General features: G+C 74.7%; 50 protein-coding genes, 1 tRNA gene and 2 pseudogenes (1 of these 53 only partly in view). 17 read left to right on the top strand and 36 right to left on the bottom strand.

What is annotated here, in order from left to right:
- Window positions 1-175: 175 nt before the first annotated feature.
- Window positions 176-1,027: a class I SAM-dependent methyltransferase gene (locus tag ACI792_RS06845; RefSeq protein ID WP_456601943.1), complete on the top strand. Its 852-nt coding sequence runs from the start codon at window positions 176-178 to the stop codon at window positions 1,025-1,027.
- A 4-nt stretch (window positions 1,028-1,031) separates the two neighbouring features.
- On the opposite strand, the gene ACI792_RS06840 is transcribed toward ACI792_RS06845, so the two are convergent.
- Both ACI792_RS06840 and polA read right to left on the bottom strand, forming a co-directional pair.
- Window positions 1,032-2,030 carry an AI-2E family transporter gene (locus tag ACI792_RS06840; RefSeq protein WP_456601942.1) on the bottom strand — a complete coding sequence of 333 codons (999 nt, stop codon included), beginning with the start codon at window positions 2,028-2,030 and terminating at the stop codon, window positions 1,032-1,034.
- Between the two features lie 161 nt (window positions 2,031-2,191).
- Complete coding sequence (gene polA, locus ACI792_RS06835; RefSeq protein WP_456601941.1) at window positions 2,192-4,930, bottom strand: DNA polymerase I; 2,739 nt, start codon at window positions 4,928-4,930, stop codon at window positions 2,192-2,194.
- Between the two features lie 91 nt (window positions 4,931-5,021).
- Between polA and ACI792_RS06830 the strand changes: the two genes are divergently transcribed.
- The 5 genes from ACI792_RS06830 to ACI792_RS06810 all read left to right on the top strand — a co-directional run bounded on the left by ACI792_RS06830 (window position 5,022) and on the right by ACI792_RS06810 (window position 9,873).
- Entirely contained in the window at window positions 5,022-5,453 is a 432-nt protein-coding gene (locus tag ACI792_RS06830) for a PaaI family thioesterase (RefSeq protein ID WP_456601940.1), read from the top strand.
- A gap of 154 nt (window positions 5,454-5,607) precedes the next feature.
- Window positions 5,608-6,963, top strand: coding sequence for a branched-chain amino acid ABC transporter permease (locus ACI792_RS06825; protein ID WP_456601939.1), 1,356 nt, complete (start codon window positions 5,608-5,610; stop codon window positions 6,961-6,963).
- Window positions 6,964-6,966: 3 nt separating this feature from the next.
- Window positions 6,967-7,965, top strand: a complete 999-nt coding sequence (locus ACI792_RS06820) for a branched-chain amino acid ABC transporter permease (protein WP_456601938.1) — start codon at window positions 6,967-6,969, stop codon at window positions 7,963-7,965.
- The gene (locus ACI792_RS06815) at window positions 7,955-8,959 is read left to right on the top strand and encodes an ABC transporter ATP-binding protein (protein WP_456601937.1); all 1,005 of its coding nucleotides are present in this window, start codon (window positions 7,955-7,957) and stop codon (window positions 8,957-8,959) included. The genes ACI792_RS06820 and ACI792_RS06815 overlap by 11 nt, the downstream gene beginning before the upstream one ends.
- Complete coding sequence (locus ACI792_RS06810) at window positions 8,956-9,873, top strand: ABC transporter ATP-binding protein (protein ID WP_456601936.1); 918 nt, start codon at window positions 8,956-8,958, stop codon at window positions 9,871-9,873. The genes ACI792_RS06815 and ACI792_RS06810 overlap by 4 nt, the downstream gene beginning before the upstream one ends.
- Window positions 9,874-10,055: 182 nt before the next feature.
- On the opposite strand, the gene ACI792_RS06805 is transcribed toward ACI792_RS06810, so the two are convergent.
- Window positions 10,056-11,396, bottom strand: coding sequence for an ABC transporter substrate-binding protein (locus ACI792_RS06805; protein WP_456601935.1), 1,341 nt, complete (start codon window positions 11,394-11,396; stop codon window positions 10,056-10,058).
- Between the two features lie 235 nt (window positions 11,397-11,631).
- Window positions 11,632-12,228 carry an ANTAR domain-containing response regulator gene (locus ACI792_RS06800; protein WP_456601934.1) on the bottom strand — a complete coding sequence of 199 codons (597 nt, stop codon included), beginning with the start codon at window positions 12,226-12,228 and terminating at the stop codon, window positions 11,632-11,634.
- 75 nt (window positions 12,229-12,303) lie between these two features.
- Between ACI792_RS06800 and ACI792_RS06795 the strand changes: the two genes are divergently transcribed.
- Both ACI792_RS06795 and ACI792_RS06790 read left to right on the top strand, forming a co-directional pair.
- Window positions 12,304-12,377, top strand: a tRNA-Leu gene (locus ACI792_RS06795).
- Between the two features lie 145 nt (window positions 12,378-12,522).
- Window positions 12,523-14,208, top strand: a complete 1,686-nt coding sequence (locus tag ACI792_RS06790) for a pyridoxal-dependent decarboxylase (protein WP_456601933.1) — start codon at window positions 12,523-12,525, stop codon at window positions 14,206-14,208.
- Between the two features lie 36 nt (window positions 14,209-14,244).
- Here the strand turns inward: ACI792_RS06790 and ACI792_RS06785 are convergent, their stop codons facing one another.
- The 17 genes from ACI792_RS06785 to ACI792_RS06705 form a co-directional block, all read right to left on the bottom strand.
- Window positions 14,245-15,123: an acyl-CoA thioesterase gene (locus ACI792_RS06785; protein WP_456601932.1), complete on the bottom strand. Its 879-nt coding sequence runs from the start codon at window positions 15,121-15,123 to the stop codon at window positions 14,245-14,247.
- Window positions 15,120-16,535, bottom strand: a complete 1,416-nt coding sequence (gene pyk / locus ACI792_RS06780) for a pyruvate kinase (RefSeq protein ID WP_456601931.1) — start codon at window positions 16,533-16,535, stop codon at window positions 15,120-15,122. The genes ACI792_RS06785 and pyk overlap by 4 nt, the downstream gene beginning before the upstream one ends.
- Window positions 16,536-16,692: 157 nt before the next feature.
- Window positions 16,693-18,183, bottom strand: coding sequence for a glutamate synthase subunit beta (locus tag ACI792_RS06775; RefSeq protein WP_456601930.1), 1,491 nt, complete (start codon window positions 18,181-18,183; stop codon window positions 16,693-16,695).
- Window positions 18,176-22,852: a glutamate synthase large subunit gene (gene gltB, locus ACI792_RS06770; protein WP_456601929.1), complete on the bottom strand. Its 4,677-nt coding sequence runs from the start codon at window positions 22,850-22,852 to the stop codon at window positions 18,176-18,178. The genes ACI792_RS06775 and gltB overlap by 8 nt, the downstream gene beginning before the upstream one ends.
- Window positions 22,853-23,199: 347 nt before the next feature.
- A complete protein-coding gene (lgt, locus tag ACI792_RS06765) occupies window positions 23,200-24,168 on the bottom strand; it encodes a prolipoprotein diacylglyceryl transferase (protein ID WP_456601928.1) in 969 nt (322 codons plus the stop codon).
- Window positions 24,165-24,965, bottom strand: a complete 801-nt coding sequence (trpA, locus tag ACI792_RS06760; RefSeq protein ID WP_456601927.1) for a tryptophan synthase subunit alpha — start codon at window positions 24,963-24,965, stop codon at window positions 24,165-24,167. Before trpA ends, lgt begins: the two co-directional genes overlap by 4 nt.
- Window positions 24,962-26,311: a tryptophan synthase subunit beta gene (gene trpB / locus ACI792_RS06755; protein WP_456582580.1), complete on the bottom strand. Its 1,350-nt coding sequence runs from the start codon at window positions 26,309-26,311 to the stop codon at window positions 24,962-24,964. Before trpB ends, trpA begins: the two co-directional genes overlap by 4 nt.
- A gap of 85 nt (window positions 26,312-26,396) precedes the next feature.
- Window positions 26,397-27,926 carry a DUF222 domain-containing protein gene (locus ACI792_RS06750; RefSeq protein WP_456601926.1) on the bottom strand — a complete coding sequence of 510 codons (1,530 nt, stop codon included), beginning with the start codon at window positions 27,924-27,926 and terminating at the stop codon, window positions 26,397-26,399.
- Window positions 27,927-28,078: 152 nt separating this feature from the next.
- Window positions 28,079-28,888 (bottom strand): indole-3-glycerol phosphate synthase TrpC, encoded by an 810-nt coding sequence (gene trpC, locus ACI792_RS06745; protein ID WP_456601925.1) that lies wholly within the window; start codon window positions 28,886-28,888, stop codon window positions 28,079-28,081.
- Between the two features lie 153 nt (window positions 28,889-29,041).
- Window positions 29,042-29,686 (bottom strand): Trp biosynthesis-associated membrane protein, encoded by a 645-nt coding sequence (locus tag ACI792_RS06740; RefSeq protein WP_456601924.1) that lies wholly within the window; start codon window positions 29,684-29,686, stop codon window positions 29,042-29,044.
- Window positions 29,683-31,212, bottom strand: a complete 1,530-nt coding sequence (locus ACI792_RS06735; protein WP_456601923.1) for an anthranilate synthase component I — start codon at window positions 31,210-31,212, stop codon at window positions 29,683-29,685. Before ACI792_RS06735 ends, ACI792_RS06740 begins: the two co-directional genes overlap by 4 nt.
- A complete protein-coding gene (gene hisI, locus ACI792_RS06730) occupies window positions 31,209-31,586 on the bottom strand; it encodes a phosphoribosyl-AMP cyclohydrolase (RefSeq protein ID WP_456601922.1) in 378 nt (125 codons plus the stop codon). Before hisI ends, ACI792_RS06735 begins: the two co-directional genes overlap by 4 nt.
- A 26-nt stretch (window positions 31,587-31,612) precedes the next feature.
- On the bottom strand, window positions 31,613-32,293 hold the full coding sequence (locus ACI792_RS06725; protein WP_456601921.1) for a hypothetical protein: 681 nt from the start codon (window positions 32,291-32,293) through the stop codon (window positions 31,613-31,615).
- Between the two features lie 10 nt (window positions 32,294-32,303).
- A complete protein-coding gene (locus ACI792_RS06720) occupies window positions 32,304-33,974 on the bottom strand; it encodes an FAD-binding dehydrogenase (protein WP_456601920.1) in 1,671 nt (556 codons plus the stop codon).
- Window positions 33,975-34,067: 93 nt separating this feature from the next.
- Window positions 34,068-34,490 (bottom strand): hypothetical protein, encoded by a 423-nt coding sequence (locus tag ACI792_RS06715; protein ID WP_456601919.1) that lies wholly within the window; start codon window positions 34,488-34,490, stop codon window positions 34,068-34,070.
- Between the two features lie 27 nt (window positions 34,491-34,517).
- A complete protein-coding gene (locus ACI792_RS06710; protein ID WP_456601918.1) occupies window positions 34,518-36,353 on the bottom strand; it encodes an ABC transporter ATP-binding protein in 1,836 nt (611 codons plus the stop codon).
- Window positions 36,350-38,125, bottom strand: coding sequence for an ABC transporter ATP-binding protein (locus ACI792_RS06705; protein WP_456601917.1), 1,776 nt, complete (start codon window positions 38,123-38,125; stop codon window positions 36,350-36,352). Before ACI792_RS06705 ends, ACI792_RS06710 begins: the two co-directional genes overlap by 4 nt.
- 136 nt (window positions 38,126-38,261) lie before the next feature.
- Between ACI792_RS06705 and ACI792_RS06700 the strand changes: the two genes are divergently transcribed.
- Window positions 38,262-38,873, top strand: a complete 612-nt coding sequence (locus ACI792_RS06700; protein WP_456601916.1) for a TIGR03085 family metal-binding protein — start codon at window positions 38,262-38,264, stop codon at window positions 38,871-38,873.
- A gap of 16 nt (window positions 38,874-38,889) precedes the next feature.
- Here the strand turns inward: ACI792_RS06700 and ACI792_RS06695 are convergent, their stop codons facing one another.
- The 5 genes from ACI792_RS06695 to ACI792_RS06675 form a co-directional block, all read right to left on the bottom strand.
- On the bottom strand, window positions 38,890-40,299 hold the full coding sequence (locus ACI792_RS06695; RefSeq protein ID WP_456601915.1) for an FAD-binding oxidoreductase: 1,410 nt from the start codon (window positions 40,297-40,299) through the stop codon (window positions 38,890-38,892).
- A 127-nt stretch (window positions 40,300-40,426) separates the two neighbouring features.
- Window positions 40,427-41,221, bottom strand: coding sequence for an imidazole glycerol phosphate synthase subunit HisF (gene hisF / locus ACI792_RS06690; RefSeq protein WP_456601914.1), 795 nt, complete (start codon window positions 41,219-41,221; stop codon window positions 40,427-40,429).
- Window positions 41,218-41,610 (bottom strand): RidA family protein, encoded by a 393-nt coding sequence (locus ACI792_RS06685; protein WP_456601913.1) that lies wholly within the window; start codon window positions 41,608-41,610, stop codon window positions 41,218-41,220. Before ACI792_RS06685 ends, hisF begins: the two co-directional genes overlap by 4 nt.
- Window positions 41,607-42,338 carry a bifunctional 1-(5-phosphoribosyl)-5-((5-phosphoribosylamino)methylideneamino)imidazole-4-carboxamide isomerase/phosphoribosylanthranilate isomerase PriA gene (gene priA / locus ACI792_RS06680; RefSeq protein ID WP_456601912.1) on the bottom strand — a complete coding sequence of 244 codons (732 nt, stop codon included), beginning with the start codon at window positions 42,336-42,338 and terminating at the stop codon, window positions 41,607-41,609. The genes ACI792_RS06685 and priA overlap by 4 nt, the downstream gene beginning before the upstream one ends.
- A 37-nt stretch (window positions 42,339-42,375) precedes the next feature.
- Window positions 42,376-43,218, bottom strand: coding sequence for a helix-turn-helix domain-containing protein (locus ACI792_RS06675; protein ID WP_456601911.1), 843 nt, complete (start codon window positions 43,216-43,218; stop codon window positions 42,376-42,378).
- Window positions 43,219-43,256: 38 nt separating this feature from the next.
- Here ACI792_RS06675 and ACI792_RS06670 point away from each other — a divergent pair, with 38 nt between their 5' ends.
- From ACI792_RS06670 to ACI792_RS06655, 4 genes are all read left to right on the top strand, one after another.
- The gene (locus ACI792_RS06670) at window positions 43,257-43,805 is read left to right on the top strand and encodes a TIGR03086 family metal-binding protein (protein ID WP_456601910.1); all 549 of its coding nucleotides are present in this window, start codon (window positions 43,257-43,259) and stop codon (window positions 43,803-43,805) included.
- A 46-nt stretch (window positions 43,806-43,851) separates the two neighbouring features.
- Window positions 43,852-44,454, top strand: coding sequence for a nitroreductase family protein (locus ACI792_RS06665; RefSeq protein ID WP_456601909.1), 603 nt, complete (start codon window positions 43,852-43,854; stop codon window positions 44,452-44,454).
- A 56-nt stretch (window positions 44,455-44,510) separates the two neighbouring features.
- Entirely contained in the window at window positions 44,511-45,761 is a 1,251-nt protein-coding gene (locus ACI792_RS06660; protein WP_456601908.1) for an aminoglycoside phosphotransferase family protein, read from the top strand.
- Window positions 45,762-45,855: 94 nt separating this feature from the next.
- Window positions 45,856-46,152 carry a hypothetical protein gene (locus ACI792_RS06655; protein WP_456601907.1) on the top strand — a complete coding sequence of 99 codons (297 nt, stop codon included), beginning with the start codon at window positions 45,856-45,858 and terminating at the stop codon, window positions 46,150-46,152.
- Between the two features lie 56 nt (window positions 46,153-46,208).
- Here ACI792_RS06655 and ACI792_RS06650 read toward each other — a convergent pair whose 3' ends face one another.
- From ACI792_RS06650 to ACI792_RS06635, 4 genes are all read right to left on the bottom strand, one after another.
- Entirely contained in the window at window positions 46,209-46,877 is a 669-nt protein-coding gene (locus tag ACI792_RS06650; protein ID WP_456601906.1) for a response regulator transcription factor, read from the bottom strand.
- Complete coding sequence (locus tag ACI792_RS06645) at window positions 46,874-48,457, bottom strand: sensor histidine kinase (RefSeq protein WP_456601905.1); 1,584 nt, start codon at window positions 48,455-48,457, stop codon at window positions 46,874-46,876. The genes ACI792_RS06650 and ACI792_RS06645 overlap by 4 nt, the downstream gene beginning before the upstream one ends.
- A 3-nt stretch (window positions 48,458-48,460) precedes the next feature.
- Complete coding sequence (locus ACI792_RS06640) at window positions 48,461-48,784, bottom strand: hypothetical protein (protein WP_456601904.1); 324 nt, start codon at window positions 48,782-48,784, stop codon at window positions 48,461-48,463.
- Between the two features lie 66 nt (window positions 48,785-48,850).
- Complete coding sequence (locus ACI792_RS06635) at window positions 48,851-51,172, bottom strand: M28 family peptidase (protein WP_456601903.1); 2,322 nt, start codon at window positions 51,170-51,172, stop codon at window positions 48,851-48,853.
- A 91-nt stretch (window positions 51,173-51,263) separates the two neighbouring features.
- Between ACI792_RS06635 and ACI792_RS06630 the strand changes: the two genes are divergently transcribed.
- Window positions 51,264-52,028 carry an SDR family NAD(P)-dependent oxidoreductase gene (locus ACI792_RS06630; protein ID WP_456601902.1) on the top strand — a complete coding sequence of 255 codons (765 nt, stop codon included), beginning with the start codon at window positions 51,264-51,266 and terminating at the stop codon, window positions 52,026-52,028.
- 6 nt (window positions 52,029-52,034) lie between these two features.
- Here the strand turns inward: ACI792_RS06630 and hisH are convergent, their stop codons facing one another.
- Complete coding sequence (hisH, locus tag ACI792_RS06625) at window positions 52,035-52,673, bottom strand: imidazole glycerol phosphate synthase subunit HisH (RefSeq protein ID WP_456601901.1); 639 nt, start codon at window positions 52,671-52,673, stop codon at window positions 52,035-52,037.
- 38 nt (window positions 52,674-52,711) lie between these two features.
- On the opposite strand from hisH, the pseudogene ACI792_RS06620 reads away from it, so the two are divergent.
- The 3 genes and pseudogenes from ACI792_RS06620 to ACI792_RS06610 all read left to right on the top strand — a co-directional run.
- Window positions 52,712-53,221 (top strand): annotated as a pseudogene (locus ACI792_RS06620) (DUF222 domain-containing protein); the annotation flags it as partial.
- Window positions 53,222-53,280: 59 nt separating this feature from the next.
- Window positions 53,281-53,727: pseudogene (locus tag ACI792_RS06615) on the top strand (DUF222 domain-containing protein); the annotation flags it as partial.
- 95 nt (window positions 53,728-53,822) lie between these two features.
- Window positions 53,823-54,095 (top strand): HNH endonuclease signature motif containing protein, encoded by a 273-nt coding sequence (locus ACI792_RS06610; RefSeq protein WP_456601900.1) that lies wholly within the window; start codon window positions 53,823-53,825, stop codon window positions 54,093-54,095.
- 13 nt (window positions 54,096-54,108) lie between these two features.
- Here the strand turns inward: ACI792_RS06610 and ACI792_RS06605 are convergent, their stop codons facing one another.
- The 5 genes in view from ACI792_RS06605 to hisD are tightly spaced (at most 16 nt apart) and all read right to left on the bottom strand, a layout consistent with a single transcriptional unit that may run on beyond the window.
- The gene (locus ACI792_RS06605; RefSeq protein ID WP_456601899.1) at window positions 54,109-54,699 is read right to left on the bottom strand and encodes a nucleotidyltransferase family protein; all 591 of its coding nucleotides are present in this window, start codon (window positions 54,697-54,699) and stop codon (window positions 54,109-54,111) included.
- A gap of 7 nt (window positions 54,700-54,706) precedes the next feature.
- Window positions 54,707-54,883, bottom strand: coding sequence for a hypothetical protein (locus ACI792_RS06600; RefSeq protein ID WP_456601898.1), 177 nt, complete (start codon window positions 54,881-54,883; stop codon window positions 54,707-54,709).
- Between the two features lie 16 nt (window positions 54,884-54,899).
- A complete protein-coding gene (hisB, locus tag ACI792_RS06595; RefSeq protein WP_456601897.1) occupies window positions 54,900-55,496 on the bottom strand; it encodes an imidazoleglycerol-phosphate dehydratase HisB in 597 nt (198 codons plus the stop codon).
- A 5-nt stretch (window positions 55,497-55,501) separates the two neighbouring features.
- Window positions 55,502-56,614 (bottom strand): histidinol-phosphate transaminase, encoded by a 1,113-nt coding sequence (locus tag ACI792_RS06590; RefSeq protein WP_456601896.1) that lies wholly within the window; start codon window positions 56,612-56,614, stop codon window positions 55,502-55,504.
- A protein-coding gene (hisD, locus tag ACI792_RS06585; protein ID WP_456601895.1) for a histidinol dehydrogenase crosses the window boundary here: on the bottom strand, window positions 56,611-57,671 show its 3' portion. It continues 244 nt past the right edge of the window; the window shows 1,061 of its 1,305 coding nt (coding positions 245-1,305); its start codon lies off the right edge, out of view — the gene reads right to left on this strand; its stop codon occupies window positions 56,611-56,613. The genes ACI792_RS06590 and hisD overlap by 4 nt, the downstream gene beginning before the upstream one ends.

Raw genomic sequence — 57,671 nt, 5'->3', positions numbered from 1 at the left:
CCGCGGCCGTCGGACCGCGGGGAGGTACAGCGGGGAGAACCGGCGCGGGCATTCCCGAAGGGGAAGGGCACGACAGACCTCTGGCGCCTCTCCATGGTACGGACGCCGGGCGCGCGCGGTCCACCTGGGTGCGACCGGTCTTCCCCGGCCGGCGGCGTGTCACGATCGGCGTGTCATGAGCGCACCCTCCGCCGGCCCGGGCCTCCCCCTCGGCAGCGACGGCTACCCCGCGGCGGGCGGGGTGGCCCGCCGCGCCGCCGGCACCGAGGAGTCGGCGCGGGCCAACCGCCGGTGGTGGGACGCGGCGGCGCCGGCGTACCTCGCCGAGCACGGCTCCGACCTCGGTGACGCCGACTTCCTGTGGTGCCCCGAGGGCCTGCGCGAGGCGGACGCGCACCTGCTGGGCGAGGTCGCCGGCCGCCGGGTGCTGGAGATCGGCTGCGGCTCGGCGCCGTGCGCCCGGTGGCTGCGGACCGCGGGCGCCGAGGTCGTGGCGATGGACCTCTCGGCCGGGATGCTCGCGCACGCCGCCGAGCTCAACCGCTCCACCGGCGTCGACGTCCCGCTGCTGCAGGCCGACGCCGGTGCGCTCCCGCTGGCCGGTGCCAGCGTCGACCTGGCCTGCTCGGCGTTCGGCGGGCTGCCGTTCGTCGCCGACGTCGAGGGGGCGCTGCGGGAGGTGGCCCGGGTGCTGCGACCGGGTGGGCGCTTCGTCGCGTCGGTCAACCACCCGATGCGCTGGCCGTTCCCCGACTCCCCCGACCCGGAGGACCTGCGGATCGTCTCCTCCTACTTCGACCGCACCCCCTACGTGGAGACCGACGACGGCGGCCGGGCCGTCTACGTGGAGCACCACCGCACCGTGGGCGACTGGGTGCGCGCCGTCGTGGGCGCCGGTCTGGTGCTGGAGGACCTGGTCGAGCCGGAGTGGACGCCCGGCCGCACGGAGAGCTGGGGGCAGTGGTCCCCCGAGCGCGGCGCCCTGGTCCCGGGCACGCTGATCCTGGTCTGCCGCGCGCCCGCGTGAGGGGTCACCCGCCCGCGACGGGCCGGCGCCCGTGCCGCACCCACAGTTCGTGGGCGGCGGCGGAGATCGCGGCGGCCAGCGGCACGAACAGCAGCGCCCCGGCGATCCCCCACAGCACCCCCCCGACGGTGACCGCGAGCAGCACCGTCGCGGCGTTGAGGGGCAGCCGGTTGCGCATCACGTAGGGCTCCACGAACGAGTTGCCGAGCTGCTGCACGACCACGACCAGCCCCAGGACCAGCGCGGCGGTGGCCAGCCCCCCGGAGGCGTAGGCGACGACGACGGCGACCAGCCCCGCGACGAAGGCGCCGATCGTCGGGATGTAGGACGCCAGGAACTGCAGCGCCGCGAGGGTCAGCGCCAGCGGGACCCCGATGACCAGCAGGCCGACCCCGATGCCCACCGCGTCGAAGAGCGCCACGATCGTCAGGCCGCGGACGTAGCCACCCACGGTGGTCCAGGCCGCGCGGCCGCCGGCGTCGACGTCCTCCCGCAGCCGGCCGCCGAACTTCCCCAGCAGCCAGCGCCAGATCCCCGGGCCACCGTGCAGGAAGAGGTAGGCCAGGGCGACGACCAGGAAGGCGCCGACCACCACCTCGGCCACCGTCCGCGCGGGGGCGAGCAGGTCGCCGGCGGTGGTACCACCGCCCGATCCGCCCCCGCCGGAGCCGGCAGAGCCGAGACCCGGCAGCTCGACGCCGAAGCGCTGCGACAGGTCCGAGGCGACCTGCTGGAACTGCTCCCGCAACCGGGGCAGCTGGCCGGAGATGCGCGCACCCAGGGCCAGGAGCACGGCACCGAGGACGCCGACCAGGAGCAGCACCGCCCCGCCCGCGGCCAGCCAGCGCGGCGCCCCGCGACCGTGCGACCACTCCACGAGCGGCGTCAGGATGCCGGCGACGAGCAGCGCGATGAGGACGGCCACCAGGGGCAGCGTCAGCTTGACCGCGAAGCCCGCGAGGAGCCACAGCAGGACGGCGAGCACGAGCAGCCGGCCGCCCACGGCCGAGGACGTGGCGAGCCAGGCGGGGACCGGTGGACGGGTCGGACCGGAAGGTGCGGGGAAGCCCATGGACCCGGTGTGGGCCAGGGAGCGGCCCGTGACACATCCGACGGGCCGACCGGCCCGGATCGACAACAGCCTGTAACGCGGGACGCCTGCCGTCAGTGGGCCGCGGCGTCCCAGCTCGCGCCGACGCCGACGGAGACCTCGAGCGGCACCGACAGCTGCGCGGCGCCCGCCATCTCCCGGCGGACCAGCTCGTCCAGGGCCTCCTTCTCCCCCGGCGCGACCTCGAGCACGAGCTCGTCGTGGACCTGCAGCAGCATCCGCGAGGCCAGCCCCTCGGCAGCGATCGCCTTCTCCACGTTCAGCATCGCCACCTTGATGACGTCGGCCGCGGAGCCCTGGATGGGGGCGTTGAGCGCCATGCGCTCGGCCATCTGCCGGCGCTGCCCGTTGTCGCTGGTGAGGTCGGGCAGGTAGCGCCGCCGGCCCAGGGTCGTCTCGGTGTAGCCGGTCTGGCGGGCGTCGTCCACGACGCCGTCGAGGTAGTCGCGGATGCCGCCGAAGCGCTCGAAGTAGGCGTGCATCTGCTCGCGCGCCTCCTCGACGGAGATGCGCAGCTGCCCGGACAGCCCGTAGGCGGAGAGCCCGTAGGCCAGCCCGTAGCTCATCGCCTTGATCCGGCGGCGCATCTCCGGGTCGACCTCCTCGATCGGGATGTCGAACGCGCGCGAGGCGACGAAGGAGTGCAGGTCCTCCCCCGACATGAAGGCCTCGATGAGCCCCTCGTCGCCCGAGAGGTGCGCCATGATCCGCATCTCGATCTGGCTGTAGTCGGCCGTCATCAGCGACTCGTAGCCCTGCCCGACGACGAAGGCCTGGCGGATCCGTCGGCCCTCGGCGGTGCGGATCGGGATGTTCTGCAGGTTCGGGTCGGTCGAGGAGAGCCGCCCGGTCGCCGCGATGGTCTGCTGGAAGGTGGTGTGGATCCTCCCGGCGTCGTCGACCATGGGGATCAGCCCGTCGATGACGGTGCGCAGCCGGGTGACGTCGCGGTGGCGCATGAGGTGCTCGAGGAACGGGTGCCCGGTCTGGGCGAGCAGGTTGGTCAGCGCCTCGGCGTCGGTGGTGTAGCCGGTCTTGTTCTTCTTCGTCTTGGGCAGGCCGAGCTCGTCGAAGAGCACGATCTGCAGTTGCTTGGGCGAGCCGAGGTTCACCTCGCGGCCGATGACGGCGTAGCACTCGGCCGCCGCGGCGGCGACCCCCTCGGCGAACTCCCGCTGCAGCTCGTGCAGGAATTCCAGGTCGGCGGCGATTCCTCGGTGCTCCATGCGGCCCAGCACGAACGTCAGCGGCAGCTCGATCTCGCCGAGCAGGTGGCCGCCGCCGCGCTGGCCGAGCACCTGCTCGAGCGCGTCGGAGAGGTCGTTGACCGCCACGGCCTTGAGGACGTCGGCCTTCGCGGCCTCGGCGGCGACGTCGTCCTCGCTGGGGCCCAGGCCGTCGAGGGTCAGCTGCTCCTCCGGCTCGGCGGCGTCCTTGAGCTCCCGGCGCAGGTAGCGGACCGCCAGGTCGCCGAGGTCGAAGGAGCGCTGCCCCGGCAACGCGAGGTAGGCGGCGAGCGCGGTGTCGCTGACCACCCCGGCGAGCTCCCAGCCGCGGGCCCAGATCGCCAGCAGCGGGCCCTTGACCTCGTGCACCACCTTCGGCCGGTCGGCGTCGGCGAGCCAGGCGGCCAGCGCCTGCTCGTCCGCGACGTCCAGGGCCGGGCCCAGGTCGACGAAGGCGGTGTGGTCGTCGGCCGCCGCCAGGGCCAGGCCGGTCAGCTCGCCGGCGCCGCGCCCCCAGGTGCCGCGGAAGATCACACCGGTGCGGCCGGTGCGGGCGTGCGCGTCGAGCCAGGCGCCCAGCCCGCCGGCCGGCACCTCGTCGACGGTGACGTCGAAGCCGCCCTCGACCTCCGGCTCGGCGCTGGTGAGGGTGGCGAAGAGCCGGTCGCGGAGCACGCGGAACTGCAGGTTGTCGAAGAGGGTGTGCACCTCGTTGCGGTCCCACGGCTGGACGGCGAGGTCGGCCGGCCCCACTTCCAGCGGCACCTGCCGGTCCAGCTCGGTGAGCCGCCGATTCTGCAGCACGGAGGAGAGGTGCTCGCGCAGCTTCTCCCCCACCTTGCCCTTGACGGTGTCCACCTGGTCGACGAGGGCGTCCAGCGAGCCGTACTCGCGCACCCACTTGGCGGCGGTCTTCTCGCCGACGCTCGGGATGCTGGGCAGGTTGTCGCTGGGGTCGCCCCGCAGCGCCGCGAAGTCGGGGTACTGCGCGGGCGACAGGCCGTACTTGGTCTCGACCTCCTCCGGCGTGAAGCGCGTCATGTCCGAGACGCCCTTGCGCGGGTACAGCACGGTGACGTGCTCGTTGACCAGCTGCAGGGCGTCGCGGTCGCCGGTGGCGATCAGCACGTCCATGCCCTGCTCGACGGCCTGCACGGTGAGCGTGGCGATGACGTCGTCGGCCTCGTAGCCCTCGGCGGTGATGACCGGGACGCGCAGCGCGCCGAGCACCTCCTGCACGAGGCTGACCTGCCCGCGGAAGTCGGTCGGGCTCTCGGCGCGGTTGGCCTTGTACTCGGCGAAGATCTCGCTCCGGAACGTCTTCCGGCCGACGTCGAAGGCGACGGCGAGGTGCGTGGGCTGCTCGTCGCGCAGGATGTTGATCAGCATCGACGTGAAGCCGTAGACGGCGTTCGTCGGCTGGCCCGTGGTGGTCGAGAAGTTCTCCACCGGCAGCGCGAAGAACGCCCGGTAGGCCAGCGAGTGCCCGTCGAGGAGCAGCAGCCGCGGGCGGGTGCCCGGGCTCGAAGGGGCGGCGGGCGCGGAGGTGGAGACCGGAGCGGACATCGCCGCCGATCGTAGTGAAAGGACTCCGTCGCCCCCACGACTCGCACGCTCGCCGCGGGTCCCTGCGACGGGGCCACTACCGTGCCGTGCCGTGAGCACCCCTCCCCCGGACTGGCTGCCCGACGGCATCAGCAGCCCTCTCGACGACAAGCTCGGCGTGCGGATCACCGACTGGAACCCCGACCGGCTGGTCGCGACGATGCCGGTCGCGGGCAACGAGCAGCCCTTCGGCCTCCTGCACGGCGGCGCCACCTGCACGCTCGCGGAGACGATCGGGTCGATGGCCGCGGCCGTGGGCGCCGGCCCGGACCGGCAGGTCGTCGGCATCGAGCTCAACGTCAGCTACCTCCGCGCGGCGACCGCGGGCACGGTGACCGCCGTCTGCACGCCGGTGCGCCGGGGCCGCACGCTCTCCACCTTCCTCATCGACGTCACCGACGACCAGGGACGGCGCACCGCCACCGCGCGGCTGACCTGCATGACCCTCGCCGCGCGGCGCCCGGCCGGCCGCGACGGGGGCTGAGCCACCCGTCACCCGACCGCGCCGGTGCTTCACCACTGTGCGCGACCCGGGCGCCACGGCGTGTCGCGGAAAGGTCACAGCTCGGCGCATGGTGGCGGCAGGACCCGGCAACTGCGTTAGGTTCCGACCTCAACGAATCCGCCGAGGAGGTCGAGTGACGCACCCGACGGGCCGTGTCCGCCGGCACGGTCGACGAAGCAGGCCCGCGCGAGCAGGGTCTCGGACGCCGGCCGGTGCAGCGCGCCGCAGGGGCCTCACCGCCCTGCACCTGCTGCTGGTCGCGCTGTTCACCGCCGGCCTGGCCACGCTGACCCCCGGTGTCGCCCACGCCCAGGGGGAGTCCGTCTCGGGCACCCTGCGCACCAGCCTCAGCGGACCGATCGAAGGGGTCGAGGTCGTCGTCACGACCCCCGACGGTGACGAGGTCGGCACCGACGAGACCGACGAGAACGGCCGCTTCTCCGTGGAGGTGCCCGGCCCCGGCGAGTACACGGTCACCGTCCCCGAGGACGCGCTGCCCGAGGGCGTGGAGTTCGCCGCGGGCAACAGCCGCACCGTCACCGTCGACGCCGGCCGCAACCAGGGCGTCATCATCGGCCTGGACGACGGCAGCCGGAACTCCGGGGGCGGCACGGTCCTCTGGATCCAGCTCCTGGTCGACGGCCTGCGCTTCGGGCTGCTGATCGCCATGGCCGCCGTCGGCCTCTCGCTCATCTTCGGCACCACGGGGCTCACCAACTTCGCGCACGGCGAGCTGGTCACCATCGGGGCGATCGTCGCCTGGTTCATCAACGTCGACGGCGGGGTGCCGCTCATCCCGGCCGCCCTGCTGGCCATGCTCATCGGCGCCCTCATCGGCGCGGCCAACGAGCGGCTGCTGTGGCGGCCGCTGCGGCGGCGGGGCACCGGGCTGGTGGCCGCGCTGGTCATCTCCATCGGCCTGTCGCTGCTGCTCCGCTACGGCTACCAGATCTTCTTCGGCGGCAGCTCCGAGGCCTACGCCGACTACCGGGGCCAGCGGGCGGTCGACTACGGCCCCTTCAACCTGACGGACAAGGACCTCTACTCGATCGTCATCGCCCTCGTCGTGCTCGTGCTGGTCGCGCTCATGCTGCAGCGCACCAGCATCGGCAAGGCGATGCGCGCCGTCGCCGACAACCGCGACCTCGCGGCCTCCTCCGGCATCGACGTCAACCGGGTCATCCTGGTCGTCTGGATGATGGGCGGCGCACTCGCGGCCCTGGGCGGCGTGCTGCTCGGCCTCTCCGACGAGGTGCAGTGGGACATGGGCTTCCGCCTGCTGCTCCTGATGTTCGCCGGCGTCACCCTGGGCGGGCTCGGCACTGCCTACGGCGCCCTGGTCGGCAGCATCGTCGTGGGCGTCTTCGTGCAGATGTCCACGCTGGTCATCCCCAACGACATCAAGTACGTCGGCGGGCTGCTGCTGCTGATCGTGATCCTCATGGTGCGGCCGCAGGGCATCCTCGGCAGCCGGGTTCGGGTGGGTTGAGCAATGGGTGAGTTCATCGACGCACTGGCGATCGCCGTCAAGGCGGGCCTCGGCTTCCAGGCCGTGTTCCTGGCCCTGCTGGCGCTCGGCATCAACATGCAGTTCGGGTACACCGGGCTGCTCAACTTCGGCCAGATCGCCTTCGCGATGGTCGGCGCCTACGGCATCGCGGTCTCGGTCAGCCAGTGGGGGCTGAACTTCTGGGTCGGCGTGGCCATCGGCATCGCCGGCGCCGTCCTCCTCGCCCTGCTCCTCGGGTTGCCCACGCTGCGGCTGCGCGCCGACTACCTGGCCATCGCGACCATCGCGACGGCGGAGGGGCTCCGCCTGCTCTTCCGATCGGTCTCCGCGACGCCGGTCACCAACGGCTCCCGCGGCATCTCCGGCTTCAACAACGCCTTCGTCGAGCTCGCCCCGTGGGACACCAGCCGCCGGTACCGGCTGCTGGGCACTTTCTGGAGCGGCGCGGACCTGTGGGTGACCGCGGTGGGCTGGACCCTGGTCGCCCTGGCCTGCCTGCTCATCTGGGGCCTGGTCCGCAGCCCGTGGGGCCGGGTCGTGAAGTCGATCCGCGAGGACGAGGACGCCGTGCGCGCCCTCGGCAAGAACGTGTACGTCTACAAGATGCAGGCGCTGGTCCTCGGTGGCGTCTTCGGGGCGCTGGGCGGCATGATCTACGCCCTCGGCACGGGCTCGGCCACGCCGGACCAGTACCAGAACGCCAACACGTTCCTCGCCTACGGCGCGCTCATCCTCGGTGGCGCGGCGCGCGTGCTCGGTCCCGTCGCCGGCGCCATGCTGATGTACTTCATCATCCAGTTCGCCGACTCCGGTCTCCGGAGCCTCATCCAGACCGGCGTCATCCCCGAGGGCCTGCTCTCGACGACCGACGTCGCACAGATCCGCTTCGTCATCATCGGTCTGGGGCTGATCCTGCTGCTGGTGTTCCGGCCGCAGGGCATCTTCGGTGACCGACGAGAGGTGATGCTCGATGCCCGCTGAGCCCATCCCCACCGGCGCGCACGCCGCGTCCACCGGCGCCGCGCCGCAGCGGCTCGCCCAGGCAGCCCTGCGGGACATCCCGTGGGAGGTCGGCGTCGCCAAGCCGGACCCGACGATCGTCGTCGACGGGGTGACCCGCACCTTCGGCGGCCTGACCGCCGTCTCGGTCGACCACCTGGAGATCCAGCGCGGCGGCATCACCGGGCTGATCGGCCCGAACGGCGCCGGCAAGACCACGCTGTTCAACCTGCTCACCGGGTTCGACCAGCCCGACGGCGGCACCTGGTCCTTCGACGGCCGCCCGCTGGGCAAGCTGCCCTCGCACCAGGTCGCCCGCCTCGGCGTCGTCCGCACCTTCCAGCTCACCAAGGCGCTGTCCCGGCTCACCGTGCTGCAGAACATGCTGCTCGGCGCCCAGGGCCAGAAGGGTGAGGGCTTCTTCTCCGCGCTGGTGCCCGGCCTGTGGCGGGCGCAGGAGAAGGCCAACACCGAGAAGGCGCTCGAGCTGCTGCGCCGCTTCAAGCTCGACACCAAGAAGGACGAGTTCGCCGGCACTCTCTCCGGTGGGCAGCGCAAGCTGCTGGAGATGGCACGGGCGCTGATGAGCGACCCGAAGGTCGTCATGCTGGACGAGCCGATGGCCGGGGTGAACCCCGCCCTGACGCAGAGCCTGCTCGGCCACGTCAAGGACCTGCGCGAGCAGGGCATGACGGTCATCTTCGTGGAGCACGACATGGACGTCGTCCGCGACATCAGCGACTGGGTCGTCGTGATGGCCGCGGGCAACGTGATCGCCGAGGGCCCGCCGGAGTCGATCAGCCAGAACCAGGCCGTGGTCGACGCCTACCTCGGCGCCCACCACGACGCCCCCCTCACCGTCGAGGAGGAGGAGGCGCAGCTCGCCGAGGCCGAGGAGGCGATCGCGCGGCAGAACACCCGGGACGGGGACGTCCTGGGCTCCGAGGGCACGCACCGGAAGGGCGGCGACCGATGACGATCGATCCGGGAGCGGGCAAGGACCCCCGCACCAGCACGAACCCCGAGTACGAGTTCGACCGTCCGGTCGACCAGGGCGGCGACGCCCCGGCGGCCACCGACGCCGCGGGCGACCGCGACGGCGCGACCACCGGCCTCTCCCCCGCCGAGCTCGCCGCGACGCGCCCCGAGCACAGCAGGCTCGCGGAGGGCGCCCTGGTGCGCGCCGACGAGCTCGTCGCGGGCTACGTGCCCGGCGTCAACATCCTCAACGGCTGCGACTTCTACCTGCAGGAGGGCGAGCTCGTCGGCATCATCGGCCCGAACGGGGCCGGGAAGTCGACGCTGCTCAAGACGCTCTTCGGGTTGATCCCGGTCCGGTCGGGCGCGGTCACGCTGCGCGGGGAGGACATCACCTCCGCACCCGCACACCGGCTGGTGTCCCTGGGCGTCGGGTACGTGCCGCAGAACAACAACGTGTTCCCCTCGCTCACCATCGAGGAGAACATGCAGATGGGCGCCTACCTGCGCCCCAAGGCGTTCAGGGAGCGGTTCGACTACGTCGCCGAGCTGTTCCCCATGCTCGGCGAGCGTCGCCGCATCAAGGCCGGCTCGCTCTCGGGCGGTGAGCGCCAGATGGTCGCCATGGGGCGGGCGCTGATGATGGAGCCGTCGGTGCTGCTGCTCGACGAGCCCTCGGCGGGCCTCTCCCCCGCCTACCAGGACGAGGTCTTCATCCGGTGCCGCCGGATCAACGCGACCGGGGTCTCGATCATCATGGTCGAGCAGAACGCCCGGCGCTGCCTGCAGATCTGCGACCGCGGCTACGTCCTGGACCAGGGCCGCAACGCCTACACCGCGACCGGCGAGTCGCTCATGCACGACCCCAAGGTCATCGAGCTCTACCTGGGGACCCTCGCCAAGGCGCACTAGCACCTCCCGCGCGCACGACGACGGCGCCGGTGACCCCCACGGGGTTGCCGGCGCCGTCGTCGTCCTGCGCATCGCCGGGGTGCGGCCGCGGCCGGCGGCGGGCGGACGCGCAGGAGCCCGGCACCGCGATGCGGTGCCGGGCTCCTGCTGGCCGTGCGCGGATCAGCGATCCGCCGGCCGGGTCAGCCGCGCGCCGGGCCGATGCCCTGCGAGTTCAGACCCTCGATGATCCGTGCCGACTCGTCGAAGCCGATGACCACGATCGCGTCGGGGTTCAGCTCCACCATGTCCTGGATCTCGGCGTCGTAGTTGGACGCCGTGGGGTCGTAGATGACCAGCTCGATGCTGTCCTCCGAGAGCCCGCTGCTCACCAGGTTCTCGACGGTGTTCTCCGCCAGGCCGGTGCCGTAGGAGTCGTTGCGGGCCAGGATGCCCACCGTGTTCGCGCCGTCCTCGATGATGAGGTCGGCGAGGGCACGCGACTGCAGCGTGTCCGGCGGGGCGGTGCGGAAGTACAGCCCGTTGTCGTTGTACGACGTGAACTCGTCCGACGTGTTGGCCGGCGAGATCTGCACGACACCGGCGCCGGTGATCTTGTCGATGACCGTGCGGGTGACGGCCGAGGAGGCCGCACCGACGATGACGTCGACGTTCTGCTGCAGCAGCGCGTCGACCGACTGGGTGGCGATGTCGGTCGAGGTGTCACCGGAGTCACGCTGGATCAGCTGGACCGGCTGGCCGAGGACCCCACCGGCCTCGTTGATCTCCTGGACGGCCAGGTCGGCGCCGGCGATCTCCGGGGGGCCGAGGAAGGCCAGGTCACCGGTCTGCGGCAGCAGCGTGCCGATGACCAGCGGGTCGGTCGCGGTGGCGCCGGGAGCGGCCGGGGCCGGTCCCTCGTCGGACGCGGCGTTGGCCTCGTCACCGGCGAGCACGTACTGCGTCTCGTCGGCGGCGATCGTGTTGTCCTCGCCGAACTGCAGGATGCCGAAGCTGGCGACCGACGGCTCACCGGGCTCGGCGAAGGCCAGCGGACCGGAGACGCCCTCGTAGTCGGGGTTGCCCCCGCCGTCGACGATCTCCTTGCAGGAGGCGAAGTCCTCGCAGGCCTCGCCGCCGAAGGTGACCCCGTTGATGTAGGGGGCGAAGACGGCCGGGTCGGTGCTGCCGGCCAGCTGCGCGGCGATCGCGGAGATCATGATCGCGTCATAGGTCTCGCCGGCGTAGTTGAAGTCCTGGAGGTCCGGGTCGATCTCCAGCAGCCGGTCGGTGAACTCCGTGCCCAGCTCGGTGAGCGGCGTGGTGCCCCGCATACCGGCGAGGGCACCCTGCTCCGAGAACGACTCCCCGAGCGCGTTGCCCATGTTGCCGTCGGTGCCGTAGACGTTGACCTGCTTCTCGCCTTCGCCGCCGCCGCCACCTTCGGCCGACGTGCCGCCCTCGTCGCCGCCACCGCAGGCGGTCAGCGCCAGCAGGGCAGCACCGGTGACGGCGATGCTGCGGGCAGTAGTGCCAGTGCGCATCAAGCAACTCCCAGTGTCATCAGTGCACCCGGGCGCCGGCGCGCGTACGCGACGACCACCGACCGGGCGCCGATCAGTGCGCAGAACCTAGCTTCCGCACTGGGGGTTGCACCCTCATGCGCAACGACCGTGATGAGGTCGTGACCTCGCCGTCCGCACCGTGGACCAGGAAACACGCCGCGCGAGGCCGCACGACCCTGCCGCCCGGCGGGCGCAGCGGGGAGGCGATCAGGGGTCAGGCAGGGCCCTCGTCGGCCGTCGCCGCCGCCAGGACCGACTCCGCCAGAGCCTTCATGCTCGTCCGCTGGTTCATGGCGGTGCGCTGGATCCAGCGGAAGGCCTCGGCCTCGGTCATGCCCTGCTCGGCCATGAGCCGGCCCTTCGCCCGCTCGACGACCTTGCGCGTCTCCAGGCGCTCCTCCAGCGTGCGCACCTCGCCGTCGAGCGCGGTCATCTCGGCGAACCGGCCGCGCGCCACCTCGATGGCCGGCACGAGGTCGTTCTTGGAGAACGGCTTGACCAGGTAGGCCATGGCGCCGGCGTCGCGGGCCCGCTCCACCAGCTCGCGCTGGCTGAAGGCCGTGAGCACGATGACCGGCGCGGTGCGGGCCGAGGCGATCCGCTCCGCGGCCGACAGGCCGTCGAGCACCGGCATCTGGATGTCGAGGATCACCAGGTCGGGGCGCAGCTCCTCGGCGCGTTCCACGGCCTGCTGCCCGTCGCCGACCTCCGCGACGACGCTGTACCCCTCCTCCTCGAGCATCTCCTTGAGGTCCAGACGGATGAGTGCCTCGTCCTCGGCGATCAGGACACGGATCGGCTCGCTGCTCACGGGGGTGGAGCCTATCGGCGTCAGCCGGGGAGCACCGCCCGGCTACTCTTCTCGGGCGCCGGTCGCACCCGGCACGCCCCCGTACCCCAATCGGCAGAGGGAGCGGATTCAAAACCCGCGCAGTGTGCGTTCGAGTCGCACCGGGGGCACCGTGTGATCCGTCGTCCTCGTGGTCCGTCGTCCTCCGGACGACACCGCGCCCACGTGCCGCTCCCCCGCTGCGACGAGCGCGTCCATCGCGGCTACGCGGGACCCTCCGGGCCCCCCTCGCCACGATCCCCCTACCGTGGCCCTGTGACCGAGCCCGCGCCGCACATGACGCCCGAGCAGTTCCGGCAGCACGGCCACGAGGTGGTCGACTGGATCGCCGACTACTGGGCGCGCATCGGCTCCTTCCCGGTGCGCTCGCAGGTCTCCCCCGGCGACGTCCGGGCCATGCTGCCGGAGCAGCCGCCGGAGCAGGGCGAGCCTTTCGCCGCGGTGCTCGCCGACCTCGACCGGGTCGTCCTCCCGGGCGTGACCCACTGGCAGCACCCCGGCTTCCTCGGCTACTTCCCGGCGAACACCTCCGGCCCCTCGGTGCTGGGCGACCTGGTCTCCGCCGGCCTCGGGGTGCAGGGCATGTCGTGGGTGACCAGCCCAGCGGCCACCGAGCTCGAGCAGCACGTCATGGACTGGTTCGCCGGGCTCCTCGGGCTCCCCGACTCGTTCCTCTCCACCGGCACCGGCGGCGGCGTCGTCCAGGACTCCAGCTCCGGGGCCAACCTCGTGGCCCTGCTCGCCGCGCTGCACCGGGCCAGCGGCGGGGCGACCGTCCGCCAGGGCGTGCAGCCGGACCGCGCCACCGTCTACGTCTCCAGCGAGACGCACTCCTCCATGGAGAAGGCCGTCCGCATCGCCGGGCTCGGGACCGAGGCGGTCCGGATCGTCGAGGTCGACGGCGAGCTCGCCATGAACCCCGCCGCGCTCGCCGCACGGCTCGAGCGCGACGTCGCCCGCGGGTACCGGCCCGTGCTGGTCTGCGCCACGGTGGGCAGCACCTCCACCACCGCGGTCGACCCCCTCGCCGCGATCGGGCCGATCTGCCAGCGCTTCGGGGTCTGGCTGCACGTCGACGCCGCGTACGCCGGCGTCAGCGCGGTCGCGCCCGAGCTGCGCGAGCTGCAGGCCGGGGTCGAGTGGGCCGACAGCTACACCACCGACGCCCACAAGTGGCTGCTCACCGGCTTCGACGCGACGCTCTTCTGGGTCGCCGACCGCGCGGCCCTCACCGGCGCGCTGTCGATCCTCCCCGACTACCTCCGCAACGCCGCCACCGATGCCGGGGCCGTCGTCGACTACCGGGACTGGCAGATCGAGCTGGGCCGCCGGTTCCGCGCCCTCAAGCTCTGGTTCGTCCTCCGCTGGTACGGCGCCGAGGGGTTGCGCGCCCACGTGCGCGGCCACGTCGCCCTCGCCCAGGAGCTCGCCGGCTGGGCCGCGGCCGACGAGCGGTTCGACGTCGTCGCCCCGCACCCGCTCTCGCTGGTCTGCCTCAAGCCGCGGTGGCCGGTCGGGGTGGACGCCGACGTCGCGACGATGACGCTGCTGGACCGCCTCAACGACGGCGGCGAGGTCTTCCTGACCCACACCACGGTCCGGCGGGAAGCGGTCCTCCGCGTCGCGATCGGCTCGCCGGCGACCACGCGGGCGCACGTCGAGCGGGCGTGGGCGCTCCTCGTCGAGGGCCACGACTGGCTCGCCGCCGACTTCGCCGCGCAGGCCGAGGAGCAGGCCGCGGCCCGGGCCGCCGAGCGCGAGCGAGCGGAGCGGGAGCACGCGGAGCGGGAGCGGGCGGAGCGCGAGCAGGCGCCGGCCGACGAGCAGGGCGCCGACGAGCAGGGCGCCGACGAGCAGGGCGCCGACGAGCAGGCACCGGGCCGGCCGACGGACGCGCCGGTCACCGAGCCGGCCGGCGAGGACGTCGCGAACCCCGTCTGATCGGCCGGGGCACCGGCACGGTCCCCGGAGCGGCGCTCAGCGCTCCGGGGACCGGATCAGCCCCTCCTGGGCGACGGTCGCCACGTGCGTGCCGTCGGCGGCCCAGATCTGGCCGAGGCACAGCGCCCGGCCGGCCGCGGCCGCCGGGCTGTCGGTCTCGTAGAGCAGCCAGTCGTCCGCGCGCACCGGACGGTGGAACCACACGGCGTGGTCGAGGCTCGCGCCGATGAAGTCGGGCCAGCCGCCGCCGAGACGCGCGAACCCGGCCGAGAGCAGCGTCAGGTCGCTCACGAAGGTCAGCGCGGCCGCCTGCACCACGGGGTCGTCGTGCAGCTCGCCGGCCACCCGGAACCAGGTCCAGGACTGCGTGTGCGGCGGTGACTTGGGCGGCGCCGCGAACGGGTCGTGCAGGAAGCGCTGCTCGACGACCCGTCCCATGGCGGCCATGAAGGCGGCCCGCGCGCCGTGCCGGGCGACGATCTCCTCGGTGCCGATCATCTCCGCGGGACCGGCCACCTGCGGCATCGGGAGGGAGTGCTCGGCCACGGCCGGCTCGCCGACGTGGAAGTCCGCGGTGAGCGCGAAGATCGCGACGTCCTCGCCCTTGCGCCGCTGGCAGGCGATCACCCGCCGCGTCGAGAAGGAGCGCCCGTCCCGGATGCGGTCGACGGAGTAGCGGATCTCCTCCGAGGGGTCGCCGGGCCGGAGGAAGTAGGAGTGCAGCGAGTGCACGCCCCGCCCGGCCGGCACGGTGCGCCCCGCGGCCACGAGCGCCTGGCCGGCGACCTGGCCGCCGAAGATGCGCTGCCGCTCGCTGCTCGGCGTCTTGCCGACGAAGACGTCCGGCTCCCGCTCGGTCAGGTCCAGCACCGACAGCAGCGCCGCCGCCTGGGTGTCCTCCGCCCCGCCGCTCACGAGTCGGTACCCACCTCGTGCACGCGGATGAGGTTGGTGGACCCGACGGTGTTCGGCGGGCTGCCGGCGACCACGACCACGCGATCGCCCACCTGCAGGCGGCCGATGGACAGCAACGAGAAGTCCACCTGGGCGACCATGTCGTCGGTGTGCTCGACCGCGGGCACCAGGAAGGTCTCGACACCCCAGGAGAGGGCCAGCAGGCTCCGGACGCGGGCGTCGACCGTGAACGCGAGCAGCGGCTGCCGGGGGTGCAGGGCGGCCAGCCGGCGGGCGGTCTCCCCGGTCTGCGTGAAGGTCGCCAGCGCCTTGACGTCGAGGGACTCCCCGATGTCCCGGGCGGCGCGCACGATCGCCCCCGACCGCGAGCGCGAGCGGCGCGCGAGCTCTGGCACCCACAGGTGGTCGCTCTCGACGGCCTCGATGATCCGGTCCATCGTCCGGACCGCGCCGATGGGGTACTGCCCCACCGAGGTCTCCCCCGACAGCATGACGGCGTCGGCGCCGTCGAGGACGGCGTTGGCGACGTCGGAGGCCTCCGCCCGGGTCGGCCGCGAGTTCGTGATCATCGACTCGAGCATCTGGGTGGCCACGATGACGGGCTTGTTCCGCTCGCGGGCGGCCTGGATGGCGCGCTTCTGCACCAACGGCACCTGCTCCAGGGCCAGCTCCACGCCGAGGTCGCCGCGGGCGACCATGATCCCGTCGAACGCCTCGACGATCGCGTCGAGGTTGCGGACCGCCTCCGGCTTCTCCAGCTTGGCGATGACGGGGACGAAGATGTCCTCCTGGCGCATGATGTCGCGGACCAGGGCGACGTCGGTGGGCGAGCGCACGAAGGAGAGCGCGATGAAGTCCACGCCCAGGTGCAGCGCGAAGCGCAGGTCCCGCTCGTCCTTGTCCGACAGCGCCGGCACGCTCACCGAGACGCCGGGCAGCGAGAGCCCCTTGTTGTTCGACACCTTGCCGCCCTCGACGACCAGGCAGTAGACGTCGGGCCCCTCGACGCGGACGACGCTGAGCGAGAGGTTGCCGTCGTCCACCAGGAGCCGGTCGCCGACCCGGACGTCGTTGGCGAGGTCCTTGTAGGTGGTCGAGACCCGCTCGGCGGTGCCCTCGACGTCCTCGACGGTGATGCAGACCTGGCTGCCGGTGGCCCAGGTGACCGGCCCGTCGGCGAACGTGCCGAGGCGGATCTTGGGGCCCTGCAGGTCGGCCAGGATGGCGACGGCGTGCCCGGTGCTGTCCGAGGCCTTCCGCACCAGGTGGTACGCGGCGGCGTGGTCCTCGTGCGCGCCGTGGCTGAAGTTGAGCCGGGCGACGTCCATGCCCGACTCGACGAGGGCGGTGACCTGCTCGGGGGAGCTGGTGGCCGGACCGAGGGTGCAGACGATCTTCGCGCGGCGGGACATGGCGATAACGCTATGGCATCGCGATCCTCCCGACCGCACCGCGGCCTCGTGCCGTTCCCCACTGCCGCTGAGCCGCTTCCCGTGGACCGGCCGGGGACCCTCCGGGCCCCGCGACCGGTCCACCTCGGGCGTGCTCGGTGGCAGGACGGCGTCTCGGCTACCTCAGGGCGACCGCGGTGGGGGTGACCGGCCGGGGCAGCGCGGACTCCCCCGTCAGCCAGGTGTCGACGCCGGCCGCCGCGGCCCGGCCCTCGGCGATGGCCCAGACGATCAGCGACTGGCCGCGCCCCATGTCACCGGCGACGAAGACGCCGGGGACGGTCGACATGAACTCGTCGTCGCGGACCACGTTGCCGCGGCCGTCGACCTCCACGCCGAGGGAGTCGACCAGCCCCTCCCGCTGGGCCCCGGTGAAGCCCATGGCCAGGAAGACCAGGTCGGCGGGGAGCTCGCGCTCGGTCCCCTCGATCTTCTGGAACCGGCCGTCGACCCGCTCCACCTCGTGCAGCAGCAGGGCGCGCACGTGACCGGAGTCGTCGCCGACGAAGCGCTCGGTGTTGACCGAGTAGAGCCGCTCGCCGCCCTCCTCGTGGGCGCTGGAGACGCGCATGATCATCGGGTAGGTCGGCCACGGGTTGCTGGCCTGGTCCCGCCGGTCCGGGGGCGCCGGCATGATCTCGAGCTGGGTGACCGAGGCTGCGCCCTGCCGGTGCGCGGTGCCGAGGCAGTCGGCGCCGGTGTCGCCACCGCCGATGATCACGACGTGCTTCCCGTGCGCGTTGATCGGCGGGTCGTCGAGCTCGCCGAGCGCCTGCCGGTTGCCGTAGGGCAGGTACTCCATGGCCAGGTGGATGCCGGCCAGCTCCCGGCCGGGCGCGGGCAGGTCGCGGCCGATGGTCGCGCCGCCGGCGAGCACGACGGCGTCGAAGTCGCCCCGCAGCTGCTCGACGGTCACGTCGCCGTCCCGGCCGCTGCCCACGTCGACCCCGGTGACGAACCGGGTGCCCTCGGCGCGCATCTGGTCCAGCCGCCGGTCCAGGACGGACTTCTCCATCTTGAACTCGGGGATGCCGTACCGGAGCAGGCCGCCGATGCGGTCCGCCCGCTCGTAGACGGTGACATCGTGCCCGGCCCGGGTGAGCTGCTGGGCGGCGGCGAGCCCGGCGGGGCCGGAGCCGACGACGGCGACCTTCTTGCCGGTGCGCTCGGCCGGGGTCTGGGGGCTGACCCAGCCCTCGTCCCAGGCGCGGTCGATGATCTCCCACTCGATCTGCTTGATGGTGACCGGCGACTCCTGCAGGTTCAGCACGCAGGAGCCCTCGCACGGCGCCGGGCAGAGCTTCCCGGTGAACTCCGGGAAGTTGTTGGTCGCGTGCAGCCGCTCGATGGCGTCCTGCCAGTCGTCGCGGCGGGCCAGGTCGTTCCACTCCGGGATCAGGTTCGCCACCGGGCACGCGTGGTGGCAGAAGGGGATGCCGCAGTCCATGCAGCGGGCCGCCTGGGTGCGCACCTCGGCCGTCGGGAAGAGCGGGTCCTCCCCGTTCTCCCGCCGGCTGTAGACGTCCTTCCAGTCGAGGAGGCGGACCTCCACGGGCCGGCGCGGCGGCAGCGCGCGCTCGTACTTGAGGAAACCGGTCTGGTCAGCCACGTGCTGCCTCCATCACTGCTCGATCCACGTCGGTGCCGGCGGCCTCGGCGGCGCGCCGGGCCTCCAGCGCCCGCCGGTAGTCGCGCGGCATGATCACGCTGAACCGCTCCGACCAGCGACCCCAGTCGGCCAGCAGCGCGGCGGCCACGCTGGACTCCGTGTCGGCGGCGTAGCGCACGAGCACGTCGCGCAGCCACTGCGCCGACTCGACGTCCAGCGGCTCGACGTCCACCATCTCGGGGTTCACCCGGTGCCGCGCGAGGTCGAGCACGTAGCCGATCCCACCCGACATGCCGGCCGCGATGTTGCGGCCGGTGGCCCCGAGGATCACCGCGCGCCCGCCGGTCATGTACTCCAGCGCGTGGTCACCGACGCCCTCGACGACCGCCAGCGCGCCGGAGTTGCGCACGCAGAAACGCTCGCCGACCCGGCCGCGCAGGAAGATCTCCCCGCTGGTCGCGCCGTAGCCGATGACGTTGCCGGCGATGACGTTGTCCTCGGCGAGGAACGGCGCCTCCCGGGAGGGCCGCACGATGATCCGCCCGCCTGACAGGCCCTTGCCGACGTAGTCGTTGGCGTCGCCGAAGAGCCGCATGGTGATGCCCCGGGGCAGGAAGGCGCCGAAGGACTGGCCGGCCGACCCGCCGAAGGTGAGGTCGATCGTGCCGTCGGGCAGCCCCTCGCCCCCGAAGCGGCGGGTGACCATCGAGCCCAGCATCGTGCCGACGGTCCGGTTGACGTTGCGCACCGGCAGCTCGAGGCTGACCGGCCGCGCGTCGAGCAGCGCCCCCTCGCACAGCTGGATCAGCGTCTGGTCCAGGGCGACGTCCAGGCCGTGGTCCTGACCGCGGACCGCGCGCCGCGGGGTGCCCTCGGGCAGCTCCGGGACGACGAGGACCGGCGAGAGGTCCAGCCCCTGCGCCTTCCAGTGGTCGACGGCCTGGCGGGTGTCGAGCAGCTCGGCGTGGCCGACCGCCTCGTCGATGGACCGGAAACCCAGCTCGGCCAGGTAGTGCCGCACCTGCTCGGCGAGGAACTCGAAGAAGGTGACGACGAACTCCGGCCGGCCGGTGAAGCGCTTGCGCAGCTCCGGGTTCTGCGTGGCCACGCCCACCGGGCAGGTGTCGAGGTGGCAGACCCGCATCATCACGCAGCCGGAGACGACCAGCGGCGCGGTGGCGAAGCCGAACTCCTCGGCGCCGAGCAGCGCCGCCACGACGACGTCGCGGCCGGTCTTCATCTGGCCGTCGACCTGCACCACGATCCGATCGCGCAGACCGTTGGCGAGGAGCGTCTGCTGGGTCTCGGCGAGCCCCAGCTCCCAGGGGGAGCCGGCGTGCTTGAGCGACGTGAGAGGCGCCGCACCCGTGCCGCCGTCCATCCCGGAGATCAGGACGACGTCGGCGTGCGCCTTGCTCACCCCGGCCGCGACCGTCCCGACGCCGACCTCGGCGACCAGCTTGACGTGGATCCTCGCCGCGTCGTTGGCGTTCTTCAGGTCGTGGATGAGCTGCTTGAGGTCCTCGATCGAGTAGATGTCGTGGTGCGGCGGCGGGCTGATCAGGCCCACGCCCGGCGTCGAGTGCCGGGTGCGCGCCACCCACGGGTACACCTTGCCGCCGGGGAGCTGCCCGCCCTCGCCGGGCTTGGCGCCCTGCGCCATCTTGATCTGGATGTCGTCGGCGTTGACCAGGTACTCGCTGGTGACGCCGAAGCGGCCGGACGCCACCTGCTTGATCGCCGAGCGGCGCAGGTCCCCGTTCGGGTCGGCGGTGAACCGGTCGGGGTCCTCGCCGCCCTCACCGGTGTTCGACCGCCCGCCCAGGCGGTTCATCGCGATGGCGAGGGTCTCGTGCGCCTCCTGCGAGATCGAGCCGTAGCTCATCGCACCGGTGTTGAAGCGCTTGACGATCTCGCTGACCGGCTCGACCTCGTCGAGCGGCACGGGCGGCCGCACGCCCGTCTTCAGCGTGAAGAGCCCGCGCAGGGTCGCGGCCTCCTCGGACATCTTGTCGACCGTCTGCGTGTACTTCTCGAAGACGTCGTACTGCCGGGCCCGGGTGGCGTGCTGGAGCAGGAACACCGTCTCGGGGCTGAAGAGGTGCACCTCGCCCTCGCGGCGCCACTGGTACTCCCCGCCGGTCTCCAGCCGGCGGTGCGCCCGCTCCGTCGGGTTCTCCGGGTAGGCGCGGCGGTGGCGCATGGCCACCTCCTCGGCGAGCACGTCGATGCCGACGCCGCCCAGCGGGCAGGAGGTGCCGGTGAAGTACTCGTCGACGAGCTCCTGGGAGAGGCCGACCGCCTCGAAGATCTGCGCCATCGTGTACGAGCCGACGGTGCTGATGCCCATCTTGCTCATGACCTTGAGGACGCCCTTGCCCAGCGCCTTGACCATGTTGCGGACGGCCTGCGCCGGCTCCACGCCGGTCAGGGCGCCGTCGCGGATCAGGTCCTCGATGGACTCGAACGCCAGGTACGGGTTGACCGCCGCGGCGCCGTAGCCCAGCAGCAGGGCGACGTGGTGGACCTCGCGGCAGTCGCCGGACTCGACGACGAGCCCGACCTCCATGCGGGTCTTCTCCCGCACCAGGTGGTGGTGCACCGCCGCGGTCATCAGCAGCGACGGGATCGGCGCGCGCTTCTCGTCGCAGTCGCGGTCGGAGAGCACGATGATCCGGGCGCCGGCCGAGATCGCCTTCGAGACCTTGGTCCGCAGCTGCTCGACGGCCTCGGCCAGGGCGGTGCCGCCGCCGTTGACGTCGAAGTGGCCGGTGATCCGGACGGCGGCGTAACCGGGCAGGTCGCCGTCGTCGTCGATGTGCAGGATCTTGGCCAGCTCGTCGTTGTCGATGACCGGGAACGGCAGGTGCACCTGCCGGCAGGACGCCGGCGTGGCGGTCAGCAGGTTCTGCTCCGGGCCGAAGGTGCGGCCCAGGCTGGTCACCAGCTCCTCGCGGATGGCGTCCAGCGGCGGGTTGGTCACCTGGGCGAACAGCTGCCCGAAGTAGTCGTAGAGCAGCCGGGAGCGATCCGACAGCGCCGCGATCGGGGTGTCGGTGCCCATGGAGCCGATCGGCTCGGCGCCGCTGGCGGCCATCGGGGTGACCAGCATGCGCAGGTCCTCCTCGGTGTAGCCGAAGAGCATCTGCCGGCGGACGACGGACTCGTGGCTGGGACGCGAGCGGCGGCGCTCGGGCAGCTGCGGCAGGTGCACCAGGCCGGCGTGCAGCCAGTCCTCGTAGGGGTGCTCCGTGGCCAGGGCGCCCTTGACCTCCTCGTCGGAGACGATCCGCCCGGAGGCGGTGTCGACGAGGAACATCCGGCCCGGCTGCAGCCGGCCCTTGGCGACGACGTCGGCGGCCGGGATGTCGAGCACGCCGACCTCGCTGGCCATGACGACCAGGTCGTCGCGGGTGTGCCACCAGCGGCCCGGGCGCAGCCCGTTGCGGTCCAGGACCGCGCCGATGAGCGTGCCGTCGGTGAAGCAGACGGCCGCGGGGCCGTCCCAGGGCTCCATGATCGAGGAGTGGAACCGGTAGAAGGCCCGGCGGGCCGGGTCCATCTCGTCGTGGTTCTCCCACGCCTCCGGGATCATCATCAGCACCGCGTGCGGCAGCGAGCGGCCCGACAGGTGCAGCAGCTCGAGCACCTCGTCGAAGGTGGCCGAGTCGCTGAAGTCGCTCGCGGTGACCGGGAAGATCCGGTCCAGCCCGAGCTCGGAGGCGGGGCCGGCCGGGCCGTCGAAGAGCTGGGTGTCGAGCTTGGCCTCGCGCGCCCGCATGCGGTTGCGGTTGCCCTTGATGGTGTTGATCTCGCCGTTGTGCGCGATGAAGCGGAACGGGTGCGCCAGCGGCCAGCTCGGGAAGGTGTTGGTCGAGAAGCGGCTGTGCACCAGCGCGATCGCCGACTCGTAGCGCTCGTCGCGCAGGTCGGGGAAGAAGAGCGGCAGCTGGTCGGTGGTCAGCATGCCCTTGTAGGTGATGGTCCGCGACGACAGCGAGGTGATGTACAACGAGCTGCCCGCGTCCACCGCGGCCCGCTCGGCGCGCTTGCGCAGCACGAACGAGCGGCGCTCCAGCCGGGTCACGCCGTTGCAGACGACGTTCCCGCCGAAGGCCTTCTCGTCGGCCCGACCGCCCATGGTCTCGGCGACGAAGACCTGCGCGAAGTGCGGCATGACCGCCCGCGCCGTGGGGCCGAGGTCGGCGCCGTCGGGGTCGACCGGCACGTCGCGCCAGCCCAGGACGGTGAGCCCCTCCTCCTCGGCCAGGCGGGCGACGTCCTCGTGGCGGGCGGCGCGCTCGGCCTCGTCGGTCGGCAGGAACGCGATGCCGACGGAGTACTCGCCCAGCGGGGGCAGGTCGAAGTCGACCTCGGCGCGCAGCAGCGCGTCGGGGATCTGGGTGAGGATGCCGGCGCCGTCGCCGGAGTTCGGCTCGGACCCGGCGGCGCCGCGGTGGTCCAGGTTGTGCAGCGCGGTGAGGCCGGCCTGGACGATGCGGCGGCTGCGGCGGCCGCGGGCGTCGGCGACGAAGGCGACGCCGCAGGCGTCCTTGTCGTTGGCCGGGTCGTACAGGCCCGACGGCGCGGGCACGGCCGAGAACGGCACGGCCGGCGGCACGGCGGTGGTGGTGGCTGCCGCGGTGGCGGGGGCGGGAAGGTCGGTCATGTCACTCCCGTCGTCGGCGCACCGTCGTCCCTCGGGGGCGAGGGCGGGACGGGGGCGGGGGCCCGGGCCGGAGGTCAAGGGCGGCGGAGATGGCGGCACGTGCGGATCGCGGGGTACCGGGCGGGCACAGGTGGCCCCGACCGGCTGACGCGCGCGAGCCCACCGGTTGGTGCCGGCGAGCCGTCGTCCGCGGGGCAGCGCTGGCCCGGTCCGACACTACGACCCGCGCCAGGATCGCTGGGTGGGTCAGGCGGAAGCGTACACAGCCGTAACGCCGTCCTGACACGGCTGAAGCCGATCCGTGACGGTGCACACGCTCAGGCGCGGGCCGCCCGGCGAGCCCCCGGTCAGCTCCCGGACGACGGCCGGTGATCGTCCTCACGCGCCGCGGCCGCCGTCGCCCCGGAGGAGGGCCCGGCCGACGCCTCGGTGGGTGCCGGGGACCCCGGCGCGGCCGGCTCGCCGGAGGTGGCCGCGTCGCCGCGGTCGATGACCTCGCGAGGGCGGCCGCGCTGCCAGACGAAGTAGGTCACCGCCAGCAGCCCGACGACGATCGAGGTGAAGACGTTGACCCGGACGCCGAAGAAGGTCTCGGCCGGGTCGGTGCGCAGGAGCTCGATCCAGAGCCGGCCGGCGCAGTAGGAGGCCACGTAGAGCGCGAACGCCCGGCCGTGCCCGAGGCGGAAGCGGCGGTCGGCCCAGACGACCAGCACCGCCGCGGCGAGGTTCCACAGCAGCTCGTAGAGGAACGTGGGGTGGAAGGTGCCGAGCACCACCGGTTCGCCGTCGGCGCCGGTGACCGCCCGGCCCCCGCTCCACTCGTAGATCGTGAGCGCCCAGGGCAGGTCGGTGGGGCCGCCGTAGAGCTCGTTGTTGAACCAGTTGCCCAGCCGGCCGATCGCCTGCGCCACCAGGAGCCCCGGCGCCAGGGCGTCGGCGAACGCGGGCAGGGGGATGCCACGCCGCCGGCAGGCGATCCAGGCCCCCACGCCGCCGAGCGCGATGGCGCCCCAGATGCCGAGGCCGCCCTCCCAGATGGCGAAGGCCCGCAGCGGGTCGCCGTCCGCGCCGAAGTACGGCCGCGGACTGGAGATCACGTGGTAGATGCGCCCGCCGACGATGCCGAAAGGCACCGCCCACACGGCGATGTCCAGCACGTCCCCGGGCGCTCCGCCGCGAGCGACCCAGCGCCGCTCGGTGATCAGGACGGCCGCGACGATGCCGGCGACGATGCACAGCGCGTAGGCCCGGATCGGCAGCGGCCCGAGCTCCCAGACGCCCTGGGTGGGGCTCGGGATGGCGGCGAGCACCGTCACGCCGGCACCCCCGCCCGGCGGACACCGGCGGCGAGGTCCCGGGTGAGCGCGCGGACGCCCTCCACCCCCCGGCCCTCCAGCAGCTCGCGGACGTAGGCGGAGCCCACGATGACGCCGTCGGCGAACGCGGCGACCTCGGCCGCCTGGCCGCCGTCCGAGACGCCCAGGCCGACGCACACCGGCAGGCCGGGCGCGGCCTCCCGGGTGCGGGTCACGAGCTTCTCGGCGGCGTCGCCCACCGTGGCCCGCGTGCCGGTGACCCCCATCGTGGACGCGGCGTAGACGAACCCGCGACAGGCGGCGGTGGTCGAGCGAAGGCGCGCGTCGGTCGACGACGGCGCGACGAGGAACACCCGGTCCAGGCCGTGCTCCTCCGCCCCGGCCAGCCACTCCCCGGCCTCGTCGGGGATCAGGTCGGGCGTGATGGCGCCCGCTCCCCCGGCCGCGGCCAGGTCCGCGGCGAACCGGGCGACGCCGTAGCGCTCGATCGGGTTCCAGTAGCTCATCACGACCGGGACGGCGCCCGCCGCGGCGACGGCCGCCACGGCGCGGAGGACGTCCGGCATGCCGACCCCGGCGCGCACGGCGACCTCCACGGCCTCCTGGATCACCGGACCGTCCATGCCGGGGTCGCTGTAGGGGACGCCGATCTCGACGACGTCGGCACCGGCCTCGACCGCCGCCACCATGGCCTCGATCGAGCCCTCGACGTCCGGGTAGCCGACCGGGAGGTAGGCGATCAGGGCGGCGCGGCCCTCCGCCTTCGCCGCGTCGATCCGTTCCTGCAGCGCGCTCACGCCGTCTCCCCCGCGTCCTGGCCGGCGACGGCCTCGGCGTTGCTGACCGCACCCTCGGTGGGCCGCTGGTCGGTGTCCAGACCCGGGCCCGGGTCGACCTCCTGACGGTCGCCCAGCCCGAACCAGCGCGACGCCGTCTCGACGTCCTTGTCGCCCCGCCCGGAGAGGTTCACCAGGAGCAGCGTGTCCGGCCCGAGCTCCTTGCCGAGCACGAGCGCGCCGGCGAGGGCGTGGGCGGACTCGATCGCCGGGATGATGCCCTCGGTCCGGCAGAGGAGAGCGAACGCCTCCATGGCCTCGGCGTCGGTCACCGGCCGGTACTCGGCCCGCCCGATGTGGTGCAGGTAGGAGTGCTCCGGGCCGACGCCCGGGTAGTCCAGGCCGGCGCTGATGGAGTGGGACTCCACGGTCTGGCCGTTCTCGTCCTGGAGGAGGAACGAGCGGGCGCCGTGCAGCACGCCCGGGGTCCCCCCGGTGATCGTCGCCGCGTGCCGGCCGGTGCCGACGCCGTCGCCGCCCGCCTCCAGGCCGACCAGCCGCACGCCCTCGTCGGGCACGAAGGCGGTGAATATGCCGATCGCGTTCGAGCCGCCGCCGACGCAGGCGAGGACGGCGTCGGGCAGCCGCCCCTCCCGCTCGAGCACCTGGGCGCGGGCCTCGTCACCGATGACCCGCTGGAAGTCCCGGACCATCGCGGGGAACGGGTGCGGGCCGGCGACGGTGCCGAAGACGTAGTTGGTCGTCTCCACGTTGGTCACCCAGTCGCGGAAGGCCTCGTTGATCGCGTCCTTGAGGGTGCGCGAGCCGGTGGTCACCGGGATCACCTCGGCGCCGAGCAGCCGCATGCGGGCGACGTTGAGCGCCTGGCGGCGGGTGTCCTCCTCGCCCATGTAGACGGTGCAGGACAGCCCCATGAGCGCTGCCGCGGTCGCCGTCGCGACGCCGTGCTGGCCGGCGCCGGTCTCGGCGATGACGCGGGTCTTGCCGATCCGCTTCGTGAGCAGCGCCTGGCCCAGCACGTTGTTGATCTTGTGGGAGCCGGTGTGGTTGAGGTCCTCGCGCTTGAGCAGGATCCGCGCCCCGCCGGCGTGGGCGGCGAACTTCGGCACCTCGGTGACCGGGCTCGGCCGACCGGTGTAGTCGCGCTGCAGGCGGGCGAACTCGGTCAGGAAGGCCGGGTCGACCCGCATGGCCTCGTAGGCCTCGGTCAGCTCGTCGAGCGCGGCGATCAGCGCCTCCGGGACGAAGCGGCCGCCGAACACCCCGAAGTGCCCGGTGGCGTCGGGCCAGCCCGGTCGCGCCGGGAGCGAGAGGTCTCCGGTCTGCGGTGGGCTGGTCGTCGTCATGCGCACAGTGTCCCGCGCCGGGCGCCGCGAGCGCCGCAGGGGTGCACGCGACATCACCGGATCGGACCAGCGCAGCCGCGTGCGGTCAGAAGGGTGGCGGGTCGTCGTCCGGCTCGAGCTCCTCGTCCGGGTCCGGGTCCGGTGGTGGTCCGGGTGGCTGGGTGAGGACGCGGTAGCCGGGTGGTCGGCTTGTCCCGGTGACGCCGCTGGGGGTGGTGACGGTGAGCACGCCGTCGTCGTCCAGGGTGTGGGTCCAGCCGGGGGCGAAGGTCTTGAGCCGGTGGTGGCGGCGGCAGAGGCAGCACAGGTTGGGGCAGGCGGTCTGGCCGCCGTCGGCGTGGGCGAGGACGTGGTCCAGGTCGGCCCGGCCGGCGGGCACGGTGCAGCCGGGGTGGCGGCAGGTGCGGTCGCGGACCCGCAGGAACCGCTGCTGGACCGCGGTCGGGCGGTAGCGGTCCACCGCCGGCGGCGGGCCCAGCAGCGGGCACCCGCAGGCGGCGTCGGGGTGCTCGGGGCAGCCGCTGGCCGCCAGCCGGGCCAGCTGGCCGCGGCCGGTGACCGCCCGCAGCTTTCCGGTGTCGTCGGTGATGGCGATGTCCAGGCCGCCACCCGGGGGTGGCTGCAGGGTGCAGGCGTCCAGCTGGGCGAGCAGTTCGCGCAGGTGGGCGGCGGTGATCGGCTCACCGTCGACCTCCCCGACCGGCTCGGGAGCCCCGGCTGGGGTGAACGCCGCGGGCAGCGGGGCGCCGGCGGCGAGGAACCGGGCGGGGTTGAGCGCGCCCAGCGGGGCAACCACGGTCAGCTGCGCGGTCACCGCGGGCTGGTCCTGCCACGGCCGGAGCAGCAGGTCGGCCAGCGCACCGGCGCGCAGCATGCCGATCGGCCGATCGTCCCCGGCCGCCTTCGCCGCCCGGGCGTGGCCGTCCACCGCCGCCCGGCAGGCCCGGGCGTCGGGATGCCGGAGCAGGGCGCGCAGCTCGCTCATCCCGTCCCCGACCGGCCGCACCGACACATCCGCGCCGCGCCGGCGCGCTTCCCGGCGCCGGTCGGCCGCGGCGGCGTCGCGGGCCACCAGCTCCGCCCGCATGGCTTCGCGCAGTCGGCCCACCCCCAGCCCGGTGGCGCCGGGCAGCACCGCGGCCTCCGCCGCGGCGATCACCGCCGGATCGGTGTCGGCCCCGGTGGCGGCGACCTCCGCGGCGATCGCCCGGGCCCGCGGCCAGTCCAGCAGCCCCAGCCGCAGCCGGGCGAAGGTGGCCGGCAGCCGGGTGGTGAGCACCCCGGCGTGCTCCAGCAGGGTCACCGCCGCCGCCCGGCTGCCGTTGTGCACCGCCGCCAGCTCATCGGGCACGAACTCACTGACCCCCGCCGGCCCCACGGTTCCGGCCCGCTCCCCGCCGGGCAGCGGATCGACCGGGGCGGGGCGGGCGGCGGCGAGGTCCATCACGAGCTCCACCCGCAGCGCCGCCAGCCGCGCCTCCGCCGCCACGATCTGCCCCAGCAGCTCCGCGACCTCGCCCGCCGACCGGCGGGCGGGCAGCCACGCCGACAGCGGCTCGTCGAACCGCCGCGGCTCCGGGTCCTCGATCTCCCAGGGCGAGGGCGCGTCGGACACCGGCCCAACCGTCACCCCGACCGCGAACCCGACCACCGACACAACCGCAGGCTAGGCCGGGGGTACGACACTTCCCGCAGGTCAGCGCCTGGACCGGCGGCGGCGAGGGCTCACCGCGTCGGACCGGGTCGAGCGGCCGGGACCGCAGTCCCTCAGCGGGTGGTGCGCGGGGTGGCGGGGTGGCTGCCCGCCGTCACCAGGTCGGCGACCGCCTGGCGGGCGTCGCCGGCGGTGACCAGACCCTCGCCCACGAGCACGGCGTCGGCCCCGGCGGCGGCGTAGCTGATCAGGTCGTGCGGGCCACGGACGCCGGACTCGGCGACCTTCACGACCTCCGACGGCAGCCCGGGGGCGATCCGCTCGAAGGTGGACCGGTCGACCTGCAGCGTGGTCAGGTCGCGGGCGTTCACCCCGATCACCGAGGCGCCGGCCGCCATCGCGCGGTCGGCCTCGGCCTCCGTGTGCACCTCGACCAGCGCCGTCATGCCCAGGGACTCGACCCGCTCGAGCAGGCCGACCAGCACGTTCTGCTCCAGCGCCGCCACGATCAGCAGGACGACGTCGGCGCCGTGCGCGCGGGCCTCGTGCACCTGGTAGCTGCTGACGATGAAGTCCTTGCACAGCACCGGGACGTCCACGACGGCGCGGACGGCGGCGAGGTCGGCGTGCGACCCCCCGAAGCGCCGCCCCTCGGTGAGCACCGAGATGACGCGGGCGCCCCCGGCGGCGTACTGCTGCGCCAGGGAGGCCGGGTCGGCGATGTCGGCCAGGTCGCCCTTGGAGGGGCTGCGCCGCTTGACCTCGGCGATCACGCCGACGCCGGGCGCGCGCAGGGCCGCCAGCGCGTCGCGCGCCGGCCGGGCCGCCTGCGCGGCGGCCTTCACCTCGTCCAGCGGCGTCGCGGCCTCGCGGACGGCGAGGTCGGCGCGGACTCCCTCGATGATCTCGTCGAGCACGTTCACGGCGTGGTCGCAGCCTCGGCCGAGGTCCCGTGGTCGTTCATCTGCGCCACTGCTCCTCGTACGTCGATCCCGGGCGGATGGGTGGGCCCACTCTAGAGGCGGGCCGGACGCCCCCCGGCCCGGGGGCGGCCGAGGCGGCCCTGGCCCGTTCCGCTACGCGGTGCGGTCGGACCGCGGCGCCGGCGGGGGCTCGGTCGGGTCCTCCCCGCGGTCCAGGGCCTTCCAGGCGTCGTCCGCGCGGTCCTCGTCCGACCGCGCCCGCGCCGGCCCGGCGTCGCGCTCGTAGCGCTGCCCCATCGCCGGCCAGGACGCCCCGCGCAGGACGGTGAGCACCCCGGCGAGGGCCGCCAGCACGCCGGCGACGACGGCGAGCCCGGGCCAGACCGCGGCGACCTCGACCGTCGTCGCGGTGACGCTGGTGCCGCTCACGCCCGGCAGGTCGGCGGCGGCGTCGGCCACTCCCCCGGCCAGGACCCGGGCACCGGACCAGGCCACGGCGCCACCGCAGGCGGCGACCAGCAGCCCCACGGCCAGCCGGCCGGCGCCCCGCACGGCCAGCAGCGCGACGGCGGCGGCCAGCAGCACCAGCCCGGCGGCGGTCACCAGCGGTGCCGCGGCGCCGCCGGTGAGCGTCCCGGACACCGGCGGCAGGGGCGGCCGGCGCTCGGCGGTCACCTCTGCCCAGCGCTGGCTCGCGGCCGACAGCGCCAGCGCCCCGGCGGCAGCGGCGGCGACGACGGCAGCCGTCAGCTCGCGCCGCGCCCCGCCGGGCCGGCCGCCGCCCGTCGCGCCGCTCACGCCAGCTCCCGCAGCCTCTCCGCCGTCGCGATCGCCGCGAGCACCGCGCGCGCCTTGTGCCGGGTCTCGGCCTCCTCGCTGGCGGCGTCGCTGTCGGCCACGATCCCCGCGCCGGCCTGCACGTAGGCGCGCCCCTGGTGCAGGACCGCGGTGCGGATGGCGATCGCCATGTCCATGTCCCCACTGGCGTCGACGTAGCCGACGGTGCCCGCGTACAGCGCGCGCCGGGTCGGCTCCAGCGACTCGATGATCGTCATGGCGCTGGGCTTCGGCGCGCCGGAGACGGTGCCGGCGGGGAACGTGGCGTCGAAGACGTCGAGGGCGTCGCACCCCGGCCGCACCTCGCCGGCGACGGTCGAGACCAGGTGCATCACGTGGCTGTAGTGCTCGACCCGCATGAAGTCCGGGACCTCGACGCTGCCCGGGACGCAGACCCGGCCCAGGTCGTTGCGGGCGAGGTCGACGAGCATGACGTGCTCGGCGCGCTCCTTGGGGTCGGCCAGCAGCCCCTCGGCGAGGCGCACGTCCTCCTCAGGGGTCGCCCCGCGGGGGCGGGTGCCGGCCGGCGGGTGGACGACGGCCGACCTGCCGGACACGGTCACCAGCGCCTCCGGGGACGAGCCCACGATGTCGAACGGGCTCTCCCGGCCGGCGAACCGGAGCAGGTACATGTACGGCGACGGGTTGGTCGCCCGCAGCACGCGGTAGAGGTCGAGCGCGGCGACGTCGGTCACGAGCTCGAACCGCTGCGCCAGCACCACCTGGAAGGCGTCGCCGGCGCGGATGTGCTCGCGCACCTCCTCGACGCCGTCCCGGAAGACGCCGGGCGCCAGGTTGCTGCGCACCGACGCCGGGACGTCGGCGGGCTCGAAGACGGCCACCGCCGACGGCGCCGGCCGGACCAGCGCGGCGGCCATGGCGTCCAGGCGGGCGACGGCGTCGTCGTAGGCGGCGTCCGCCGAGCCGGCCCCCCGCCCGGGCAGGGCGTTGGCGATGAGCAGCACCGACCCGTCGCTGTGGTCGAGCACGGCCAGGTCGGTGACCAGCATCATCGCCAGCTCCGGCATGCCGAGGTCGTCGGTGCTCGTGCTGGGCAGCCGCTCCAGCCGGCGGACGACGTCGTAGCCGAGGTAGCCCACGAGCCCGCCGGTGAGCGGGGGCAGACCCGCGCCGCGGGGCGAGCGCAGCCGCCGAGCGAGCACCCGCACCGCCTCCAGCGGGTCCTCGGGGAGGTCGTCGGTGAGCCCGGGCACGTGGTCACCGAGCCACTGGGTGCGCCCGTCGTGCTCGGTCAGGACGCCGGCGCTGCGGACGCCGACGAAGCTGTAGCGGGCCCACCGCTTGCCCTGCTCGGCCGACTCGAGCAGCACCGTGCCCGGGCGGTTGCCGGCGAGCTTGCGGTAGACGCCGACCGCGGTCTCGCCGTCGGCCAGCAGGCGGCGGGTGACCGGCACGATGCCTGGCCCACCCACCCCGCCGATCGCCGCGAACTCCGCGCGCGAGGGCGCGGTGACCCCGAACCTCACGGCGCGACCCCCTGCGCGGCGGGCAGCACCCGGTGGAAGCAGCTGCGCTCGCCGGTGTGGCAGGCGGCGCCCTCCTGGTCGACGAGCAGCAGCAGCGCGTCGCCGTCGCAGTCGAGCCGGACCTCCCGTACCCACTGGCGGTGCCCGGAGGTCTCCCCCTTGACCCAGTACTCCTGCCGGCTGCGCGACCAGTAGGTGGCCCGCCCGGTGGTCAGCGTGCGCTGCACGGCCTCGTCGTCCATCCAGGCCACCATGAGCACCTCGCGGGTGTCGTGCTGCTGGACGACGGCGGCGACCAGGCCGGCAGGGTCGCGGCGCAGCAGGGCGGCGACCTCGGGGGCCGGCGCAGGGACGGAGGGGTCGGTCGCGGGCATGCCGCCCAGTGTGCCGTGCGGGCGCCTCAACCCTGCGGGGCGGTGAACCAGCTGCGACCGCCGCCGAACAGCACCAGCCCGAGGGCGACCAGCGGGGCCGCGGCGAAGAACAGGCTGAACGCCGCCACCACGCCGCCGACGTCCTGGGTGGCCGCGGCCGGGCCGAGCAGGTCGGTGAGCTCGGCCCACCAGTAGGCGGCGAGCAGCAGCTGGGCGCCGTGCGCGGCGAGCAGCGCCAGCCAGGCCACCCGGGTGCGCCGGGTCAGCGCGAGGATGCCGGCGGTCACCAGCAGCACCACCGAGACCACCTGGACGATCGAGAGCACGCCTCCCTCGCGGGCGAACTCGTACGCCTGGGTGGGGGCGGCGGTCGGGCTCTGCTCGATCGCCATCTGCGCCAGCGAGGCGAAGAACCACACGTACAGCGAGGCGATCAGCACCAGCAGCGCCTGGACGAAGCTCAGCACCGCGGCGCCGACGACCTGGCCCGGGCGGCGCCCGGCCCGGGGCGGGACCGGGCCACCGGGGAACGGCGCCGCCCCCCAGGGGCCGCCGTAGCCGTACGGGCCGGGGTGGCCGTACGGCACACCGTACGGCGGTGCGCCGTACGGCGAGGGCGGCGGCAGCGTGGGCGGCGGACCGGTGTAGACCGGCCCCGGCTCGGTCGGGGTCGCCGGGTCCGACCAGGGGTCGCGTGGTGCGCTCACCGCTGCCCCGTCACAGCGCGGCCGCGAGCGCGCGCCCCGCGACCCGGCCCGAGAAGAGGCAGCCACCGAGGAACGTGCCCTCGAGCGAGCGGTAGCCGTGCACGCCACCCCCGCCGAAGCCGGCCACCTCACCGGCCGCGTACAGGCCCGGGAACACCTCGCCACCGGGTCGGAGCACGCGGCCGGAGAGGTCGGTCTCCAGCCCGCCGAGGCTCTTGCGGGTGAGCAGGTTGAGCCGCACCGCGACGAGCGGCCCGGCATCGGGGTCGAGCAGCCGGTGCGGCGGCGCGACCCGGATGAGCTTGTCGCCGAGGTAGTTGCGGGCGCCCCGGATGGCGGTGAGCTGCAGGTCCTTGGTGAAGGTGTTGCCGACCTCGCGGTCGCGGGCGACGATCTCCCGCTCGACCTGGGCGAGGTCGAGCTCGGGGGTGCCGCCGGTGACGCGGTTCATGCCCGCGACCAGCTCGGGCAGCGTGCGGGCGACGACGAAGTCCTCCCCCTCGTCCAGGAACGCCTGGACCGGGCCGGAGACGCCGGCCTTCACGCGGGTCATCAGGAGCCGGAGGTCCTTGCCCGTGAGGTCGGGGTTCTGCTCGGACCCCGAGAGCGCGAACTCCTTCTCCACGATCTTGTGCGTGGCGACGAACCAGGTGTGCTCGTGGCCGGTCTGCCCGATGTGGGCCAGGGTCCCGAGGGTGTCGAAGCCCGGGAAGAGCGGCACCGGGAGCCGCTGGCCGGTGGCGTCGAGCCACAGCGACGACGGCCCCGGGAGGATGCGGATGCCGTGCTTGTCCCACACCGGCGAGTGGTTGACGACGCCCTCGGTGTAGTGCCACATCCGGTCGCCGTTCACCAGGCTGGCGCCCGCCGCGACCGCCGCCTCCTGCATGTGCCCGTCCACGTGCGCGGGGACGCCGGAGAGCAGCCGCTGCGGGGCGGGACCGAGGCGGGCCGGCCAGTGCTTCCGGACCAGCTCGTGGTTGCCGCCGATGCCGCCGGAGGTGACGACGACGGCCTGCGCCCGCAGCTCGAACTCCCCGACCTCGGTGCGCGAGCTGGCCTCGCCGCGCGCGACGCCGCTCGGCTCCAGGACCGCACCCCGCACCCCGGTCACGGTGCCGTCGGCGACCACGAGCTCGGAGACGCGGTGGCGGAACCGCAGCTGCACCAGGCCGGCGTCGACGGCGGCCCGCACCCGGCGCTCGAACGGGGCGACGATGCCGGGCCCGGTGCCCCAGACGATGTGGAAGCGCGGCACCGAGTTGCCGTGCCCGGTGGCGGTGTAGCCGCCGCGCTCGGCCCAGCCCACCACCGGGAAGAAGCCGATGCCCTGCTCCTTGAGCCAGGCGCGCTTCTCACCGGCCGCGAACTGCAGGTAGGCCTCGGCCCACCGGCGGGGCCAGTGGTCGCTGTCGCGGTCGAAGCCGGCGGTGCCGAACCAGTCCTGGCGGGCGAGCTCGAGGGAGTCGCGCACCCGCAGGCGGCGCTGCTCCGGGGAGTCGACGAGGAAGAGTCCACCGAAGGACCACCAGGCCTGACCGCCGAGGGACGCCTCGGGCTCCTGGTCGACCAGGACCACCCGCTTGCCGGCGTCCGCGAGCTCGGCGGTGGCGACGAGGCCGGCCAGGCCTGCCCCCACCACGACGACGTCTGCCTCCATGCCGGCCTTCTCGGTGTCCACGACCGTGACGCTAGCGGGCCGCCGCTGCTGCGCGGCGCCCTGCGCGGGCGCGACTCGCCCGCCCGGGTGCCGCCGGGACCGGCCGGGGCACCGTCACCCCGCGGTCCAGCGGCGGACCCGCCGGGTGGAGGCCAGCACCGCGGCGAGGACCGGGAGGGCGAGCTGGAGCAGCGCGAGGGCCGCCGCGCCGCCCTCGGGAGGGTCGGCGCCGACCACCGCGACGGCGCCGATGAAGAGAGCGATCGGCAGCCAGGCCAGCGCCAGCGGCAGCCAGCCACGCCGGGCCAGCAACCAGAACGCGGCAAGCAGCTGCACCACCGGGGCGATCAGCAGCAGCCACGTCCACGAGATCCCGGAGGTGACCGCCTGCCACCCCTCCAGACCCACGACGACGAGGGCCAGCAGCACCGAGGGCATCGCGCCGACGATCCCGATGGCCGCGGCCGCCAGCGCGATGCCGGGGATCCGCGGGGAGGGGGTGCCGGTGTCCCCGCGCGCCCGCGGTGCAGAGCCCATCCCGGCAGGCTAGACAACGCCGGCCGCTCAGCGCGCGGGTTCCGGCTCCCCCGCCGACGAGCGACGCCACGACGCGTGCAGCCGCGCGTACGGTCCGTCCGCGTCGACCAGGTCGGCGTGCGCGCCCCGCTGGACGACGCGGCCGGCGTCGACGACCAGCACCTCGTCGGCCCGCTCCGCGGTGGAGAGCCGGTGCGCGATGGTCAACGTCGTCCGGCCCTCGGTCAGGGTGTCCAGCGCGCGGGTGAGCCGCTGCTCGGTGGCCGGGTCGACGGCGCTGGTCGCCTCGTCGAGCACCAGCAGGTCGGGGTCGGCCACGTAGGCGCGGGCGACGGCGACCAGCTGCCGCTCCCCCGCCGACAGCGACTCCCCGCGCTGGCCCACCGCCGTCCCCACGCCCGCCGGCAGGCCGGCGATCCACGGCGCCAGGCCGAGGTCGTCGAACGCGGCGACGACGTCGTCGTCGGTCATGCCGGGCCGGCCGTAGCGGACGTTGTCGGCCACCGTGGCGTCGAAGAGGAACCCGTCCTGCGGCACCATCACCACCCGCGCGCGCAGCGAGGAGAAGGCGACCTCGGACAGCGGCACCCAGCCGGCGTCGCCGGAGCCGAGCAGCACCCGCCCCTCGACCGGGTCCATGAGGCGGGTGACGAGCTTGGCGAAGGTGGTCTTGCCCGAGCCGGTCTCGCCCACGATCGCGACGCGGGTGCGCGGCGCGATGGTCAGGTCGACGTCGTCCAGCGCCGCCCGCGCACCCGGCGCGTAGCGGAAGGTGACGTGCTCGAACCGGACACCGAGGGGGCCGGCCGGCAGCTCGCGCACCCGGCCGGGTGCGGAGACGGCCGGGTCGCGGACGTCGGGCTCGGTGTCGAGCACGTCGAGCACCCGGCGGAAGCCGGCGACGGCGTTCTGCGCCTCGTTGAGCACCTCGCTGGCGGTCTGCACCGGGGCGACGAAGAGGGTGACGAGGAAGAGGAAGGCCACGAGCGTGCCCGGGGTGATGTCGCCGGCGAGCCCGAGCAGCACGCCGACGACCACGACGGCGGCGTTGGCGACGGCGGCGACGAACTCCCCGCTGACGAACACCGCGGCGGTCACCTTCTGCGCGTCGACCTGCGCGCGGTAGTGCCGGTCGATGGCGGCGTCGAGCCGCTCGGCGGTGCGGGCCCGGACCCCGTAGGCGCGCACGGTGGGGGCGCCGACCACCGACTCGGCCACCGCGGCCAGCACGTCGCCGACCCGCTCGCGGACCACGCCGTAGACCTGCACCAGCCGCTGGGCGAACCAGCGGACGGCGAACACCAGGGGGATGAAGCAGACGAGCACCAGCAGGGTGAGCTGCCAGGAGTAGACGAACATGACGGCGGTGGCGACGACGAGCTGGCCCACGCTGACCAGCCCGAGCACGCCGCCCCACTGCATGAACACCGAGAGCTGGTCGACGTCGCCGGTCACCCGCGAGACCAGCGAGCCGCGCCGCTGGCCCTGCTGGTGCAGCACGGAGAGGTCGTGCACGTGCCGGAACGCCCGCGCGCGCAGGCCGGCCAGCGCGGTCTCGGTGGTGCGGAACAGGCGCACGTTCATGCGGTAGACCGCGACGGCGGTGAGCACGACGACGACCGCGCAGGCCGCCACCACCCACGCGACGAAGTCCAGGTCGGGGCCCTCGGGCGAGCCCAGGCCGCGGTCGATGACCTGCTGCACGGCGATGGGGACGACCACCCGGCCGGCCGTGGCGACCAGCGCGAGGGCGAAGGTGACCGGCAGGCCGCGCCGGAACTCCGGCATCATGCGCAGGCCCCGCCGCAGCGTGGCCAGGGCGCCCTCGTGCTCGCGGTCCTCGAGCTGGGCAGCGGCGGTCACGCCGGCACCTCCGTCTGCGAGTAGGCGCGGACCAGGGCCTCGTAGCCCGGGACCTCGGCCAGCAGCTGCTGGTGGGTGCCACGGGCGACGGCGCGCCCGTCCGCCAGCCACACCACCTCGTCGGCCAGCGCGATCGTCGCCTGCCGGTAGGCGACCACGACGACGGTCGTCGGCGTCCCGCTGCCGCGGAGCGCGTCGAGGATGCGCGCCTCCACCGCCGGGTCGACGGCGCTGGTGGCGTCGTCGAGGACCAGCAGGCGGGGTCGGCGGACGACGGCGCGGGCCAGCGCCAGCCGCTGCCGCTGGCCGCCCGACAGCGACGCGCCCCGCTCGCCCACGCGGGTGTCCAGCCCCTCGGGCAGCGCGCCCACGAAGTCGTCGGCGGCGGCCACGCGCAGGGCCGCCCACACCTCGTCGTCGTCGTAGGGGGCGCCGAGGGTGACGTTGCCGCGCACCGTGTCGTCGAAGAGGAAGGCGCTCTGGGCGACGAACGCCACCTGCCCGCTGACCTCGCCCTCGCGCAGCCGGCGCAGGTCGACCCCGTCGAGGAGCACGCCGCCGTCGGCCGGGTCGACCAGACGCACCAGCAGGCCGGCGAGCGTGGACTTGCCCGAGCCGGTGGGGCCGACGACGGCCACCGTCCGGCCGGCCGGCACGTCGAAGGTCACCCCGCTCAGCGTGGGCCGGGCGCTCCCGTCGAACCGGAAGGCGACGTCGCGCAGGGCCACCCCGGCACCCCCGGCGCCCGCGACGGCGGCGTCCGGCCCGTAGGGGGTCTCGCCGGTCGCCTCCAGGACGGGGGTGACCCGGTCGAACCCGGCGAGGGCGCGGGGCAGGTCGGCCAGCACCCAGCCGATGGCGCGGATGGGCAGCGCCAGCAGGGTGAACAGGTAGGCGATGGAGACCAGCTCGCCGGCGTCGGTCGCGCCGTCGGCGACCCGGCCGGCGCCGATGAGCAGGACGGCGAGCGTGCCCAGGCTGGGCAGCGCCTCCATCAGCGGGTCGAACAGCCCGCGCACCCGGCCGACGGCGATCAGCCCGTCGCGCAGCTGCTCGGCCCGGTCGGCGAAGCGCTCGGTCTCGGTGTCCTCGCGGCCGAGGGTCTTCACCACGAGGGCGGCGTCGAAGCTCTCGTGGGCGATCTCGCTGACCTCCGCGCGCAGCTGCTGGGCCCGCTGCATCCGGGGGCTCATGACCTGCGAGTAGACGACGTTGGCGGCGAACACCAGCGGGAAGACCACGAGGCCCACCAGCGCCAGCAGCGGATCGGTGAGGACCAGCGCCACCACGGTGATCCCGATCATCACCAGCGCGCCGCAGGCGAAGGGCAGCGGCGCGACGAAGAACCAGGCTGACTCGACGTCGGAGTTGGCGTTGGAGAGCAGCTGGCCGGTGGGGTGGCGCTGGTGCCAGGACAGCGGCAGGCGCAGGTACTGGCCGGTCACGCGACGCCGGTACTCCGCCTGCAGCCGGTAGCTCATGATCCCGGCGAACAGCCGGCGGCCCAGGATGCCCAGGATCTTCAGCAGCGCGACGCCGAGGATGGCGACCGAGGCCAGCGCGAGCGCCGTGCCGGTGGTGGCGCCGTCCTCGAAGGAGGGCAGCAGCACGCGGGAGGTGATCTCGCCGATCACCCACGCGCTGGCGACGGTCATCGCGCCGTAGAGGCTGCTGGCCAGGAGGGCCAGGGTGAACATCCGGGGCTGCTCGCGGACCGCCCGGCGGATGTGGCGGAGCCCGCGTCGCACGACGGCGTCTCTGCGGCGGGACACGGGGCTCCTCGGGGGTCGGGCGACCGGGACGGCGTGCACGGTCGTTAGGAACGCTAAGCGGTGCCAACCACGCCCGCACGCGACTTCTTCCCGGGCCCGGGTGTCGCCGGACGCACCCGCCCGGTACGAAGGTGCGATGAGCGCCTCTCCCCCACCCCTGCAGGACCGCGAGCGCGCCGCCCTGGCCGACCTCCTCGACGAGCTCGGGCCGGAGGCGCCGACGTGCTGCGAGGGGTGGACCACGGCGCACCTGGCCGCGCACCTCGCCGTCCGCGACCGGCGGCCCGACGCCCTCCCGGGCTACGGCCTGGAGATGGTGCCCGGCGGTGAGCGGCTGGGCTGGTGGTCCCACCGGCTGGAGGACCGGCTGCGCGAGTCCACCCCCTACGCCGAGGTGGTGGGTCAGGTCCGCTCCGGCCCGCCGTCCTGGGCGCCCACGGCCTGGCCGGCCGTGGCCCGGGCGATCAACGTGTCGGAGTTCACCATCCACCACGAGGACGTCCGTCGCGCCCAGCCCGGGTGGGAGCCGCGCACGCTGGCCCGGGCCGAGCAGGACCAGCTGTGGTCGGTCGCCGCGCTCCACGCCCGGCGGGCCGCCGGTCGCCGCGGCCTGGTGCTCCGCCGCTCGGACGCCGCCGGCGAGGAGAAGCGGTTCGGTGCCGGCGGGCGCACGGTCACCGGCGAGCCGCTCGAGCTGCTGCTCTGGGCCGCGGGCCGGCGCGACGTCGCCCGCGTCGACGTGGGCTGACCGCCATCCGGAGGGGTCAGCTGCCCGGGCGCGGCCCCGGCTGCCTGCTGGACGGGGCGATGTTCTGGTTGAGGCAGAACAGGTTGTCCGGGTCGTAGCGGTCCTTGATCGCCACCAGGCGGTCGTACTTGTCCGGGCCGAAGGCGGCACGGACCCGGTCGGCCCCCTCGTCGCCCAGGAAGTTGAGGTAGGCGCCGGCGGCGGCGTACGGCTTCACGGAGGCGGCCAGCTCCCGGGTCCAGGCGATGTTGCGCTCGTCGTCGGCCGGGTCGGGCCACATGCTCAGGAAGTGGATGTTCCAGGGCGCGTCCCGCAGGTCGAAGGCCGTGGCCTCGCGCGGGACCCGCGCCAGCGCGCCGCCGCCGGGCGCGAGGATCACCTGGGTCATCGGTGAGGGCACGCGACCGGTCAGCTCGGCGATCCTCTCGATGCCGTCGTCGGGCAGCTCCCGCAGGAAGTCCGCCGTCCACCAGTTGCGCATGCCTCGCGGGCAGGCGAGGTCGAGCATCTGCTGGATCGCCGTGTAGGGCATCGGCTGCACCATCGTGACGATCGGGGAGCCGTACTCGAGCAGTGGCCGCAGGACCTCCTGCCCCTGCGCCACGTCGCCGGCGTACACGACGACCAGCCCCAGCACCGGACGGCCCCGCACGGGTTCCGGTACGAACGGCTCCGGTGGGGCGGAGATGAAGGCGGCGGCACCGTTGACCTCGTCCGGCGCCTGGGCCATGAACTCGCGGTAGTGGCGGACCACGTCGACGGCGGCCTCGTGCGGGTGCATCACCATGCCGCCGAGGAGCACCGGCCCCATCGGCGAAGCACGGAAGTCGAACCGGGTCACGACGCCGAAGTTGCCCCCGCCACCGCGCAGCGCCCAGAACAGGTCGGGCTCCTGCTCGGGGCCGACCTCGAGCACCTGGCCGGCGGCCGTCACCACCTCGGCGCCGATGAGGCTGTCGCAGGTGTAGCCCAGCGTGCGCTCGAGCCAGCCGCTGCCGCTGCCGAGCGCGAGCCCGCCGACGCCCGTCGACGACACCCGCCCGCCGGTGACCGCCAGCCCGTGCTCCTGCGTGGCGGCGTCGAACTGCGCCCACGTGGCCCCTCCATCGGCGCGCACCGAACGGTCGGACACCTGGACCTGCACGCGGTTCATCGGGCGGAGGTCCAGCATGAGCCCGCCGTCGCAGACGGCGTGTCCCACGACGCCGTGCCCCCCGCCGTGCACCGCGAGCGGGAGACCGGCGTCTCGGGCGTGCCCCACCGCCGCCACGACGTCGTCCGTGCCGGTGCACCGGGCGATCAGTGCGGGCGAACGGTCGACCATGCCGTTGAAGACCCGGCGGGCGTCGTCGTAGCCGGGGTCGCCGGGCCGGAGCACCTCACCGCGGAAGCCGCGGATGACGGACTGCAGCGTGGGAGTCGCCATGACTGCCTCCTGGAGTCGGGAGCGACCATGGTGCTCCCGGCTCCCGGCCCCCGCGACGGACCTTCGTCCCGCATGCGGGATACCGCGCGCGGCGCACGCCGGCTCCGGCGCGCTCACCCGGCAACCGTCAGTGGAGTGGCTGGTCGCCCTCGCGGCGCACCGGGACGCCGGCCGCGGCCAGGCCGGCCTTGACGTCGCCGACGCGGAGCTGGCCGAAGTGGAAGACGCTCGCCGCCAGCACCGCGTCGGCGCCCGCCGCGACGGCGGGCGGGAAGTGCTCCACCGCGCCCGCGCCACCGCTGGCGATCAGCGGCACGCTCACCTCGCGGCGCACCTGCGCGATGAGGTCGGTGTCGAAGCCGGCGCGCGTGCCGTCGGCGTCCATGGAGTTGAGCAGGATCTCGCCGACCCCGAGCTCCGCTGCCTGCACGCACCACTCGACGGCGTCGCGGCCGGTGCCCCGGCGGCCGCCGTGGGTGGTGATCTCGTAGCCGGAGTCGGTCACCGCGCCGTCGCGGGTCCGGCGCGCGTCCAGCGACAGCACCAGCACCTGGCTGCCGAACCGGTGGGCGATCTCGGCGATCAGCTCGGGCCGGGCCACGGCGGCGGTGTTGACCGCGACCTTGTCCGCGCCGGCGCGCAGCAGCTTGTCGACGTCCTCGACGCCGCGCACGCCGCCGCCGACGGTCAGCGGGATGAAGACGCTCTCGGCGGTGCGGCGGACGACGTCGTAGGTGGTCTCGCGGTTGCCGGAGCTGGCGGTGATGTCCAGGAAGGTCAGCTCGTCGGCGCCCTCGGCGTCGTAGACCCGGGCCATCTCGACGGGGTCCCCGGCGTCGCGGAGGTCGACGAAGTTCACGCCCTTGACCACGCGCCCGGCGTCGACGTCGAGGCACGGGATGACCCGCACGGCGAGCGTCACGCCGCGGGCTCCCGCACGGCGTCGGCCTCGATCTCCACCAGCAGCTCGGGGTCGACGAGCGCGGAGACCTCGACCATGGTCGACGCCGGCCGGATGCCGCCGAACACCTCGCCGTGGGCGCGGCCGACCTCCTCCCAGCGGCTGATGTCGGTGACGTACATCCGGGTGCGGACGACGTCGGCGAGGGCGAAGCCGGCCCGCTCCAGCGACTGCTCGATGATCGCCAGCGCCTGCCGGGTCTGCGCCGCGGCGTCGCCGGGGTGCGCGACCTCGCCGTCGATGGTGGACGTCGTCCCGCTGACCCAGGCCGCGTCCCCGCGGACGACGACGCGGCTGTAGCCGACCACCGCCTCCCAGGGGCTGCCCGAGCCCAGGCGGACCACGCTCACGCCAGCTCCTCGGTCACCCGGAGGGCCTCCGGCAGGGTGAAGGCGCCGGCGTAGAGGGCCTTGCCGACGATGGCGCCCTCGACGCCGATGGCGGTCAGCGAGGCCAGCGCGCGGATGTCGTCGAGCGAGCTGACCCCGCCCGAGGCGATCACCGGCCGCGGGGTGGCGGCGCAGACCTCGCGCAGCAGCTCCAGGTTCGGGCCCTTGAGGGTGCCGTCCTTGGTGATGTCGGTGACCACGTAGCGGGCGCAGCCCTCGGCGTCCAGGCGGGCGAGCGTCTCGTACAGCTCCCCGCCCTCCTGGGTCCAGCCCCGGGCGGCCAGCCGGGTGCCGCGGACGTCGAGGCCGACGGCGATCCGGTCGCCGTGCTCGGCGATGGCCCGGGCGCACCACTCGGGCGACTCCAGGGCGGCGGTGCCGAGGTTGACCCGTCGGCAGCCGGTGGCCAGCGCCGCCTCGAGCGACGCGTCGTCGCGGATGCCGCCGGAGAGCTCCACGTCGACGTCCAGCTCTCCGACGACGCGGGCCAGCAGCTCGCGGTTGCTGCCGCGGCCGAAGGCGGCGTCGAGGTCGACCAGGTGCACCCACTCGGCGCCGTCGCGCTGCCACTGCAGCGCGGCGTCGAGGGGGTCGCCGTAGGAGGTCTCGCTGCCGGCCTCCCCCTGCACGAGACGGACGGCCTGGCCGTCGGCGACGTCGACGGCGGGGAGCAGCTGCAGCTTCGGCACGGGTGCAGCCTAGGGACCGCCTCCGGGGCGCCCGGCGTCAGCTCCCGGCCGCGTGCCGGGCGGCGAACCGCCCGGGGGTCATCGCGGTCACGCGGGCGAAGTCGCGGGTGAAGTGCGCCTGGTCGGCGTAGCCCAGCACCGCCGCCACCTCGCCGATGCTCGACGGGTTGCCGCGCAGCCGCTCGGCCGCCTCCTGGAGCCGGCGCCGCTGGATCAGCCACTTGGGCGTGAGCCCCAGGCGGCGGTGCACCAGCCGCTGCAGCGCCCGTTCGGAGAGCCCGAAGCGCGCGCACACCTGCGCGACGCGGACCACCTCGCGGTCGCCCTCGACGAACGCCACCACCTCGTTGACCAGGCGGCCGTCGTCGTCGACCGGGAGGAACGGCCGCAGCGCGTCGCCGAACGCGGCCATCGCCGCGGTGTGCGCCTCCGGGGCGTGCGGGTCCTGCGCCATGGCGGCGCGGACGCGCGTGGTCAGCCGCTCCCCCTCGGGCCCCAGCACCTCGGCGACGTCGACGTACCGGTCGGTGTACCCGCTCATCGGCCCCCCGGCGACCAGCGCGCCCGCCGCTGGAGCGCACATGACGCCCACCGCCCAGCCGTCGCCGGTCAGCGTCGTCTCCGACAGCCCGCTCACGACGCCGTAGAACCGGGCGTAGCCCCCCGAGACGACCAGCAGCGCGACCGGGTACTGCAGGACCCGCTGCGGGGCCTCGCGGCCGGGCGGGACCGACCACACCGGGATCCAGAACCGCTGCAGCAGGCCGTCGAACTCCGGCGCCGCGGGATAGCGGTGGATGACGTGCGAGGCGTCGTCCGGGTCCTTGAGGTGGGCGCGCTCGACGTGGTCCATGCCCCCACCGACCCTGTCGGGTTTCATCAAGACCGAGCCTGCCGCACGCTCCTACGTTCCGGGGCATGACCTCCACCGCCGCGAGCTTCCAGGCCGCCGAACGCCCCTTCACCGCGCTGCTCGACGCCGTCCCCCCGGCCGGCTGGGCCCGCCCGTCCCCCTGCGAGGGCTGGACCGCCGCCGACGTCGTCAGGCACGTGATCGGCACCCAGCGCGACTTCCTCACCACGCACGGCGTCGACCTCGGCGAGGCCCCGGACGTCGCCGCGGACCTCGCGACCGCCTGGCGGGAGCACGCCAAGCGCACTGCCGAGGCGGTGTCGGACGACGCCGTCGCCGCCCGGGAGTTCGAGGGCTTCTTCGGCCCCACCACGGTCGGCGCCGCCTTCGTGCAGTTCTACGTCTGGGACATGGTCGTGCACCGCTGGGACGTCGCCCGCGCCGTCGGCGCCGACGCCGGCCTCACCGACGAGGAGCTGGACCGGATCGAGGCGGGCGCGGACGCCTTCGGCCCCGCCCTCCACATGGACGGCATCTGCCGCCCGGCCCTGGAGGTGCCCGGCGACGCCGACCGGGCGACGCGGGCGCTGGCCCGGCTCGGCCGGAGGGCCTGACCCGGCGTCGCCCCCGTGCGGCAGGCTGACGGCGTGGAGAGCTGCCGTGGAGTTCGCTGACGTCGTCCGCCGTCGCCGCATGGTGCGCGACTACGACCCCGACCGCCCGGTGCCCCCCGAGGTGCGGGAGAGGCTGCTCGAGCACGCCATCCGGGCGCCGTCGGCCGGGTTCAGCCAGGGCTGGGCGTTCCTCGTGCTGGAGACACCGGAGGAGCGCGACCGATTCTGGTCGGCGACTGCGCCGGCCCCCACCCACCCGGACGGCTGGCTGACCCGCATGCGGCGGGCCCCGCTGCTGGTCGTGCCGCTGGCCAACAAGAGCGCCTACCTCGACCGCTACGCCGAGCCGGACAAGGGCTGGACCGACCGCGACGAGGCCCGCTGGCCGGTGCCCTACTGGGACGTCGACGCCGGGATGGCCTCGCTGCTGATGCTGCTCACCGCGGTCGACCAGGGGCTCGGTGCCTGCTTCTTCGGCGTCCCGGCCGAGCGGGTCGGCGCGTTCCGGTCGGCGTTCGGGGTGCCGGAGGAGTACCGGCCGGTCGGCTGCGTCTCGGTCGGCTACCCCGGCGCGGAGGACCGCCGGTCGCCGTCGCTGCGCCGGGGCCGGCGGGGCGTCGACGAGGTGGTGCACCGGGGCCGCTGGTGAGAGCTCCCTCATCGGGCTCTCACGCGCGGTTCACGGCCGCCACCGAGGCTGGCGGGGTGGACAGCGGCCCGCTCAGCCCGGTGCGGGTCCCCCCGTGGTGGCCCCCCTCGCTGCAGCTCCTGCTCGGCGCGCCGGCCGGCAATCTCTGGTCGGCCGTGCTGGGGCCGCTGTCCGGCCGGCTCCGGACCCTCGCGGCGACGTCGGTGTCCCTGCGCCCCGACGGGGCGGCCACCGTCCGCCACACCGCCGTCGTCGAGTGGGCCGACGGGCGCACCACGCGCGAGCACCTCGCGGCGACGACGGGCACCGCGATGCCGCCGGGGGCCGCCGTCGTCGAGGGCGAGGCCGGGGGTGCACCGCTCGCCGTGGGTCTCTGGCGGTGGCCGCTGGACCCCGCGCTGCCCGGGCTGGCCTGGGCGACCTCGGCCGCCGGGGTGGCCGAGCGGCTGGCCGCGCTCGGCGTCGACGTCCCCGCCCCCCGGCTGCGGCTGCGCGCCTACCGGCCCGGCCGGCGCGCGGTCGTGGAGGTGACCTCGCCCGCCGGTCGCTGGTTCCTCAAGGTCGTCCGCCCGTCGGCGGTCGCGGACCTCGTGCACCGCCACACCGCCCTGGCCCCGGCCGTCCCGGTCCCGCCGGTGCTGGCGAGCACCGCCGACGGCGTGGTCCTGCTGCCCGGCCTGCCCGGCACGCCCCTGCGGGCGGCGCTGACCGGGGACCCCGCGAGGCTGCCCGACCCGCAGGCACTCGACCTCCTGCTCGACCGGCTCCCGGCCGTGGCGGCGCGGAAGAGGCGCGGCGCGCCCGGCGACCCGCTGCCCGCCCTGCGGGCGCACGCGGCGGTGCTCGGAACGGTGTCCCCCGCCCTCCTGCCCCGGCTGGCGCGGGTCACCGCCGCGGTGGCGGCCGGCGCCGGCCGGCACCCCGTCGTGCCGGTGCACGGTGACTTCTACGAGGCGCAACTGCTCGTGGACGACGCCGGGGCGGTCGTCGGCCTGCTCGACGTGGACACCGCCGGTCCGGGGGCGCGGATCGACGACTGGGCCACCCTGCTGGGACACCTGGTCCTGCTGGAGCACCTGGCCGTCGAGCGGGAGCCGATCACCGCCTACCGCGAGCGGGTGGTCTCCCTGCTCGCGGGGCGCTGGCCCCGGGGCCAGCTGGAGGCCCGGGTGGCGGGCGTGCTCGTCGGTCTGGCCACCGGCCCCTTCCGGGTGCAGCAGCCGGGGTGGGCCGCGGCGACCGAGACCCGGCTGGCCCTCGCCGAGCAGTGGGCCGGCTGCACGGCGCGGCACTCCGCCGCCGGATGAGAGCAGCCTCATCGCGGTCTCCCGGAGGGCTCACCCGCGGTGGGCACCGTGGTCCTCGTCAGCGCACCAGCACCGTTCCCGAGAGGACTGCACCATGAGCAGCACGCCCGCCACCTGGAAGATCGTCACCTTCGGCACCGCGCTCGCGGGGCTCGGCGTCGCCGGCGTCGGCATCGCCGCGGCGGACGACGGCGGGGCCTCGTCGCAGCCGCCGGCCGCCATCTCCGTCGCGGCGGACGACAGCCCCGACGCCTCGCCCGACGACGACGCCGTCGCCGAGGCGTCCACGGACACGTCCGACCGCGACGGGGACAGCCCCGACGACGCCAGCCCGGACGTCGACACACCCGACGTCGACACCCCCGACGACAGCCCGGACACCGACGACTGATCCCTGGAGCCGACGGCCCCGGTCCCCACTCGGGCCGGGGCCGTCGGCTGCGCGGGTCAGGCCGCCGGGAGGCGGTAGCCCATGCCGCGCACCGTCTCGATGCGCTCGGCACCGAGCTTCCTGCGGAGGTACCGGACGTAGACGTCCACGACGTTGGAGCCCGGGTCGAAGTCGTACCCCCACACGTGGCTGAGCAGCTGCTCGCGGGCCAGCACCTGACCCGGGTGGCGCAGGAAGGTCTCGGCGAGGGCGAACTCCCGCGCCGAGAGGTCGACGACCCGCCCGTCCACGCTGGCCCGCCGGGTCCGCAGGTCCAGCGAGAGCCCGCCGACGGTCAGCACCGTGGCAGTGCTCTCGGCATCGCGGGCCCCGGCCAGCCGCAGCCGGACCCGGGCGAGCAGCTCCTCGAAGCGGAAGGGCTTGGCCATGTAGTCGTCCGCGCCGCCCTCCAACCCCGCGACGGTGTCCTGCACGCTGTCCCGCGCGGTCAGGACGACCACCGGGACGGTGCAGCGCTCGGCACGCAGGGCCCGCAGAACCGAGAAGCCGTCGAGCACCGGCAGCCCGATGTCGAGGACGACCAGGTCGAACTCGCCGCTGCGGGCGCGGTCGAGCGCCGACAACCCGTCGCCGACGACCGCCGTCACGAAGCCGTTGGCCTTCAGGCCCTTCTCGACGAACGCGGCGATGCGGGGCTCGTCCTCGGCGATCAGCACCCGGCTCACCGGGACCCTCCCTCGGTCGGTGCGGAGGGGACCCCGGCCCCCAGGAGCGGTGTGTCCGCGGCGTCGTCGACGGTGCCCTCCGGGCCGGCGGGCAGGTCGGCCGGCCCGCCGTCGTGCGGAGGCGCCGGCCGGGCGGGCAGGACCAGCGTGAAGGTCGCCCCCTCCCCCGGGCGGCTGTGCAGCTCCACGGTGCCGCCGTGACCGGCCGCGATCGCCCGCACGATGGAGAGGCCGAGGCCCGCGCCGTCGCTGCGCCGTGCCGCCGAGCTGCCGCGGGAGAACCGGTCGAACACCCGCTCCTGGTCCGCCGCGGGGATCCCGGGCCCGGTGTCGTCGACCCACACCAGCAGCCGGTCGCCGCTGAGCCGGCTCCCCAGCACGATGCGGTCCCCGGTCCCGGTGTGCTGGACGGCGTTGTCGGCCAGCGCAACGACCGCCTGGGTCAGCCGCTGCGGGTCCAGGAGCAGGTCGGCCCGGGCGACGGCGCCCAGCTGCCAGTCGCGGTCGCCGAGCTGCCGGACCTTGCCGAACACGTCGGCGGTGACCTCCGCGACGTCCACCGGCTGCAGGCGGACGAACTCGGGCTGCTCGGCGCGGGCGAGCAGGAGCAGCTCGGACACCATGCGGTTCATCCGCTCCAGCTCGTCGTCGACCAGGGCGACCGTCTGGCGCACGTCCTCGGGGTCGGACGGGTCGAGCACCTCCAGGTGCCCGCGCACGATGGTGATCGGCGTGCGCAGTTCGTGGCCGGCGTCGTCGAGGAACCGGCGCTGGGCCGCGACGCCGGTCTCGACCCGGTCGAGCATCCCGTTGACGGCCACGGCGAGGTCCCCGAGCTCGTCGGCCGGGCGCCCGTCGACCGGGATGCGGCCGGTCAGGTCGGTCTCGGTGATCCCCTGCGCGGTCGTCGCGACGGCGCGCACCGGGGCGAGGACGCGACCGGCGACGACCCACGCCCCGGCGGCGGCGAGCAGCACCGTCACCCCGCCGACACCCAGCATCAGCCGCGCGGTGTCGTCGGCGGCCTGGCGCTCCTGGTCGGCGAAGTAGGCGACGAGGGCGACGCCCGGGGTCGGGTCGCCCTCCAGGGTGACCGGGACCGCGAGGTACCGGACCTCGCCCGCGCCGCTCGAGTAGCTGCCGGCGCGGGTCTCGGTCACCGACCCCACGAGGTCGGTGAAGGCGGCGTCCTCGCTCAGCAGGACCGGCGCCTCGATGCGGCTCTGGAAGCGGTACTCGCCGCCCACGTAGCCGAGGAACTTCTCGTTCGGGCGGGCCAGGTTGTAGGTGATCACGGTCCGCAGCACGTCGGCCACCGAGGCGAAGGGCTCCCCCGTCGCCGGGTCGATGTTCCCCTCGACGATCTGCGAGAACTCCTCCACCTCGGCCCGCAGCGCCAGGTCCATCCGCTCGTCGATCGACCGGATGAGCAACCGCCAGGTGACCAGCGTGACCAGCGCCAGCGCCAGGAGCACCAGCAGGAGGACCCAGGCGATGATCCGCGTCCGGGCGGTCCGGGGCACCAGCCGGCGCCGGGCGCGCTCGCGCCACCCGGCCCTCACCTGCTGCCCCTCGTGCACCGCTCAGTCGTCACCGTCGTCGTCAACGTCCGGGCCCCCGTCGTCGTCCCCGGGACCGTCGTCGTCATCGTCATCGTCGTCGGGCAGGGGTGGCGGGGGCACGACGTCGGTGGCCGGCGGCGGCCCACCCGCGTCCCCCGGCCCGGGCGCGACCGGCTCGGACGCGGCCGGCTCGGACGGAAGCTCCACCCGGGCGGGGACGTCGATGGGCGCCGGCACCGGCTGCTCCACCGGTGCCGGCGAGCCCAGCAACGCCCATGCCAGGCCGCCGGTGAGCAGGACGGCGGCGAGGCCGGCGAGCACGGCGAGCAGCGGACGAGGTCGCACCGGTTCAGCCTCGGCCGTCCCGGTGGCACGGTGGTGACAGCGGGATGAGAGAGCTCTCATCCCCGGTCAGCGGAGCTCGGTGATCCCCGTGACGAGCACCAGGTCCGCGCCGTGCGTGCCGGCGACGTCGACCCCCTGGGGCCGAGGATCGAACCCGGGGAGCGCCTCGAGCCCGTCGCTGCCGTCGGTGGCGCGCAGCCGCACCGGACCGTCGCCCTCCACCGTGAACGCGGCCTGCAGCCCGTCGGCGGGCGGCGCGTGGAAGGTGATCCGCAGGGCGCTGCCGCCCAGCGATCCTTCGGGCACGTCCCGGCCGGCGAGCCGGGCGCGGACGACGCTGCCGCCGTCGACGGTCAGCTCGAGGTCGACCAGCCGGACGCCGCTCCGCTGAGGCGCCACCCGCACGGCGATCTCCCGCCGCCCGCCGAGCACCTCGTCGGAGACCACGGTGACCGCCGGCGCCGGGAGGTCGGCGACCTCGGCCGGTCCGGTCAGCAGGTCGCGGCCGGCGAGGTAGGGCAGGTCGGCGCCGAGCGTGCCGCGGCCGTCGACGAAGCGGGCGGTCCACTCCCCCGGCGTCGTCTCGGTCGTCACCCAGCGGGCCTCGTCCTGCTCGGTGTCGAGCACGTACGCCAGCCGGCTGGGCACCGGGTGGTCCGCGTCGAACCGGTCGACCGCCAGCCCGACCGCAGCGCACGCCCCCGCGGTGGCCAGCGCCACCACGGGCACGGCGGCCGACCCGAGCCGATCCCTGCCCGCGGGGTCGGGGAAGAGGAGGTCGAACGCCGGCAGCAGGGCGAGCGCGGCGAGGACGACGACGACCGACGGCGCGAGCGCCTGGGACAGCCCGAGGGCCGGGAAGAAGAGCGCGGCGGTCGGTGCGAGGACGAGCACCGCGGCCGCACCGGTGAGCAGCGCGGCCAGGACGCGGACGACCCGGGCGGGCACGAGGACGGCGACGGTGCCGGTGAGCCCACCGACCAGCGCCGGCCACGCGGCCAGGTAGGAGCCGCCGGGCGCCACAGCGGCGAGCACGAGCGCCACCACGGCGAGCCAGAGGAGCGCACCCGCGGCCAGTGGTCCGGCACCGACCCGGCGGCGCAGCAGGGCGTACCAGACCAGGACCACGGCCAGCACCAGCGCCACCGCGGCCAGCCGGAACCAGCCCGGCCGCCAGGGGTCGAGCATCGTGGCGTAGCCGGGGCGGACCCCGACGAGGGCCGCCCACAGGCCCTGCGCGGCGAGCGGCGCCGCCACCAGCGGGACGATCGCCAGCGCAGCCGCGCCGGCCGTGCGCCGCAGCGAGCCGAGCCCGCGGGCGTGCAGGGCCCAGGCCAGCCCGGCGGCCGCCGCCAGCGCCGCACCGGCCAGCGGCCACACCAGCGAGCCCGGGTAGCGGACCAGCAGGCCCGGAAGGGGGAAGTAGGTGGCGTCCGCGGCCGCGGGCCCGGCGAGCTCGGCCAGGTCGCGGCCCCCGAGCTCGCGGGCCAGAGCCAGGGTGTTGTCGCCGAGGGCCTGCAGCGTGCCGCGGTCGAGCCGGTCCGGGGTGTCCTGCGGCGAGTGGTAGGCGGCCGCGCCCTCGATGAAGGCGGTGTTCATGCCGGTGAAGCCGCCGTCCTCGAGGAGGACGCTGAAGTCGGTGTCGTTGGGCAGCGCCCGGTAGACCTCGACGGCGACGCTGCTCGCGACCGGGTGCGGCGCGGCGTCGGCGTACACCGCGGCGAGGCCGGCGTTGCCGCGCGAGGTCTCGAACATGATCGGCGGCCCGCCGGTGCCGCGGGCCTCGACGTTGAGCGCCACCCCCCCGCCGGCCAGCGGGTGCGAGGCGGTGAACGCCTCGGCCCCGCAGAGGCAGGCCTCCTCGGCGTCGGTGAGGACGACGACGACGTCGTTGCGCAGCGAGGGGCCCTCCGTCAGCGCGCGGACCGACTCCAGCAGCGTGGCGACCCCGGCGGCGTCGTCGGCCGCGCCCGGGCCGCCCTCCACCGAGTCGTGGTGCGCCACGAGGTAGAGCCGGCCGGTGGGGTCGGCACCGGGGAGGACTGCGACGACGTTGCGGACCCGGGCCATGCGCGCCTCCCCCGCCCCGCCGGGCCGGGTACCGACGGCGTTCTGCACGCGGGTGTCCAGGCCGAGGTCGGTCAGCGTGGCCACCAGGTCGGCCACCACCGCGTCGCTCGCGGGGCTGCCCGCCACGCGCGGCTCGGCCGCGATGCGCTCGACGTGCGCGACGGCGCGGGCGGCGCTGAACTCAGCGGGCGGGGCGTCGGCGGGGCGCGGGTCCGGCGGCTGCAGCCCTGCGACGGTCCAGGCGGCGAGCGCCAGGAGCAGCGCCACGACGGCGAACCCGACCGGGCGGCCGGGGCGGGACGGGCGCTCGGCGGGCACGGGACCTCCTCGGACGGGGACCCGCGCACCCTAGGGCGCGGGCGCACCCCGGCGGGGCAGGCGCGGCCGACGCGGCTGGTTGACTGCCGCCATGACCAGCGCCCCGGAGTCCCGCGCCGTCCTCGTCACGGGCGCGTCCCGCGGCATCGGGCGGGCCATCGCGCTCGCCTTCGCCGCCCGTGGCGACCGGGTCGCCGTGCACTCCGGCACCTCGCGGGAGGCCGCGGAGCGGGTCGCCGCCGAGCTGCCCGGCCGCGGGCACGCCGTCGTCCAGGCCGACGTCGCCGACGCCGAGGCGGTCGCAGCGGCGGTCGACGAGGCCGCCGCTGCCCTGGGCGGGCTGCAGGTGCTGGTCAACAACGCCGGCGTCTTCACCCCGCACCCTCCGCTGGAGACGTCGTGGGAGGAGTGGCAGGCGGTCGTCTCCCGCACGCTGCAGGTGAACCTGGTCGGCGCGATGCACGCGACCTTCCGGGCGGTGCCGCACCTGGTCGCGGCCGGCGGCGGCGCGGTCGTCAACGTGACCAGCCGCGGCGCGTTCCGGGGCGAGCCGGCCACCCCCGCCTACGGCGCCGCCAAGGCGGGCCTCAACGCGTTCGGGCAGTCGATGGCCCAGGCGCTCGCCCCGCACGGGATCAGCGTGGGCAGCGTCGCACCGGGGTTCGTGCAGACGGAGATGGCGCGCGACGTCCTCGACGGCCCGGGCGGCGACGCGGTGCGGGCGCAGTCGCCCTACGGCCGGGTGGCGCGGCCCGAGGAGGTCGCCGCCGCGGTGCTCTGGCTGGCGTCTCCGGAGGCCCGCTTCTCCACCGGCACGATCATCGACGTCAACGGGGCCAGCTACCTGCGCAGCTGAGCCACCTCAGTCGAGGCTGTGCAGCCAGTTGGTGAGCAGCTGGGCCCCCGCGTCCCCGCTCTTCTCGGGGTGGAACTGGGTGGCCGAGAGGGCGGCGTTCTCCACACCCGCGACGAACCGGTCGCCGTGCTCGGCCCAGGTCACCAACGGCTTGGCCAGCGGCGAGGGGACGCCGTCCTGGCCGAGCGGGAAGTTCCGCACGCCGTAGGAGTGGACGAAGTAGAAGCGCTGGTCGGCCAGCCCCGCGAACAGCACGCTGTCCCGCGGCGCCTGCACGGTGTTCCAGCCCATGTGCGGCAGCACCGGCGCCTCGAGCGGCTCGACGACGCCGGGCCACTCGCCGCAGCCCTCGGCGTCCACGCCGTGCTCGACGCCTCGCTCGAAGAGGATCTGCATGCCGACGCAGATTCCCAGCACCGGCCGGCTGCCCGCGAGCCGGCGGCCGATGATGCGGCGGCCGTCGACGGCGTCCAGCCCCGCCATGCAGGCGGCGAACGCGCCGACGCCGGGGACCACGAGGCCGTCGGCGTCCAGCGCCGTCTGCGCGTCGGAGGTCACCGTGACCTCGGCGCCGACCCGCTGCAGGGCGCGCTCCGCGGAGCGCAGGTTGCCCGAGCCGTAGTCGAGGACCGCCACCTTCTTCACGCCTGCCACGCTACCGACCAGCGCCGGAGCCCCCTCACGTGTTCCCGCGCCCTCCCCCGAGGACCGATCGCCGTCCCCGTCAAGTTGATCCCGGCATCTGTGGACAGGTCGCTGACCTGCAGATTCATGCAGCGGCGGAGGCCGATCGGCGGTATTGTTCGTACAGGCGTTCGACAGGTGCGGAGGGCGCGGTGGCCCGGCTGGGCGCCGCGCTGGACGACCTGGCCGCCGAACGGCTCGACGGCGCGTTCGGCCCGCAGCTGATCGAGCAGCTGGGTGCGCTGCTCACCGCGTCCAACCGGCTGGCCGCGCAGGTGGCCCGCCGGGTGCGGGAGTGCGAGGTCACCCAGGCCGCCGAGCACGACGGGAAGGCCTCGATGGCCTCCTGGCTGCGCGGGCACGCCCGGTACTCGTCCGCCGCCGCCTCCCGGCTGGTGCGCTCGGGCCGGGCGCTGCCGGAGCTGCCGGCGGTGGCCGCGGCCTTCGCCGCGGGGGCGATCACCGCCGAGGCGGTGGTGGTGATCGCCGCGGTGGCCACCCCGGGGAACCTGGCCGCCGCCGCGGCCCAGGACGTCGACCTCGCCGGGGTCGATCCGCGCTGGCGGAGGTGGCCGCGAGCCGGCCGCACGCCGAGCTGCGGCAGGTCGTGGCGCACTACCTGGCCCGGCTCGATCCTGGTGGGCTCGAACCCGATCCCACCGAGGGACGCTCCCTCACCTTCGTCGAGCACGCCGACGGGTCGGTCTCCTTCCGCGGCGAACTGGATGCCGTGGGCGGGGAGAAGGTGCAGGCCGCGCTGGAGTCGGTGGTGCAGGCCGACCGGCCCGCCGGGGACATGCGCACCCGGGCCCAGCAGCAGGGCGACGCGTTCGTGCAGCTCACCGACAACGCCTTGGCCGCCGGCGCCCTGCCGGTGCTGCGCACCCACAAACCCCAGGTGGTCGTCCGGGTGGACCTGGAGGACCTCATCGACCCGGACACCGGCCCCGGCGCGGCGAAGTTGGGCTTCAGCGCGACGATCTCCGCGGCCCGGGCCCGCTGGCTGGCCTGCGACGGCACCGTCACCCGCATCGTGCTGGGCCCCGAGGGCCAACCCCTCGACGTCGGCCGCGTTCGGCCCCTTCGCAGGGGCCCGCCGCGAGCTTGCGAGTGGCGGGGGGCGGAGGGGTCCTTTCGTTCACCGGCTGCCACGCCCCCACCCACTGGTGCGACGTCCACCACCTCGTGCACTGGGCCGACGGCGGGGACACCTCGCTGGAGAACTCAGCCCTGCTCTGCGAACGGCACCACACCAAGGTGCACCACGGCTTCAGGATCGTCCGCGACGCCACCGGCCGATGGCGCACCTACCGGCCCGACGGCACCGAGATCCTGATACTGCCCCGCATCAGCGCAGAGCCGGCCAACTCCCGAGCAGGGTGAGCCGCGGGCACGTTCAGCGAACCGGGGTCCCGCTCCACGGGACGACGGTGAGCTCGGGCCACTGCTGCTGCCACCGCGCGGCCTTGGCCTCGTAGACGTGCCGGGGCGCCAGCCGCCGGTTGGGTCGCACCACCAGGTCGAACAGGTCGGCGTAGCCGCGCGGCGCGTAGACCTGCAGGCCGCCGGCGCCGTCGACCCGGATGCCGTAGCAGCAGCACACGGCCGCGAAGTGGTCGATGGCGTCGGCGCAGTCGCGGAACGGCACCGCCGGCACCCCGAACCGGGCCTCGTACCAGAGGTGCACCCGGGCCTCGTTGCGGATCTCCACCGGCACGGGCAGGTCGCCGAAGAGCTCGGCGCCCGCGCGGATCACCGCGTCCTCCGACTCCCAGGAGGTGTCGGGGTCGAAGTAGAAGAAGTCGGCGTCACGGATGCCGCTGCCCGGCGGCCGGCCGGTCAGGTCGTTCCACACCGTCTGGAACAGCACCCCGGCGGTGAGCCACCACTCGCCCACGCCGAGGACCGGGGCTCGCTCGAGCACGGCCCGCACCGTCGGGTCGGCCGTCACGATCCCGAGGAACCGCTCCTCGTCGGCCGGGCGCACGCCCGGCTCAGATCAGGCGCAGGATGCCCGCCGCGCTGGCCAGCACGGCGGCGAGGAGCAGGATGACCGCGAAGACGATCTGGGGGCCGGTGCGCCCGACGCTGTCGTCGTCCGCCCGCCAGATGCTCCACGCCCCACCGAGCAGGAACCCACCCAGCAGGAGCAGGGGCAGCCCCGCGTTCACCGCCGGCCGCGCGGGATCACAGCGCGCCCTTGGTCGAGGGCACGTCGGTGACCCGGGGATCGATCGCCACGGCCGCGCGCAGCGCCCGCGCCAGCGCCTTGAACTGGGCCTCGACGATGTGGTGCGCGTCCCGGCCGGCGTAGAGCACCCGCACGTGCAGGCTGATCCGCGCGTTGAAGGCGAACGACTCGAGCACGTGCTTGGTCAGCGACGTCGGGTAGTCCGGCCCGATCATCGGCGTCATGTTCTCGGGCTCGGCGTGCACGAAGTACGGCCGCCCGGAGAGGTCGACGGCGGCCTGGGCGAGCACCTCGTCCATCGGGATGGTCGCGTCGCCGTAGCGGGTGATCCCGCGCTTGTCCCCCAGCGCCTCGGCGAACGCCTGCCCCAGCGCGATGGCGACGTCCTCGACCGTGTGGTGCGCGTCGATGTGCAGGTCGCCGTCGGCCCGCACGGTGAGGTCGATGCCGCTGTGCCTGGACAGCGCGGTGAGCATGTGGTCGTAGAAGCCCACGCCCGTGCTGACGGAGCTGCTGCCGGTGCCGTCGAGGTCGAGCTCCACCACGAGCTTGGTCTCGTTGGTCTGGCGCTCGACGCGTGCGGTGCGGGTCATGGGGGTCAGTCTCCCAGAGTCGTGCGGTGGTCCGGCGCGACCTCACCCAGCGCGGTGAGGAACGCGTCGGTCTCCTCGGCGGTGCCGGCGGTCACCCGCAGCCACCCCGGCAGCCCGACGTCCCGCACGAGCACCCCCCGGTCCAGCAGCGCCCGCCAGGCGGCCGGTGCGTCGGCAAAGTGGCCGAAGAGCACGAAGTTCGCGTCGCTGGCCACGCTGGTCAGCCCCAGGGCCGGCAGCGCCGCCACGATGCGGTCGCGCTGGGCCTTGACCGCGTCGACGGTCGCCAGCAGGGCGTCGGTGTGCGCCAGCGCCGCCCGCGCGGCGGCCTGGGTGAGCGAGCTCAGGTGGTACGGCAGCCGCACCAGCTGGAGGGCGTCGACGACGGCGGGGTCCGCGGCCAGGTAGCCCAGCCGCAGGCCGGCCATGCCGAACGCCTTGCTCATCGTGCGGCTCACGATCAGCCGCGGCCGGCCCGGGAGCAGCGTGAGCGCCGACGGGGTCCCCGCCCGGGCGAACTCCGCGTAGGCCTCGTCGACGACGAGCACCCCCTCGGTCGCCTCGTACAGGGCGGCGACCGTCGCCAGGTCCACGGCCGTGCCGGTCGGGTTGTTCGGGCTGGTGACGAAGACGACGTCGGGCCGCACCTCGCGCACCTGGGCGACGGCGGCCGCGGTGTCGATCGTGAAGTCGGCCGCCCGGTGGCCGTCGACCCACGCCGTGCCGGTGCCCGCAGCGATGATCGGGTGCATCGAGTACGACGGCGTGAACCCCAGCGCCGTGCGGCCCGCGCCCCCGAACGCCTGCAGGACCTGCTGCAGCACCTCGTTGGAGCCGTTGGCCGCCCACACCTGCGCGGGACCGACCGCCAGGCCGCCGGTCCCGGTGAGGTAGGCGGCGAGGTCGGCGCGCAGCGCGACGGCGTCCCGGTCGGGGTACCGGTTGAGCTCCAGCGCCGCATGCCCCAGCGCCGCGCCGAGGTCGGCCAGCAGCTCGGCCGGCAGCGGGTGCGGGTTCTCGTTGGTGTTGAGCCGGTGGGTGGCCGGCAGCTGCGGCGCGCCGTAGGGCGTGCGGCCGCGCAGCTCCGGCCGCAGCGGGAGCTCGTCGAGCGACCTCACGACCGCTGCCGGACCCGCACCGCGGCCGCGTGCGCCGGGAGGTCCTCGGCGCCGGCGAGGGCGTCGACGTGCCCGGCGACGTCGGCCAGCGCCTGCTCGTCGTACTCGACCAGGTGTATGCCGCGCAGGAAGGACTGCACCGACAGGCCGCTGGAGTGCCGCGCGCACCCCCCGGTGGGCAGCACGTGGTTGGACCCGGCGATGTAGTCACCGAGCGAGACCGGCGACCAGGCGCCGACGAAGATCGCCCCGGCGTTGCGCACCCGCATCGCGACGTCGCGAGCGTCGCGGGTCTGGATCTCCAGGTGCTCGGCGGCGTAGGCGTCGACGACCCGCAGCCCCGCCTCGAGGTCGTCGACCAGCACGACGCCCGACTGGGTGCCGTCCAGAGCGGTGGTGATCCGGTCGGAGTGCTTGGTGGCGGCGACCTGCCCGGGCACCAGGGCGAGCACGGCGTCGGCCAGCTCCTCGCTCGGCGTCACGAGGACCGCCCCGGCCAGGGGGTCGTGCTCCGCCTGGCTGATCAGGTCGGCCGCCACGTGCGCCGGGTCGGCGGTGTCGTCGGCGAGGATCGCGACCTCGGTGGGCCCGGCCTCGGAGTCGATGCCGATCAGCCCGCGCAGCAGCCGCTTGGCGGCGGTCACGTAGACGTTGCCGGGGCCGGTCACCATGTCGACCGGCTCGCACGAACCGGCGCCGTATCCGAAGACGGCGATGGCCTGCGCCCCGCCGACGGCGTAGACCTCGGTGACGCCCAGCAGTGCGCAGGCGGCGAGCACCCCGGGGTCGGGCAGGCCGCCGTTGTCCCGCTGCGGCGGGGAGGCCACCGCGATCGACTCGACGCCGGCGATCTGCGCGGGCACCACGTTCATGACGACGCTGGACAGCAACGGCGCCAGCCCACCGGGCACGTAGAGCCCCACCCGCCGGACGGGGAGCCAGCGCTCGGTCACCGTCCCGCCGGGAACGACCTCCGTGGTGACGTCGCTGCGCCGCTGGTCCGAGTGCACCTTCCGCACCCGGGCGATCGACTCTTCCAGGGCCTCGCGCAGCGTCG

It is taken from the genome of Blastococcus sp. SYSU DS0669, from assembly GCF_054050895.1.
This window is presented reverse-complemented; position numbering and strand designations above follow the sequence as displayed.

What these genes read in the sequence shown, in the direction of transcription:
- ACI792_RS06695 (WP_456601915.1), bottom strand. Translation starts at nt 40,299, where the DNA reads ATGGCGACTCCCACGCTGCAGTCCGTCATCCGCGGCTTCCGCGGTGAG.
- ACI792_RS06630 (WP_456601902.1), top strand. Translation starts at nt 51,264, where the DNA reads ATGACCAGCGCCCCGGAGTCCCGCGCCGTCCTCGTCACGGGCGCGTCC.
- hisI (WP_456601922.1), bottom strand. Translation starts at nt 31,586, where the DNA reads ATGCCCGCGACCGACCCCTCCGTCCCTGCGCCGGCCCCCGAGGTCGCC.
- ACI792_RS06820 (WP_456601938.1), top strand. Translation starts at nt 6,967, where the DNA reads ATGGGTGAGTTCATCGACGCACTGGCGATCGCCGTCAAGGCGGGCCTC.
- ACI792_RS06715 (WP_456601919.1), bottom strand. Translation starts at nt 34,490, where the DNA reads ATGGGCTCTGCACCGCGGGCGCGCGGGGACACCGGCACCCCCTCCCCG.
- ACI792_RS06815 (WP_456601937.1), top strand. Translation starts at nt 7,955, where the DNA reads ATGCCCGCTGAGCCCATCCCCACCGGCGCGCACGCCGCGTCCACCGGC.
- trpB (WP_456582580.1), bottom strand. Translation starts at nt 26,311, where the DNA reads ATGACGACGACCAGCCCACCGCAGACCGGAGACCTCTCGCTCCCGGCG.
- ACI792_RS06805 (WP_456601935.1), bottom strand. Translation starts at nt 11,396, where the DNA reads ATGCGCACTGGCACTACTGCCCGCAGCATCGCCGTCACCGGTGCTGCC.
- ACI792_RS06670 (WP_456601910.1), top strand. Translation starts at nt 43,257, where the DNA reads ATGACCTCCACCGCCGCGAGCTTCCAGGCCGCCGAACGCCCCTTCACC.
- ACI792_RS06810 (WP_456601936.1), top strand. Translation starts at nt 8,956, where the DNA reads ATGACGATCGATCCGGGAGCGGGCAAGGACCCCCGCACCAGCACGAAC.
- gltB (WP_456601929.1), bottom strand. Translation starts at nt 22,852, where the DNA reads ATGACCGACCTTCCCGCCCCCGCCACCGCGGCAGCCACCACCACCGCC.
- hisB (WP_456601897.1), bottom strand. Translation starts at nt 55,496, where the DNA reads ATGACCCGCACCGCACGCGTCGAGCGCCAGACCAACGAGACCAAGCTC.
- polA (WP_456601941.1), bottom strand. Translation starts at nt 4,930, where the DNA reads ATGTCCGCTCCGGTCTCCACCTCCGCGCCCGCCGCCCCTTCGAGCCCG.
- ACI792_RS06700 (WP_456601916.1), top strand. Translation starts at nt 38,262, where the DNA reads ATGAGCGCCTCTCCCCCACCCCTGCAGGACCGCGAGCGCGCCGCCCTG.
- pyk (WP_456601931.1), bottom strand. Translation starts at nt 16,535, where the DNA reads ATGTCCCGCCGCGCGAAGATCGTCTGCACCCTCGGTCCGGCCACCAGC.
- ACI792_RS06845 (WP_456601943.1), top strand. Translation starts at nt 176, where the DNA reads ATGAGCGCACCCTCCGCCGGCCCGGGCCTCCCCCTCGGCAGCGACGGC.
- ACI792_RS06655 (WP_456601907.1), top strand. Translation starts at nt 45,856, where the DNA reads ATGAGCAGCACGCCCGCCACCTGGAAGATCGTCACCTTCGGCACCGCG.
- ACI792_RS06675 (WP_456601911.1), bottom strand. Translation starts at nt 43,218, where the DNA reads ATGAAACCCGACAGGGTCGGTGGGGGCATGGACCACGTCGAGCGCGCC.